Annotated in this window: 48 protein-coding genes, 3 tRNA genes and 1 pseudogene (2 of these 52 cut by a window edge); 51 read left to right on the top strand and 1 reads right to left on the bottom strand. The window is 61.6% G+C overall.

Translation table 11 applies throughout. The annotated features are described in order from the left end of the window. From frr to AUL39_RS05260, 8 genes are all read left to right on the top strand, one after another. Positions 1 to 271, top strand: the final stretch of a protein-coding gene (gene frr / locus AUL39_RS05295; RefSeq protein WP_059054429.1) for a ribosome recycling factor. The gene continues 275 nt to the left of window position 1, outside the view; only the last 271 of its 546 coding nucleotides appear in the window; its start codon lies beyond the left edge, outside the window; it ends in the stop codon at positions 269 to 271. After that, on the top strand, positions 272 to 1,057 hold the full coding sequence (locus tag AUL39_RS05290; RefSeq protein ID WP_059054426.1) for an isoprenyl transferase: 786 nt from the start codon (positions 272 to 274) through the stop codon (positions 1,055 to 1,057). Continuing rightward, entirely contained in the window at positions 1,054 to 2,007 is a 954-nt protein-coding gene (locus AUL39_RS05285) for a phosphatidate cytidylyltransferase (RefSeq protein WP_059054425.1), read from the top strand. The genes AUL39_RS05290 and AUL39_RS05285 overlap by 4 nt, the downstream gene beginning before the upstream one ends. Further along, a complete protein-coding gene (dxr, locus tag AUL39_RS05280; protein WP_059054423.1) occupies positions 2,004 to 3,203 on the top strand; it encodes a 1-deoxy-D-xylulose-5-phosphate reductoisomerase in 1,200 nt (399 codons plus the stop codon). The genes AUL39_RS05285 and dxr overlap by 4 nt, the downstream gene beginning before the upstream one ends. Further along, the gene (locus tag AUL39_RS05275; RefSeq protein WP_059054421.1) at positions 3,200 to 4,579 is read left to right on the top strand and encodes a site-2 protease family protein; all 1,380 of its coding nucleotides are present in this window, start codon (positions 3,200 to 3,202) and stop codon (positions 4,577 to 4,579) included. The genes dxr and AUL39_RS05275 overlap by 4 nt, the downstream gene beginning before the upstream one ends. A gap of 1 nt (position 4,580) precedes the next feature. Next, complete coding sequence (gene ispG / locus AUL39_RS05270; RefSeq protein WP_059054419.1) at positions 4,581 to 5,675, top strand: flavodoxin-dependent (E)-4-hydroxy-3-methylbut-2-enyl-diphosphate synthase; 1,095 nt, start codon at positions 4,581 to 4,583, stop codon at positions 5,673 to 5,675. A 93-nt stretch (positions 5,676 to 5,768) separates the two neighbouring features. Further along, positions 5,769 to 7,466, top strand: a complete 1,698-nt coding sequence (locus AUL39_RS05265; RefSeq protein ID WP_201783933.1) for a proline--tRNA ligase — start codon at positions 5,769 to 5,771, stop codon at positions 7,464 to 7,466. Between the two features lie 86 nt (positions 7,467 to 7,552). After that, entirely contained in the window at positions 7,553 to 8,584 is a 1,032-nt protein-coding gene (locus AUL39_RS05260) for an alpha-hydroxy-acid oxidizing protein (RefSeq protein ID WP_235810773.1), read from the top strand. Positions 8,585 to 9,036: 452 nt separating this feature from the next. Here the strand turns inward: AUL39_RS05260 and AUL39_RS05255 are convergent, their stop codons facing one another. Then, positions 9,037 to 9,873 carry an alpha/beta fold hydrolase gene (locus AUL39_RS05255; RefSeq protein WP_059054414.1) on the bottom strand — a complete coding sequence of 279 codons (837 nt, stop codon included), beginning with the start codon at positions 9,871 to 9,873 and terminating at the stop codon, positions 9,037 to 9,039. Between the two features lie 317 nt (positions 9,874 to 10,190). Between AUL39_RS05255 and AUL39_RS05250 the strand changes: the two genes are divergently transcribed. The 43 genes and pseudogenes from AUL39_RS05250 to AUL39_RS05040 form a co-directional block, all read left to right on the top strand. Beyond that, positions 10,191 to 10,266: transfer RNA gene (locus AUL39_RS05250), tRNA-Ala, on the top strand. 42 nt (positions 10,267 to 10,308) lie between these two features. Beyond that, positions 10,309 to 10,384 (top strand) — tRNA-Ile (locus AUL39_RS05245). A 151-nt stretch (positions 10,385 to 10,535) separates the two neighbouring features. Next, positions 10,536 to 10,910 carry a hypothetical protein gene (locus AUL39_RS05240; RefSeq protein WP_059054412.1) on the top strand — a complete coding sequence of 125 codons (375 nt, stop codon included), beginning with the start codon at positions 10,536 to 10,538 and terminating at the stop codon, positions 10,908 to 10,910. A gap of 237 nt (positions 10,911 to 11,147) precedes the next feature. Then, positions 11,148 to 13,031 carry an acyltransferase family protein gene (locus AUL39_RS05235; protein ID WP_160327037.1) on the top strand — a complete coding sequence of 628 codons (1,884 nt, stop codon included), beginning with the start codon at positions 11,148 to 11,150 and terminating at the stop codon, positions 13,029 to 13,031. 50 nt (positions 13,032 to 13,081) lie between these two features. Then, a tRNA-Val gene (locus AUL39_RS05230) sits at positions 13,082 to 13,156 on the top strand. Positions 13,157 to 13,344: 188 nt separating this feature from the next. Further along, on the top strand, positions 13,345 to 18,000 hold the full coding sequence (essC, locus tag AUL39_RS05225) for a type VII secretion protein EssC (protein ID WP_059054408.1): 4,656 nt from the start codon (positions 13,345 to 13,347) through the stop codon (positions 17,998 to 18,000). Further along, positions 17,997 to 18,263 (top strand): EsaB/YukD family protein, encoded by a 267-nt coding sequence (locus AUL39_RS05220; RefSeq protein ID WP_059054406.1) that lies wholly within the window; start codon positions 17,997 to 17,999, stop codon positions 18,261 to 18,263. Before essC ends, AUL39_RS05220 begins: the two co-directional genes overlap by 4 nt. Positions 18,264 to 18,294: 31 nt before the next feature. After that, on the top strand, positions 18,295 to 18,804 hold the full coding sequence (locus AUL39_RS05215) for a hypothetical protein (RefSeq protein ID WP_153001574.1): 510 nt from the start codon (positions 18,295 to 18,297) through the stop codon (positions 18,802 to 18,804). Between the two features lies 1 nt (position 18,805). After that, on the top strand, positions 18,806 to 19,123 hold the full coding sequence (locus AUL39_RS05210; protein WP_059054402.1) for a hypothetical protein: 318 nt from the start codon (positions 18,806 to 18,808) through the stop codon (positions 19,121 to 19,123). Between the two features lie 2 nt (positions 19,124 to 19,125). After that, entirely contained in the window at positions 19,126 to 19,422 is a 297-nt protein-coding gene (locus tag AUL39_RS05205; protein WP_059054399.1) for a WXG100 family type VII secretion target, read from the top strand. A gap of 17 nt (positions 19,423 to 19,439) precedes the next feature. Next, positions 19,440 to 19,835, top strand: coding sequence for a hypothetical protein (locus AUL39_RS05200; protein ID WP_059054397.1), 396 nt, complete (start codon positions 19,440 to 19,442; stop codon positions 19,833 to 19,835). Between the two features lie 11 nt (positions 19,836 to 19,846). Further along, on the top strand, positions 19,847 to 21,031 hold the full coding sequence (locus tag AUL39_RS05195) for a hypothetical protein (protein ID WP_059054395.1): 1,185 nt from the start codon (positions 19,847 to 19,849) through the stop codon (positions 21,029 to 21,031). A 44-nt stretch (positions 21,032 to 21,075) separates the two neighbouring features. Then, the gene (locus AUL39_RS05190; protein WP_059054392.1) at positions 21,076 to 21,411 is read left to right on the top strand and encodes a DUF4176 domain-containing protein; all 336 of its coding nucleotides are present in this window, start codon (positions 21,076 to 21,078) and stop codon (positions 21,409 to 21,411) included. A gap of 63 nt (positions 21,412 to 21,474) precedes the next feature. After that, positions 21,475 to 22,314: a PP2C family protein-serine/threonine phosphatase gene (locus tag AUL39_RS05185; protein WP_160327035.1), complete on the top strand. Its 840-nt coding sequence runs from the start codon at positions 21,475 to 21,477 to the stop codon at positions 22,312 to 22,314. A gap of 44 nt (positions 22,315 to 22,358) precedes the next feature. Further along, on the top strand, positions 22,359 to 24,815 hold the full coding sequence (locus AUL39_RS05180) for a serine/threonine-protein kinase (protein ID WP_059054388.1): 2,457 nt from the start codon (positions 22,359 to 22,361) through the stop codon (positions 24,813 to 24,815). A gap of 118 nt (positions 24,816 to 24,933) precedes the next feature. Beyond that, complete coding sequence (locus AUL39_RS05175; protein WP_059054386.1) at positions 24,934 to 27,066, top strand: serine/threonine protein kinase; 2,133 nt, start codon at positions 24,934 to 24,936, stop codon at positions 27,064 to 27,066. A 35-nt stretch (positions 27,067 to 27,101) separates the two neighbouring features. Then, positions 27,102 to 29,531, top strand: a complete 2,430-nt coding sequence (locus AUL39_RS05170) for a serine/threonine-protein kinase (protein ID WP_059054384.1) — start codon at positions 27,102 to 27,104, stop codon at positions 29,529 to 29,531. An 88-nt stretch (positions 29,532 to 29,619) separates the two neighbouring features. Continuing rightward, on the top strand, positions 29,620 to 31,593 hold the full coding sequence (locus tag AUL39_RS05165; RefSeq protein ID WP_059054382.1) for a serine/threonine-protein kinase: 1,974 nt from the start codon (positions 29,620 to 29,622) through the stop codon (positions 31,591 to 31,593). Positions 31,594 to 31,687: 94 nt separating this feature from the next. After that, a complete protein-coding gene (locus AUL39_RS05160; RefSeq protein ID WP_059054379.1) occupies positions 31,688 to 33,685 on the top strand; it encodes a serine/threonine-protein kinase in 1,998 nt (665 codons plus the stop codon). Positions 33,686 to 33,833: 148 nt separating this feature from the next. Continuing rightward, positions 33,834 to 35,504, top strand: a complete 1,671-nt coding sequence (locus tag AUL39_RS05155) for a serine/threonine protein kinase (protein WP_059054377.1) — start codon at positions 33,834 to 33,836, stop codon at positions 35,502 to 35,504. Positions 35,505 to 35,528: 24 nt separating this feature from the next. Next, a complete protein-coding gene (locus tag AUL39_RS05150; protein ID WP_153001573.1) occupies positions 35,529 to 36,002 on the top strand; it encodes a VOC family protein in 474 nt (157 codons plus the stop codon). A gap of 90 nt (positions 36,003 to 36,092) precedes the next feature. Further along, positions 36,093 to 38,096 (top strand): ABC-F family ATP-binding cassette domain-containing protein, encoded by a 2,004-nt coding sequence (locus tag AUL39_RS05145; RefSeq protein ID WP_059054372.1) that lies wholly within the window; start codon positions 36,093 to 36,095, stop codon positions 38,094 to 38,096. Between the two features lie 10 nt (positions 38,097 to 38,106). Further along, on the top strand, positions 38,107 to 38,388 hold the full coding sequence (locus AUL39_RS05140) for a hypothetical protein (protein WP_032112028.1): 282 nt from the start codon (positions 38,107 to 38,109) through the stop codon (positions 38,386 to 38,388). Between the two features lie 19 nt (positions 38,389 to 38,407). Then, the gene (locus AUL39_RS05135; RefSeq protein WP_235810772.1) at positions 38,408 to 39,115 is read left to right on the top strand and encodes a site-2 protease family protein; all 708 of its coding nucleotides are present in this window, start codon (positions 38,408 to 38,410) and stop codon (positions 39,113 to 39,115) included. A 6-nt stretch (positions 39,116 to 39,121) separates the two neighbouring features. Next, a pseudogene (locus AUL39_RS05130) lies at positions 39,122 to 40,041 on the top strand (segregation and condensation protein A). Next, a complete protein-coding gene (scpB, locus tag AUL39_RS05125) occupies positions 40,041 to 40,757 on the top strand; it encodes an SMC-Scp complex subunit ScpB (protein ID WP_059054370.1) in 717 nt (238 codons plus the stop codon). The pseudogene AUL39_RS05130 and the gene scpB overlap by 1 nt, the downstream one beginning before the upstream one ends. Then, on the top strand, positions 40,750 to 41,586 hold the full coding sequence (locus tag AUL39_RS05120; protein ID WP_059054887.1) for a pseudouridine synthase: 837 nt from the start codon (positions 40,750 to 40,752) through the stop codon (positions 41,584 to 41,586). Before scpB ends, AUL39_RS05120 begins: the two co-directional genes overlap by 8 nt. Position 41,587: 1 nt before the next feature. Next, positions 41,588 to 42,274 carry a histidine phosphatase family protein gene (locus tag AUL39_RS05115; RefSeq protein WP_235810771.1) on the top strand — a complete coding sequence of 229 codons (687 nt, stop codon included), beginning with the start codon at positions 41,588 to 41,590 and terminating at the stop codon, positions 42,272 to 42,274. Further along, complete coding sequence (cmk, locus tag AUL39_RS11455; protein WP_059054368.1) at positions 42,271 to 42,981, top strand: (d)CMP kinase; 711 nt, start codon at positions 42,271 to 42,273, stop codon at positions 42,979 to 42,981. The genes AUL39_RS05115 and cmk overlap by 4 nt, the downstream gene beginning before the upstream one ends. After that, entirely contained in the window at positions 42,978 to 43,733 is a 756-nt protein-coding gene (locus tag AUL39_RS11450; RefSeq protein WP_059054366.1) for a lysophospholipid acyltransferase family protein, read from the top strand. The genes cmk and AUL39_RS11450 overlap by 4 nt, the downstream gene beginning before the upstream one ends. Before the next feature lie 2 nt (positions 43,734 to 43,735). Then, on the top strand, positions 43,736 to 44,578 hold the full coding sequence (gene ispH / locus AUL39_RS05100) for a 4-hydroxy-3-methylbut-2-enyl diphosphate reductase (protein WP_059054364.1): 843 nt from the start codon (positions 43,736 to 43,738) through the stop codon (positions 44,576 to 44,578). A 2-nt stretch (positions 44,579 to 44,580) separates the two neighbouring features. Beyond that, the gene (locus AUL39_RS05095; RefSeq protein WP_059054361.1) at positions 44,581 to 45,957 is read left to right on the top strand and encodes a DUF512 domain-containing protein; all 1,377 of its coding nucleotides are present in this window, start codon (positions 44,581 to 44,583) and stop codon (positions 45,955 to 45,957) included. A gap of 79 nt (positions 45,958 to 46,036) precedes the next feature. Then, positions 46,037 to 47,365 (top strand): ribosome biogenesis GTPase Der, encoded by a 1,329-nt coding sequence (gene der / locus AUL39_RS05090; protein WP_059054359.1) that lies wholly within the window; start codon positions 46,037 to 46,039, stop codon positions 47,363 to 47,365. Further along, entirely contained in the window at positions 47,362 to 48,021 is a 660-nt protein-coding gene (locus AUL39_RS05085; RefSeq protein ID WP_059054357.1) for a glycerol-3-phosphate acyltransferase, read from the top strand. Before der ends, AUL39_RS05085 begins: the two co-directional genes overlap by 4 nt. After that, positions 48,018 to 49,058 (top strand): NAD(P)H-dependent glycerol-3-phosphate dehydrogenase, encoded by a 1,041-nt coding sequence (locus tag AUL39_RS05080; protein WP_072354695.1) that lies wholly within the window; start codon positions 48,018 to 48,020, stop codon positions 49,056 to 49,058. Before AUL39_RS05085 ends, AUL39_RS05080 begins: the two co-directional genes overlap by 4 nt. Beyond that, positions 49,052 to 49,732 (top strand): ribulose-phosphate 3-epimerase, encoded by a 681-nt coding sequence (gene rpe / locus AUL39_RS05075; protein ID WP_059054355.1) that lies wholly within the window; start codon positions 49,052 to 49,054, stop codon positions 49,730 to 49,732. Before AUL39_RS05080 ends, rpe begins: the two co-directional genes overlap by 7 nt. Beyond that, positions 49,729 to 50,916, top strand: a complete 1,188-nt coding sequence (locus AUL39_RS05070) for a cysteine desulfurase family protein (protein WP_328586088.1) — start codon at positions 49,729 to 49,731, stop codon at positions 50,914 to 50,916. Before rpe ends, AUL39_RS05070 begins: the two co-directional genes overlap by 4 nt. 35 nt (positions 50,917 to 50,951) lie before the next feature. Further along, positions 50,952 to 51,686: a zinc ribbon domain-containing protein gene (locus AUL39_RS05065; RefSeq protein ID WP_059054353.1), complete on the top strand. Its 735-nt coding sequence runs from the start codon at positions 50,952 to 50,954 to the stop codon at positions 51,684 to 51,686. Then, entirely contained in the window at positions 51,683 to 52,915 is a 1,233-nt protein-coding gene (gene coaBC / locus AUL39_RS05060; protein WP_059054351.1) for a bifunctional phosphopantothenoylcysteine decarboxylase/phosphopantothenate--cysteine ligase CoaBC, read from the top strand. Before AUL39_RS05065 ends, coaBC begins: the two co-directional genes overlap by 4 nt. Beyond that, complete coding sequence (locus AUL39_RS05055) at positions 52,912 to 53,778, top strand: deoxyribonuclease IV (protein WP_059054350.1); 867 nt, start codon at positions 52,912 to 52,914, stop codon at positions 53,776 to 53,778. The genes coaBC and AUL39_RS05055 overlap by 4 nt, the downstream gene beginning before the upstream one ends. Next, positions 53,778 to 55,616 (top strand): ABC-F family ATP-binding cassette domain-containing protein, encoded by a 1,839-nt coding sequence (locus AUL39_RS05050; protein ID WP_059054348.1) that lies wholly within the window; start codon positions 53,778 to 53,780, stop codon positions 55,614 to 55,616. The genes AUL39_RS05055 and AUL39_RS05050 overlap by 1 nt, the downstream gene beginning before the upstream one ends. A gap of 111 nt (positions 55,617 to 55,727) precedes the next feature. Further along, positions 55,728 to 57,479 (top strand): ABC transporter ATP-binding protein, encoded by a 1,752-nt coding sequence (locus AUL39_RS05045; RefSeq protein WP_059054346.1) that lies wholly within the window; start codon positions 55,728 to 55,730, stop codon positions 57,477 to 57,479. Continuing rightward, a protein-coding gene (locus AUL39_RS05040) for an ABC transporter ATP-binding protein (RefSeq protein WP_059054344.1) crosses the window boundary here: on the top strand, positions 57,479 to 57,671 show its 5' end (the start). 1,670 nt of this gene lie beyond the right edge of the window; the window shows 193 of its 1,863 coding nt (coding positions 1-193); the start codon lies at positions 57,479 to 57,481; its stop codon lies beyond the right edge, outside the window. Before AUL39_RS05045 ends, AUL39_RS05040 begins: the two co-directional genes overlap by 1 nt.

The raw sequence follows: 57,671 nt of genomic DNA, 5'->3' as shown, positions 1-57,671 counted from the left end.
CGACGGCGTCACCATCCGTCTGCCGTTCCCCAAGCCCACCGAGGAGCGCCGCCGCGAGCTTGCTCGCGAGTGCAAGGACATAGCCGAGGAGGCGCGCGTCTCCATTCGCAATGTCCGTCGCGACACCAACAACAAGCTCGATCGCGATGAGGAGCTCTCGGAGGACGAGGTCTCCCGCGAGAAGAAGGCCGTCCAGAAGCTCACGGATGACTACGTCAAGCGCGTCGACGCCATGCTCAAGGAGAAGACCGCCGAAGTCATGGAGATCTAGGTGGATATAGACGAGAAGAAGCTCGGGGAATACTACGCCAATCCCCCCGAGGACATAAGCCTTGCCGACGTTGACCTGGAGCGCATTCCCCACCACGTCTCAATCATCATGGATGGCAACGGTCGCTGGGCACAGGCTCGCGGCCTTGACCGTTCTGAGGGGCACGTGGCGGGAGTCGACTCGCTGCGCGAGGCTGTCACCACCAGCGTGAGGCTCGGCCTCGACGTGCTTTCGGTGTATGCCTTCTCAACAGAGAACTGGCGGCGTCCGCAGCATGAGGTTGACCTTCTTATGCACCTCTTTGCCACCACGCTCTTGAACGAGCTTCCGCTCTTCCATCAAGAGAACGTGCAGCTGCGCTTCTTTGGCGACATTGACGCCCTTCCCAAAGAGACGGCCGATGTCTTTCGCGAGGGCCTTGCCCAGACGGCAGACCACACGGGTATGACGTTTGCGCTTGCAGTGAACTACGGCTCTAGGGCAGAGATTGCGCGCGCTGCTCGTGAGCTTGCAAGTGAGGTCGCCGCAGGCACCTTGCGTCCTGAGGACATAGACGAGAGTGTCATCTCTTCTCGGCTTTACACCGCCGGGCTTCCCGATCCTGAGCTTCTCATTCGCACGTCGGGTGAGATGCGTCTCTCCAACTACCTGCTTTGGCAGCTCGCCTACACCGAGTTCTACGTGACTCCCACCCTGTGGCCCGATTTCTCGCGCTGGGACTTCCTGCGGGCAGTCAAGGCCTTTCAGGGACGCCACCGTCGGTTTGGGGGTGTCACCGAGCGTTGAGCGAGAAGGGCCCAGACAGCGGGCGGGACAAGCGCGAGAGCGTTGGCATCGACCGCCACATCGACAAGCTTGAGAACAGGCGCAACGCCAAGGAGGCACAGCGTACTGCTGGTGCCCTTGCTGGGCAGCGCGCACGTGGGTGGACGGAACGTCTGCTCACGCGCACTACTTCGGGCGCCATCTATGCCATTGTCGTTCTCGTCTGTCTCTACCTGGGACCCTTTGCCACAACGCTTATGATTAGCGCCATGGGGTGGCTCTGCTGCTCGGAGTTCTTCCGCATCGCTCGTATGGGCGGTCGCATGCCCAACGAGGGCGTTGGCCTTGCCGCTGCGGTGCTGTTTCCCCTTGCTGCCTACGGGTATGGCCTGAGGGGTCTTGTCATCATTCTCTTCCTGCTCCTTGCGGCGTGCGCGGCTTGGTACGTCTTCACCCCGCGTGCCAACGTGGGGGATGTGGCAATTACGGTATTTGGACCGCTCTACACCTCGCTTACTTTCTCGAGCCTGGTCCTTGTCCGCATCATCGACAAGGGTTTCATGGGAGCCACCCTCACCTTTGGCGTCATGCTCTCCATCTGGGCAAACGATGCCATGGCGTACGCCATTGGCTCGAGGTTTGGGGTCCACAAGCTGGCGCCGCGCATCTCTCCGCACAAGAGCTGGGAGGGCTTCTACGGAGGGATAGTTGCCTCCGTGATTATCTGGGCTATTCTCGCTGCCTTTGGAGTAGCTGGCCTTGAGATGCCGCTTGCCATACTGGGCGGGCTTCTTGTAGGCATAGCGGGCGTCGTGGGTGACCTCTTTGAGTCTCGCCTCAAGCGCGGCGTGGGCGTCAAGGACTCCGGTAACCTCATGCCCGGTCACGGTGGCCTTCTCGATAGATCTGACTCCATGCTCTTTGGCAGCATGGCTGCATACTTCGTACTTTTCTTTGGGGGAATTCTATGAGTTTGTTTGAGCGTCCTGGAGCGCGCTCCCCACGGCCGCATGTTCTTCGAGTTGCGGTCCTTGGGTGCTCTGGCTCCATCGGTATGCAGACGCTCGACGTATGCCGTCAGCATGCCGATCGCCTAAAGGTGGTTGCGCTCTCTGTGAACTCGTCCTGCGAGCGGCTTGTTGAGGCTGCTCGCGAGTTTGGTGCCACTCACCTTGCCGTTGCGGACGCCTCCCGTAAGGGTGACGTAGCGCTTGAGGAGGTTCCGTCTGGATGCGAGCTTGGCTTTGGCCCAGATGCGGTCACGGAACTCGCTGAGCTTCCCGACGTCGATTGCGTGGTTAACGCCGTGGTTGGCGAGGCGGGCATGGCAGCTGGCTATGCGGCGCTCAAGGCCGACAAAATTCTTGCCTATGCAAACAAAGAGTCGATCGTTGTGGCCGGCGACCTTCTCATGCCGCTTGCCAAGCCTGGCAAGCTCATTCCCGTTGACTCCGAGCACAGTGCCATCTACCAGTGCCTTGTTGGCGAGAGGGACCAGGACATCAATCGGATCTGGCTCACCTGCTCGGGTGGGCCCTTCTATGGCATGACCAGAAGCCAGCTTTCTCGCGTGACGCCGGGAGACGCCCTCGCGCACCCCACGTGGACCATGGGTCCCAAGATCACCATCGACTCTGCGACGCTCACCAACAAGGGACTAGAGGTCATCGAGGCCCACCACCTCTTTGGCGTGAGCATTGATGACATCCACGTGCTTGTGCAGCGCCAGAGCCGCATCCACTCGATGGTCGAGTTTGCAGACGGCTCGGTTAAGGCCCAACTCGGACCCTCTGACATGCGCATTCCCATACAGTACGCGCTCAGCTATCCGGAGCGATGGTCTGCCCCAACGGTCCCTGTGGACTGGTGCCACGAGGCCCCCGTTACCTTTGGCGAGGCAGACGAGAAGACCTTTGGGTGCCTCGCCCTGATCAAGGAGGCTGGTCGCATCTCCGGAACCATGCCGTGCGCCGCCAACGCCGCCAACGAGGTCGCCAACGCGGCGTTCAGGGCAGGGGAGTGCGGCTTCCTCGACATTGAGCGCATCATCTCTTCCGTTATGAAAGCCACGAAGGCGGTTCCCGTCGACAACCTGGCACAGCTCGCTGAGGTGGACGCCAGGTCGCGGCAGCTTGCGCGCTCCTTCATCGGGGAAGTTCGCACATGACGGGGGCTGTCTCGGCAATCTTCTGGGGCGTGGTGGTTCTCTCACTTCTCGTCTTTGTGCATGAGGGCGGTCACTACCTGGCTGCCCGCGCGTGCGGCGTGCGTGTGACCGAGTTCTTTCTTGGCATGCCGTGCCGATTCAAGCTATCGCACAAGAGCAAGGACCACGGTACCGAGATTGGCGTGACCCCCATCCTGCTTGGCGGGTATACGCGAATCTGTGGCATGGAGAACTCTGGCGACGAGCTCCTTGGTTCGGCGCTCATGGCCGTGCAGCGCGCCGGCAGGATTTCCGTGAGCGATCTGGCCTCCCAGCTGGGCTGCGACGTCGATAGGGCATACGGGCTTCTCGCAACGCTCGCTGACTGGGCCGCCGTGAGGCCCTACTATGATCCGGCGCTTGGCGAGCACGAGGGCCAGTCGGACTGGCCTGCGAGCTTCGAGACGCTCCGGCGTGATGCCAGCCTGCGCACCGAGTACGACCGTGGGCACGACTTCTCACAGGCAGGAACCACAAACTACGGTGAGCCACGTGACCCCGGCATGGGTGCGGCCGAGTTCCTCGCGCGCGAGCGTGGGCGCACCTACCTTGGGTGCGGCTTCTGGCGCCGGTGCGCCATGCTCCTTGCCGGCCCCGTGGTGAATTTGCTCGTGGCGCTCGTCGTGGTCACGGCCTCCTTCATGGTCATGGGCGTGCAGGTTGCATCGAATGAGCCAGTAATTGGCAGCGTCTCCCCGGGGTCCTTTGCTGAGGCGGCTGGCATTGAGGCGGGCGACCGCATCACGGCCGTGGATGGCGAATCCGTCTCCACGTATGAGGACCTGGTTGCCGCCATCAAGCCGTACCTCGAGTCTGGCACCGACTTTTCGCTTGACTACGAACGCGATAACACTACGTATGAGACCACGGTCGACCTTGTTGATGGCCAGGCCGCAGAGTACCTGGGAATCACCAATCAGGCCTACACCTACTATCCCTCGCTCGGAGAGGCGATTCGTGGGTCTGTGGCGTACGGTGGACTGGTAGCGGAGTATGCCGTGAAGCTCATCGTGCCCACGCACACCATGGAGGTACTCGACCAATCCAGCTCTGTTGTGGGTATCTCGGTCATGGCATCCGAGGCGGCCTCGGCTGGCGTTCCCACGCTCGCCTTCTTCATTGGTGCCATCTCGATGTCGCTCGGCTTTATGAACCTGCTGCCAATTGCACCGCTTGACGGCGGCAAAATTCTCATCGAGATAATCCAGGCCATCTCCAGGCGCCAGGTCTCCGCGCGTGCGCAGACCATCGTGAGCTACGTGGGCCTTGCGTTCTTCCTCTTCGTCTTTGTCGTGGCTATGAGAAACGACATCGTGACCTTTGTGATTGGCGGCTGACATGGATACCAGCACTCAGAAACTTCCTCGTGAGCTAACCAGGCGCGTCATGGTTGGCAACGTCGCCGTGGGCGGTGGGGCGCCCGTTTCGGTGCAGTCGATGTGCACCACCAAGACGGCAGACGCTGCGGCCACCCTTGCGCAGATCAGACGCCTTGCAGACGCCGGATGCGAGATCATCCGCGTGGCAGTTCCCAATGCGGAGTCGCTCGACGGCTTCGAGCGCATCTGCGCGGAGTCGCCGCTGCCTGTGATTGCGGACATCCACTTCGACTACCGCCTTGCCCTGAGTGCCGCCGCCCGCGGTGCGGCGGCCCTGCGCGTGAACCCGGGCAACATCGGCTCTTGGGATCGCGTGGACGCCGTGATAGACGCCTGCGGCGAGGCGGGGATTCCCATTCGCATTGGCGTCAATGCTGGTTCGCTTGACGAGAAGGTCGCTGCCAGGCAGGACCTTACGCTTCCGGAGAAGCTCGTGGCCTCCGCCGAGGGCTTTGTCGAGCACTTCCGTGACCGCGGCTTTCTCGACGTGGTGCTCTCGGCCAAGGCGCACAGCGTGCCCACCACGCTTGCGACCTACCGCGCGCTCTCGAAGGCTCTGCCCGAGGTCCCGCTTCATGTGGGCGTCACGGAGGCGGGAACGCTTCGACAGGGGACGGTCAAAAACGCCGCAGGCGTGGGAATTCTCCTCGAGGAGGGCATTGGCGACACCATGCGCCTCTCGCTCACCGCAGACCCGGTCGAGGAGGTCGCGGTTGCCTGGGAGCTCCTCTCGGCGCTTGGCATGCGCCGCCGCTCGCCCGAGCTCGTGAGCTGTCCCACCTGCGGCCGTTGCCAAGTCGACATGATTCCCATTGCCGAGGAGGTGGGCAAGCGCCTCTCTGCCGTGAAGGCGCCCATCACCGTTGCTGTCATGGGCTGCGTGGTGAACGGGCCCGGCGAGGCCTCCGACGCAGACCTTGGCGTGGCGTGCGGTCACGGGCAGGCCATGCTCTTCGAGGGTGGCAAGCCGCTGCGCAAGGTTCCTGCTGACAAGATCGTGGACGAACTCATGGCCGAGATTGAGCGGCGCTTCCCCGGTGCCCTTGATGCCTAATCGGCCGTAGAATTGCATAGCGTCGGTTTCGGCGCATGACGCCCGGCCAGTTTGCCGGGGGAGAGGACTTTCACCGTGAGAACGTATGCAAGGATGACCGGGCTCTATGCGCCTACGCTCAAGGAGGATCCCGCGGAGGCGGAGCTTGCAAGCCACCGGCTCCTGCTTCGTGCCGGCATGATTCGCAAGTCGGCCTCTGGTCTCTACAGCTACCTGCCGCTTGCGTGGCGCTCGCTCATGAAGATCGAGGCCGTGATTCGCGACGAGATGGAGGGCATTGGCGCGCAAGAGATGCTCGTCCCCATCCTCACCGACGGCGAGCTCTGGCGCCAGTCCGGCCGCTGGAGCGCCTACGGCCCGGAGCTCATGCGCCTCATGGACCGCCACGAGCGCGAGTTTGCCCTTGGCCCAACGCACGAGGAGTCCTTCACCGACCTTGTCCGCAACGAGCTTCGCTCATACAAGCAGCTGCCGGTGACGCTTTATCAGATCCAAGACAAGTTCCGCGACGAGCTGCGCCCCCGCTTTGGCCTCATGCGCGGCCGCGAGTTCATCATGAAGGACGGCTACTCCTTCGACGCCGATGTCGAGGGCATGCAGAAGTCCTATAACGACGAGAAGGGTGCCTACGCGCGCATCTGCGAGCGCGTGGGCCTGCGTGCGCTTCCCGTGGTTGCGGACTCCGGCCAGATTGGTGGCGACACCTCCGTCGAGTTCATGGCACTGGCGGACGCCGGCGAGGCCGAGATTGTCTACTGTGACGGCTGTGGCTTTGCGGCAGATACCGAGGCCGCTAGGGCCCCCATCAACCTCGTCGAGGGCGAGGAGGGAGACCTCCAGAAGCTCGAGACGCCTGGTTGCGGAACTATCGCCGACCTCGCGGCCTTCCTCAAGGTGCCTGAGGCCGCAACGAGGAAGGCGCTCGCGCTTGTCGACGGCGACGGCAAGCCCTGGGTGTGCTTTGTCCCCGGCGACCACGAGATGAACGACGTCAAGGCCGAGCACGCCTTTGGCGCCTACCACATGATGAGCGACGAGGAGCTCGTCCAGTACGGCCTCGTCAAGGGCTTCATCGGACCCATCGACCTTCCCGAGGGCGTGGGCTCCTGCGCCGATGAGTCGCTGCACGACTCCGCGTGGTGGGCAATCGGCGCCAACGATGCTGGCTACCACTACGTGCACGCGAAGCAAGGCCGCGACTTCACGATTGGCCGTTGGGTGGACGTCATAACTGCGAAGGCTGGCGACCGCTGCCCCAAGTGCGGCGCGCCACTCAAGGCCGCCCGAGGCATCGAGGTGGGCCAGGTCTTCCAGCTGGGCACCAAGTACTCCGAGACCATGGGCGCAACCTTCGCCGACCCCGACGGCGTCGAGAAGCCCTTCCAAATGGGATGCTATGGCATCGGCGTCTCTCGCATGCTTGCCGCCGTTGTCGAGCAGCACCACGACGAGCACGGCATCTCGTTCCCCGTGGCGGTAGCGCCCTACGAGGTCGAGGTCGTTCCTCTCGACGTGAACGACGACGTGGTGTGGCCCGTTGCCTCGCACGTGGCCGAGGAGCTTCTCGCCGCGGGCGTCGAGGTCATCGTGGACGATCGCAAGGAGCGCCCAGGAGTCAAGTTTGCCGACGCGGACCTCATGGGCTTCCCGTACCAGGTTGTCTGCGGCAAGAAGGCCATCAAGAACGGCAACGTTGAACTCAAGGTCCGTGCGACCGGCGAGCGCACCGAGGTTGCCATCGACGAGGTGGCTTCGCTCCTCTCGGCACGCATCGCCTCCGAGCGCGCGTGAGACAAAGGGACAGTCCCTTTGTCTCATTCACTGGGTGGAGGTGGGCCGCGGGACTTCCGCGGCCCTCTTTGTATAGGAGGAATTCCATGGGACGCATGAGCTATGCGGAGCTGGCAGAGGCCGCTCGAGGACAGATGGGCAACTGCAAGGCGTGTCGCGTTTGTGACGGGAGGGCCTGCCGCAACTGCATCCCTGGTCCGGGTGCAAAGGGCACGGGGATGGTGGCTATCCGCAACTACGATGCCTGGCAGTCTGTGATGCTTCACATGGACACCATCCACGAGCCGTATCTCCCGGACACCTCCGTGACACTCTTTGGGCGCAAGCTCTCGTTGCCCGTGATGGTTGGGCCGCTGGGTGACGTGAACCGCCACTACGGCCCCAAGTACGACATGGAGACCTACAACGACGTGATGCTCCGTGCAGCTGCAGGGGCAGGGTCGCTGGGGTGGACGGGCGACGGCCTTGCGGCATCGCTCCATGAGGGCGCCTGTCGCGCCATTTCGGGCTTGGATGGCTGTGGCATCTGCACCATAAAGCCCTGGTCCAAGGACGTGGTGCGAGACAAGCTGAGAATCGCCCTGACGGCACATCCCGTTGCTGTTGCCATGGATATCGATGGTGCGGGGCTTCCCTTCCTCAAGGGGCAGCAGCCACCAGCAGGTGCCAAAGGCGTCTCGCAGCTGCGCGAGATCGCTAAGGCCTGCCATGCGGCGGACACGCCCTTTGTCCTCAAGGGCATCATGACCGAGCGAGGCGCCGAGAAGGCCATGAAGGCCGGCGCCGACGGCATTGTGGTCTCCAACCACGGCGGACGCGTGCAGGACGGCGTGGAGGCCACAGCGACGGTTCTCCCCGAGATTTCCCGTGCCGTGGGAGACGACCTTGTCGTACTGGTTGATGGCGGCATCAGATCTGGCGTCGACGTCTTCCGGGCCCTTGCGCTTGGGGCTAACGCGGTCCTCATGTGCCGGCCGTTCGTGGTTGCGGTGTACGGTGGGGGAGGGCAGGGCGTGATGGACCTTCTCGCCCAGCTGCAGGGCGAGCTCGCGGACACCATGGAGATGTGCGGCGCCGAGACCGTATCGGACATCACGGACGACCTTGTGAGCTGGTAGGCATCTGGGGGTAACGTCACGCAGTGGCGACCCCCGTGTCTGCGCTTCTCGGAGTTTAGCTCCATTTATTAAAACCGTTTGCGGTGACCTGCGAAAACGCGGCCTGTGTTTGGATTATTGCACGTAATTTCTTGATGTAATACTTCCCAACTGGGGAAACGCTCTATTGACGAGAAATTTCGTGCAATAACGAGAAGCGGCGGGTAATGCCACCGGCTGGCGTGGCTGCCAGCCGCGCCAGCCACGGAGTTCAGCTCCTTTTCTTAGAACCGAAAACCGCTACCTGCGGAAACGCGATGTGAGTTTAAGAAAAAAAGAGCTATATTCCGCGAGAGCGGGGACCTCCGTGGCACCTTTGGTAGAGGGGTGCGTGAGACCTCCGGGAGAGATGATCTCCGGGGGTTGTTGGTACCGAAAAAGGCCTCGCGGGGATTCCCGCGAGGCCTTGGCCGTTACTTTCCGGTTGTGAGGAAGGTTTCCAGCCGCTGGTTGAAGCGGTCCGGATACTGGATGGCCATCAGGTGGCCGCCCATCACATACGTGGGGGTCTTGGGGCAGAGGCTGTGCCAGTACGGCTCCGCGACGTCTGCCCAGTGCTCGGCAATGAACATGAGCGTGGGAATCTTTTCGGACGCCTCCTGCGCGGTGGCTCGGTAGTCGGAGAGAATCGCGTCGCCAAAGAGCTCGTGAGTGACCCAGAAGGGCGTCTGGTTGGACATGTCGATGAACCACTCGTACTGCTCGTCCGTGAGCGGCCCCTGCCACATGACCTCGCGTAGGTAGCTGTCCCAGAAGCCCGCTGCGGTCTCCGGATGGTTCAGCGTGCGCGTCATGATCTCCGAAAGTTCGGCCGGCGTTCCCTCCGTCCAGGCCTTGGGGTCCTCGTTGTGAGGCAGCGGGGACATGTCAACCGTCACACAACCGGAGACGGACTCGACCCCCGCCTGCTCAAGGTAGCTCCACGCCTCTAGGTTTCCGCAGCTCCAGCCGATGAGCGTTGGCCTCTCGATGCCCTCGTGCTCCACCAGGCGGATGAGGTCACGACCGTGGGTCTGGTAATCATTGCCAAACGGGCACTTGGTAGAGAGACCCTGGCCGCGGGGGTCGACAAGGATCACGCGGTAGCTCTTGGAAAAGTGTTCCAGCTGGTGCTTGAAGACCTTGCCCGAGAAGGTGAGGCCAGGGATGAAGATGAGGGCCGGCGCGTCCTTCTCGCCTGCATCCCAGAAGTGGATTTGGACATCCGGTTCGACTGTCACATAGCGTGACTCCGTGCGCTCTGCGCTCATGGTTCTCCTTTCGTTTGCCTGCTGGCTCCATCCTAGCAGCCAAGGCGGTTGGCGGAGTTTAGCTCCTATTCTTATTACCGTTATTAGTTGCCTGCGCAAATGTGGCAGGTGATTAAGAAAAAGAGCTATTCTCTGCGAGAGGGGCCAGGAACCCTTTCGGAGAGGGGCGGCTGGCCACGCGGACACTGCTCTGCATGGCGTCGAGCCTTTTCTACATCGGCTCGGAAAAGCGTCGGACAAGCGTCATTTCCAACTTTTTCAAAAAAGTTGTTGACCAAGAATTCTCGTCTGGTATAGTAATTCCCGCACCAACCCACGGGGAATTAGCTCAGTTGGGAGAGCGCGTGACTGGCAGTCACGAGGTCAGGGGTTCGAACCCCCTATTCTCCACCATACATTCAGGGCGGCGGCATTTGCCGTCGCCCTTTTTCTTACGGGCTCATGGCGCAACGGTTAGCGCAGGGGACTCATAATCCCTGGGTTGTAGGTTCGAATCCTACTGGGCCCACCATGCCTTGCAAGCTCCTCCATCCTCAGCCGGTGGGGGAGCTTTTCCATGTCTCAAAGACGTGGCGAGAAACCCTTGGCAGCCTAATGGGTATACAAATTCCGTTTAGTTGCCGCGCTATAGCGTGGCCAGCTTCGTCGATTAGGGGTTATCCATGTCTCCGGAAGCAAAGAGGCTCAAGCTCTCTGGCATTGCTGCGCTCATTGCAGGGTGTGCCTGCGTTGTTGCGGGAATAGTCCTTGCGATTCTCGGCGTCGATATCACCGATCTCTTTGTTGTGGTTGCTTCGGTGGTCGCTCTGCTCTTGGGGGCAAGAGGAGCGAGGGTTGCGAACGTTCCTTCCAACGCACCAAAGCTCATGGGTCCCTCAGCCGGGGCTACGGTAGCAACGGGTGCGCTCTGCGCTGGTGACGTTGCGTTTGCTAACGGCCAAGTGGCACCAATCGTTGTTGGTGCCGTGGCATTTTTCCTGGCGCTTCTCGTTACCATCGCAACGTCTGCTGTGAAGAAGAGCGTCGAGAAGGTCTAACCGCGCACGACAAGACTCACACGTGTGCCCTAGGTTGGTTGTCATACCTTAAAAGTACCCCTAGGCCCCCTTGCGCTTTGCCATAGAATAGGATTGTTCGATTTCGGGTTATCGATGGCAAACGTGTGGGAGTAGACAGGCTTGGAAAGTGTGGCAACAGACAGGCGTGGCGGTTCTGTGGGTCCCGCAACCGGTGGAGGTTCGCAGCCGCCCGCAACCCGCGCACGCTCTCGGCGTGTGGCTGGCCTTGACGGCCTTCGAGTCATAGCCATTCTCGGTATTGTTATCTATCACGCGAATCCCACCTGGCTCTCTGGCGGTTTCTTTGGCGTAACGGTTTTCTTCGTAATTACTGGCTACCTTTTTACGCTCTCAATCCAGCGTGAGGTTGCACGCACTGGCTCGATTGAGTACGGGAAGCTCCTTCTCAAACGCGCGGTACGCCTGTGGCCTACGATGCTCGCCGTGGTTGGCGTGACCGTCATCCTCACGGCCATTCTCGCCCCATACTTGCTTCCTAAAGTTCAGAGCGATGCCGTTCCGGCGCTTCTGTTCTACGAGAACATCTACTACATTGTGCGCCAGGTGTCCTACTTTGCCGCCGCTGGTGCGCCCTCGCCGCTCACGCACTTCTGGTACCTGGGCGTAGTCATGCAGTTCTACATCTTGTGGCCACCTGTGGTGCTGTTGCTCTCGCGTGTTGTGCCGTCCCGTCGCCATGCGTGCTACGCATTGTGTGCGCTCATCCTTGCCTCCTCAGTTGCCATGTGGGTGCTCTTTGACCCCACGGCGGACACCGCTCGCATCTACTATGGACTAGATACACGTGCCGCCGAGCTTCTGGTCGGAGCCCTTCTCGCCATTGCAACCGGCGGGCGAGGAATCCGGCTGGAGAGGCTTGTGCCGGCCCTGCGGGAGCGTGGGGTGCCGGGATTTGTGTATGACGTTATTGCGCTTGGGTCGCTCTGCGGCATTGTTGCCATGATGTTTGCCTTCAATGGGTACAGCCACTTTGTGTACCGAGGCGGCATTCTTATTGCCGCTGTCCTCACGGCCCTTCTTGTGGGATGTATGTGCCGCCCTGACCACACCCTCGTTGGCCGGGCCCTTGGCGTTCCCGTTCTGGCAGAGGCGGGCAAGCGGGGCTACGCTCTGTACCTGTGGCACTACCCGCTGCTTGTCATTCTCAACCCTGCCACAAAGACCACGCCCCTGCCCTGGTGGGGATGGGTCCTCGAGTTTGCGGCAATTGTGGCGCTTTCAGAGCTCTCGTATCGTTTCCTCGAGAAGGCGCCGGCGCAGCCGCTTCCAGCCGTCCCGTCGTTTGTGGGCGCTCGCGCTGCTGGTGGGCAGCGTGGCGTTTCTCATTCGAGGCTAACGCGCGGTATCCTCGCGCAGCCGCTTCCGAGGCTCGTCATGGAAGGCGTTGGTATTGTGGCGGTTGCGGTGCTCCTGCTGGTCCCGCTCAATGCAGAGACAGCCAACACGCCGCAGGCGATGGCTGCTGGGCAGGAGTCGCCTCTTACCGAGCAGGCCGAGAGCCTCGAGAGCTACGACGACTCCGGCACCTACTTTTCCGGAACTGCGTTTGACGGTGCCTTCTCGTCCATCAACAACGTGAGCTACGACGTCGACGCCGAGACGGGCGCCACGGACGCCAAGGTCATTCTCATTGGCGACTCTGTTCCCGCGGGAGCGATCAACCAGTTCAATACCATTTTCCCCAACGGTTACATCGACGCCGTGGTTGGTCGCCAGATCTATGACGGCCCAGATGCCTATGCGCAAGACGTAGCCGCGGGACATGATGGCGATGTTGTGGTGTGGTCGCTTGGCGACAATGGCGTTGCCACCGAAGACCAAGTGAAGGCTCTGGTCGAGGCGGTCGACCCAGGCAAACGCGTGTACCTCGTGACCGCCCGCGTACCCCTTGCCCTCCAGGACATCAACAACGACCTGTTCAAGCAGGTGGCAGTCAACTACTCCAACTGCGAGGTCATCGACTGGTACGAGACAAGTGCCGGGCACGACGAGTACTTCTGGGATGACGGTACACACCTGCGTCCCGAGGGCGCGGACGCCTACGTGCTGATGCTTCGAGCGGCAATTACGGGAAGGTAGGAATTCTCGGTTGCCAAACCGGATTGTTTTGGTAATATAACAAACCGCACGGGCGATTGGCTCAGGGGTAGAGCACATCCTTCACACGGATGGGGTCGCTGGTTCGAATCCAGCATCGCCCACCATGAATTTGCGAGCCCACGGATTTTTCCGTGGGCTTTTTTCTTATCTAGTATCTCTACAACACCGATATGCCGCCTGCCGGCCATCTGCTGGCATATATATCTTTTTACATTGCTGTTATGTAGTGCACACGTATACTAGCCACTGTTAGGTAAATGACGTTATCTTTAACTTTGTGTTTGGTGGCGAGATGTCATATTCGGTCGTGCTTAGGTACCGCGGACGCGAATACTTTACGCTCCTGGATAATCCAGGAGATGTTTCCTTTGGCACGTACAAGAAGGATGACATCCAAGTCTCTGGTTCCGCCGACCACCTTATGGTCCTTAAGGCCACCGCCGGCAGTGACCGCATAGACGTCAAGTGCAAAGCGCCCCTCGCAACAAGCAGGCTCGCCGTTACCCTAAACGAGCTCACTTACATTCCCATCGACACAACTAGCCCCCTGGGAGAAATCCCGGACACTGCTGTGGATGACACGTTTAGCACGGCGCAGCTCTACATATCTCGAATTTGTGGAGAGGACACCGTCGCAGTCGACCTGCCATATCAGGGAACGATTAGCGTCGGACGCGCAAGCGACAATGACGTCGTCCTCAAGTACCCAATCGTCTCTGGTCACCACCTGCGTATTGTCTGCACCAGCGGCAAGCCTCACATCGAAGACCTGGAGAGCACGAACCACACGTACATGAACGGCCTGCGCATCACCAAGACCGTCATGAAGAGCGGTGACGTTCTCTCCATCTTCACCTTCCGCTTCACGCTCGAGAGCGGCGCGCTCCACTTCCACAACATGGGGAGCGCACTCACGGTAGCCCCCGGGCTTCTCCAGCCTATCAACCTCCTCGAACCAAAGCTCATCCCGCAGGAACTCCAGGCAAACGGATTCCCAAAATCGCTCGTCTACCATCTCTCTCCGCGAATCCGCGAGATGCTCCCCACCGACACCATCGTGCTCTCAAGCCCTCCCGCCTCCATGTCCCCATCGGCCAGGCAGGGCATGAACTGGATGTACCTCCTCAGCAGCGGTGTCATGATGGCCACAGGCCTGGCAGGCGGCGCACTCAACCCAATCTCGCTCCTTCCTCGCATGGCGTACATGATCTCTCCTGCCGCGAGCATGATCATGTCCAAGAAGATGAGCAAGGAGGAAAAGGAGCAGATTGAGGAGTACATGAAGCTCCGTGAGCAGACCTACCAGGCCTACATCGCAAACGAGAAGGCCCGCATTGGCAAGATCGCGGACGTCCAGCGTCGCATCATGCTCCAAGAGAACCTCGCTCCCACGGCCTGCATCGAGTCGGTGCTCAAGCTCAAGCGCAACCTCTGGGAGCGCCAGCCGGTAGACAGTGACTTCCTCAACCTTCGTCTGGGAATTGGCCGGGACCTCCTCTGCGCGCAGGTGCGTGCTCGCACGAGCGAGGATGGCTACCAGATGGAGCCGGACGAGGAGCTCGAAGCGCTCACCACGCAGATAATCGAGGAGACCCGCTACGTTGACGACATCCCCGTGGAGCTTCCGCTCGAGCAGATCCAGACGGTCGGCATCATAGGGCCAACCGATGTTGTCACCTACGAGCTGAGGGCGCTCCTCGTCGAGCTTACAAGCGAGCACAGCGCATCGGACGTCCGTCTGGTGTGCTTCTTCTCGCCAGAGTCCCGCAAGTTCTGGGCAGCGCTTCGCTGGCTCCCTCACACCTGGGATGAGAGCGGACAGGTGCGTTTCACCGCCTTCAACGAGAAGCGCGCCCACACCATCTGCGACATCCTCTCAGACGTCATCCGCAAGCGCGGACTCACGAGCGAGGACAGCACTGGCGCCCCCGTGGCGAAGAATCACGGTCCCGACGACCCTCCGGTCATACCGCACTTCGTCGTTATCGTGGACAACCCCGATGCCATGCGACGCGAACCTGTCTACGACGTGCTCACTTCGAACAACCCGTCGCTTGGCTGCACGACGATCCTTCTCGCCCAGGATGAGTACCAGCTTCCCCAAGGCTGCCAGTACATCGTGGACATGCGTGGGCGGCCTTGCGTCTTCAAGAAGGACGAGTTCGACAAGCGCATCTTCTTCGAGCAGGACGAGCACGTGCATACGAGGGACCTCGACGCGTACGCACGACGCCTTGCCGCAGTCGAGCTCTCCGGCAGTGCCGCCGAGGCCGAGATTCCCTCGTCCGTCACCTTCCTCCAGGGCTATGGCGTTCGCACACCAGAAGAGCTGAACATCCGCGAGCGCTGGGAGTCCAGCGAACCTTGGCGCACGCTGGCGGCACCCATCGGAGTCATGCGCGGAGGCAAGATCTTCTCGCTGGACGTCAAGGACGGCGACAAGTCGCATGGCCCCCACGGTCTTCTCGCCGGCACTACGGGCTCGGGCAAGTCGGAGCTTCTTCAGACCTGGATTCTCTCGATGTGCGTGAACTTCTCGCCATATGACGTGAACTTCGTGATCATCGACTACAAGGGCGGCGGCATGTCAGACCTCATGGCGCCTCTGCCGCACGTGGTGGGCAAGATTACCAACATCGACCGCAACATCGGTCGCTCGCTCGTGGCACTCAAGAGCGAGCTCAAGCGCCGCCAGAGGCTCTTTGCCGAGGTAGGCGTCAACAACATCAACAAGTACCAGAAGGCCTTCCGGGATGGAACCGCCAAGGTTCGCCTGCCGCACCTCATCCTTGTCACGGACGAGTTCGCCGAGCTCAAGAAGGAGGAGCCCGACTTCATGAAAGAGCTCAACTCCGTGGCGACCATCGGCCGTACGCTAGGCGTCCATATGCTCCTCGCAACGCAGAAGCCCGCCGGCGTGGTCAACGACCAGATCAACGCCAACTCTCGCTTCCGCATCTGCATGAAGGTGCAGGACGTGGCGGACAGCCGCGAGATGATCAAGCGCTCCGATGCCGCACGCATCACACAGTCCGGCCGTGCATACATCCGAGTGGGGGAGGACGAGTTCTTTGACCTCTTCCAATCCTTCTACAGCGCGGCGGAGTACACCGGCGGCACCCAGCATGGCTTCCAGGGCGAGAACCAGGTGCGCATTGTGGAGCCCACCGGCAACCGCATCACGCCCGTCAAGAACGCCAAGCGCAAGGCCACTGGCGAGGACGAGCTCGCCGTGATCGTGCGGCACATCAACGACGTGTGCAGCCAGCTTGGATTGGAGAAGATGGCTGGCCCGTGGCTGCCCGAGCTGCCGCACCTCATCCCCATGGCAGACGTCGCTGGCGCCCAGGTCTACGATGGCACTACATGGCCAGCCCACCAGGACAGGCTTGCCATCCCCATCGGCACCTTCGACGTCCCTGCGCAGCAGCTGCAGGGCACGCAGGTGCTGGACTTCGACAACGTTGGCCACTACGCGGTATACGGATCGCCCGGATCAGGCAAGACGACCTTCCTCAAGAGCATCATCTGCTCCCTGGCCGAGCACTTCGGGCCTGACGAGGTGCGCATGGAGATTGTGGACGCCGGAAGCTGGTCGCTCAGCGAGTTCTCGGGCATGCCACATGTTGCCCATGTGACGCTCAACCAGGACGAGGACAATGTTGCCTCCTTCGTGATGCGCATGCGCCGTGAGCTTGCAACCCGCAAGAAGGCCTTTCTGGCTCATGCAGTCAACTCGCTGCGCGCCTACCACGAGACGGTCTCGCCCGCGCTTCCTGCCATCGTGATACTCGTAGACCAGCTCGGACCGCTCTTCGAGACGTCACCTGAGTTCACTGACGTGATGTCCGACATAGCCGGCTCTGGCGCTCCGTATGGCATCCACATGGTCTATACCAACACCTCCACGATGGGCCTGAGCTTTAAGTTCCAGCAGCTAGTCAAGGGATGTGTGTGCCTGCAGATGTCCGACAAGGGCGACTACACCTCGCTCGTTGGCCCCACCTCGGGCATAAGCCTGCCCAACTGCCCCGGCCGCGCGCTCATGAAGGGCAACCCTCCCGTCGCCTTCCACACCGCCATGTACGCCGAGGGCGAGGAGGAGCAGGACCGCCACGCAACGGTCCTGGAGATGTGCCACAAGATGACCGAGGCATGGCAGCAGATTTCTGCAGAGAAGGAAAAGAACGCGCAAGCCGCGGCAGCCGCCTCTTCTCAGGCGCCCGGCCAAGCCCCGCAGAAGTGGCAGGGACAATCCGTCGCAGATGTCGCAATGCCTGCCGCGGCGCCTGGCATCTATGCAATACGGACGCAGCTTCCTCTAGGCACGCGCTCTGAGGACTTCGAGCCCGCAGTCCTGGATCTGACCGCCAATCCCCTTGTACTTGTTTCCGGAAGCGACGAGAGCCACCTGCGTCAGCTGTTCGACTCGCTGGCTGATTTGCTGTCATCGCGTCAGGATAACGAGGTCATTCGCCTTGCCCCGCAAGATGCCGAGCAGGCCGTTCAATCAGTCGCGAACCTCCTCAACGACCGGCTCAAAGACCGCAGGGCTCGCCAGACGGAGCCGGGCTTTGACGAGAAGTCCTGGCTCTCGGGCCTCCAGCAGGAGTGCCTGGTTATCGATGGCCTACCAACGGTAGCGGGCGCCCTTACCCCTGCCGGCCAGAGGACACTACGCAAGATTCTCTCAAAGGGAGGCCAATTTGGGCTCGTCGCCATAGCCTCTGCAGCCCGAGACCAGCTCGTCGGCGATGAGTTCGACCTTGTCACGGACCTTGCCGTGAATGCCGGGGTGGCAATCGTCTCGGGCGGGGCAGTTGGCGACTACCACTTCCTGCACATCTCACCAGATGACCCCTGTGGCATTGCATACCTCGATGATAACGAGAGCGCACTCGTGGTCGACAACCGTGTGACCCTCTTTAAGAGAGGGGGCGCACTATGAGGGATTTTGTGATCGTCACGGTCTCTGACACCATGAAGAACTTTGACTATGACCTGGAACTGCCAACTGGCGAGGACTCTCGATCCTTAGCGAGTGACATCGCGCAGGTACTCAAGGCTTACGACCCAACTCGTATCAAGTTTGGCCCACCATACCAGCTCTTTTGTCAGCGTCTCAACCGTGTGTTGACAGATGGGGAGACGCTGGCAGATGCAGGGGTCTGGAGCGGGGACCGTCTGGTTATCAACGGCACATACAAGTAGGACTACAGGCATGAGGAAGGAAGGTGGTGCCATGAGAGACCTTACGATAACCCCGATGGAGCTCTACTTCCTTGGAAAGCTCTTGGGCGCTCGCTACATCGACTATGGCTACATCGCCGCCATGCCGGACATCACGAAGCGTCCGGCCATACGCGAGCAGGAGACCATGGAGCTTCTTGAGGACGAGGGACTCATCGAGACCGACTTCTCCGGCGATGCCGAGGTCATGCCTGAGGTGGCAGGTTTTCTCCATCCGGTGCTCTTCTCTGGCAGGGAGGCACGTCTGCGAATCGGGGAGGCCGTCCACACCTTCCATCTGGAGGATGGGCGCGTCGTAGAGGGCACGCTCGATGGCGGGGCAATCGCCTTCCATGAGGTGAGCGACCAGGACATCTATGCGCTTCTGGCAGGCGGGGATGCCGCAGTGATCCAGCTGGCGGATGTCCGGACAGGATACAGCCGCAAGGAATACGGAGAAGACGAGCTTCTGGACGCCAAAGCATGCGCCCAGGCCGTCGCGTTACTGAAAGGAGCTGCATAGCATGCCGAACCTGACGAACGAGAGTGGCGCCGTCATGATCAACAGCGATGCCGCGGCATCGGACATCGCAAAGATCAAGACGGCTATGCAAGAGCTCACGGATGCACAGGATGCAATCGCGAGGCTCAAGAATGGGGCTGCAGACATGCAGGGGAGCATTCCGACGGCCATCGTCGAGCAGTGCGAGAGGCTCGAGAAACAGATCTCTAATCTGAACTCCCACCTCACGGCTGCCCAGAACCTCATCAGCCAGACCGTCTGGAAGTACACCGAGATGGATGCGCAGCTCGCGCAGAAGATCCAAGGAGGGAGCGTCTAGCAATGTCCAGGATCACCATTGATTTCGAGGGGCTCACCGATGCTGTCAACAGGATGAACAGCGCCATCGAGTCCTATTCGTCCCTCAATAGCAATCTGGGCTCTGTCGTGCAGGGCATCGGCGATAGCTGGGGCGGTCAGGCCGCCAACGCCTACACCGAAGTCATGTCCCAGTACATGAAGCAGGCCAACCAGATGGTCGATGTGCTCGATGCGTTCAAGCAGTATGCGGGGTCTGTCGAGAGCGACTTCCAGAATCTCGATCAGCAGTGCGCACAGATGATCCGGAACGCCTTCTAGGAAGGGGATGAGACAGCATGGCAGGTGTGACATTCAATATCGATACCGAGGAGCTGAGGTCGCTTGCCCAGACGGCAAGCCAGCTCAATGACTCGCTGACCGATGCAGAGGCGCAGCTCAACGCCATTACGGTGCATAACGACTGGTACTGCTCGGAGAGAACCAGGATCAACCAGTACACCCTTGAGAACCGCATGCTCGCTACGACGCTGCAGTCCAATGCCGAGGCCTTTTACAACGCGGTCAAGCAGTCCTCGGATCTTGCCGATGAGGCAGAGCAGCGCTACATCCAGCAGCAGGGCAACCTCGACGACGTCATTGCCACAATCGTGAATGCTGTTCCCGCAATCGAGGGGACATCCACGGTGGATACTCCCAACATTGCTGACTTCAGCAATATGATCTTGTACTAAGGAGCGCAATCATGTCAGAGGTCAAATTCTCTCAGATGTCGCTCCAGGAACAGGCGACGGAGATTGCCAACCTTCAGCAGCAGTACGACGATACATTCCAGACGGTCAAAAGCATTCTCGACCTCATGAATGGCAGTTGGAGCGAAGGGCTTGCAAGCAACTTCACGGGTAAAATCGGTAGCGCGCAGAAATCGTTCTCAAGCATCCTGAGCATGCTCGCCAATGGCTCGAGTGCCGCCAAGATCGCAGCCCTCTCGTACTCGGAGGTCGGCTCGGTCCTGCAGTCGCTCATCAGCTCCGTCACGGGCGAAAGCACGGCCACCGAACGGGCAGGTGCCTATACAGCCGGAGGCGGAGGATACTCCGCGGAGGGCGGTGGTGAAGACTCGTTTGGTGGGAACATGTCCGCTATCGCTAACTACATCGAGGGTGCCGACCTTAACTCGAACCAGGCCGCCACTCTCAAGGAGTTCCTCAAGTTGGCTGGTGACGACCCGCAGGTTTTAAAGTCACTTGGTGTCTCGAGTGATGAAGTCGTCGGCTACGTTCAGGATATCGTGAACGGCGATTACAAGACAGTTCTGCAAAAAATCGAAGACAAGGGTCTGAACAAGGTCGTAAGCAAGACTCTTGAATCCGATTGGGCAAAGAACTGCGGAATCACGGGATCGAACGACGCTGCCATCTCGGAGTTAGGAAAAGCGCTGAGCGGCGGCACGATCGATTTGGCTGGCGAGCAGTCATCTGTCATCAAGAACTCTGTCAAAGAGTCAGCTACGGGAGCCGTTAACATCGCGACCACTATTGCTAACGGCGGCTCTCTTGGTGATGTCGTCAAGACAGCAGCTGAAACGACCTGGAAGGCCGTGCCGGGCAACATCATCGAGACGGTTGGCCAAGGAGCCGAGGACTTCATTTTGGGCGACGCAGCTGATGGAAAGGGTCTGAATGCCGACCCTGTCTTCGGCTACTTCCGGAACGTCGCGAAAGAAGAGTATTCAGAGCGTGGCGTGTCCAACATCTATGAGATGGTCGGCAGCTCCATGGACATGGTTCACGAAGCGATAACCGGCGAGACGGACAGCTATTACCAGAACTACTACGCGACCCACAGCGTGGGCGATGTCATCGACGACGGCGTCGATGCGGTTAAGTATGTGGCTGGCAATCTCTTCCATTCAGTGTTCAGCAAGTAAGCAGAGCATCCCATCAGTCCCCAAGATTCCCATTGGAGGAAACCATGAACAGAATCCTTCCCATCGGTTCCGTTGTCATGCTAAAGGGCGGACAGGTGCCAGTGATGATCATCGGGTACATGCAGCAGTTTGGTCAGCAGCCCGATGCGTTCGCAGACTATCTGGGCGTTCCCTATCCCGCGGGTAGCGTAAGCCTAATGTCGCAGCTTGGCTTCCAGATGACTGACATCGACCATGTCATTTTCGAAGGCTACAAGGACGAGTCCTTCGAGCCCTACGAAAAGCTCCTGAAGTTCGTGGAAGCTCGCCACACCGAAGAGCTTGCGGCAGCCGGTGAGCTCACCGCTCAGGACGCCACCGTGGCGCAGAACGAAGACTAGCAGTAATACCATCCTTGTCTTCCTGCACCCACGAACAGAGGGGGATTCGGCACTATGGGCATCATGAATTTCATTGACGCTGCGGTTGGTAGACTGCCAGTCCCCCTCTACTGCGCCTGTGGATGTAATACGGGGAAGAGACGCCCAAAGAACGAAGACAACTTCTGCTTCGATGGTGACTACCTCCAAGACCCAAATAACGTGAAGTCTTTGGGCGACGAGGTGCTTACCATGCGAGTGGGTGGCGTGGACTGGGAGACGGGCTTCCCACGTCTCTTTGGTGTTTTCGATGGCATGGGTGGCGGCGACTACGGCGAGGTCGCTTCCGAGAAGGCCGCACATATAGTGCATGACTGGTTGGTCGGTCGCCGCACAATCCCGGACAGCGAGCTCGATGGGGTTGAGGGCAGCCTCATCGCATTGTGCAACCTGATTAACCAGGAGGTTTACCACACGGCCTTCAACCTTGGCTCTGAGCAGATGGGTTCCACCCTTGCAATGCTCTACTTCCTAAGCGGATGCGTGTGGACCGTGAACCTAGGTGACAGCCGAGTCTTCCGCGTTCGAAATGGGAATATGCGGCAGCTCTCTGTTGACCATACCGACGAGGAAGAGATGCGGGCTGTGGGCATCGTGGACAGGAAGCCCATGCTCACGCAGTACCTGGGAATCGATCCAGAAGTCTTCAACCTCGAACCCTCGGTAAGCAGGAGAACCGTGAAGAGGGGAGACGTCTACCTCGTCTGCAGTGACGGACTGACTGACATGGTTCAGGAAGACCGCATCTGCGAGATTCTAGACGAGGGAAAGAGTCCCGAGGAGTGCGTTCGCCAACTAATCCGCTCCGCACTTGAGGCTGGCGGCAGAGACAACATCACCACGCTTGTCATCTTCGCCGGCTAATCGCCACGTTTTATTACTTCGTTTATCCTAAGAGGAGCAGGACCATGCCCGACACCCCAGACATCGTCATCCCCTGGCCGGATTGGCAATTGGTTCGCCGTCTTGGCCGCGGCTCCTACGGAAGCGTCTGGGAGATTGAGCGCAACGTAGCCGGCGAGCCCGAGAGATGCGCCCTGAAGGTCGTGAGCATTCCCCCGGAGGGCGACTGGGACGGTTCGCTCGGCCTTGGCTACGACGAGGGCACCCTTTCGGAGAGCTACGGCAAACAGGCTGACCAGGTCCTGCACGAGTACCAGCTCATGGCGTCGCTCTCTCATTCCAACATTGTCGCTTGCCGTGATGTGGCCAAAGTGTCTCACGCTGGAGACCCCGGATGCGACGTCTTCATCCGTATGGAGCTCCTTACGCCCCTCCCACGATGGCTTAAGGGCAGGGACGCCGACCCGCGCCTCGCGGCGAGAGTTGGCCGCGATATCGCCAGAGCCCTGGAGGCATGCGAGAAGAGGGGAGTGGTCCACCGCGACGTGAAGCCCGCCAACATCATGGTGGACGAGTGGGGAGACTTCAAGCTCGGCGACTTCGGAGTCGCCCGCACGATGGAGGGTACTCGCACCGCGACCGTAGCCGGCACCCAAAGCTTCATGGCGCCCGAGGTAGAGAGACACGAGCGCTACAACCAGACGGTCGACATCTACTCCCTCGGCCTCGTGATGTGGTGGATGCTCAACGGGTACCGCGGGCCGTTCATGCCGGCCGGGAGCATCGCCCCAGGTGACGTGGCACGCGCAGAGGCGATGAGACTTCAAGGCGAGCCGATCCCCACCCCCGACAACTGCCCGTCCGAACTCGCATGCATAGTCCTCAGGGCCTGCGCCTACAGGCCGGGGGACCGCTACCAGTCAGCCGCGGAACTGGTCAAGGACTTGGATGCGTTCCTAGAAGGAAGACGGATTCCCGCTCCCGAGCCGAACATAACCGAGCCTGTCATGCATGGCGGGAGAGAGACCGGCACCGAGGAGAACAACTGGGTCGACGCCGGAGGCGAGACCATCGGCAAGGACCATGGCAACGGCTCGACTCCTGTAGCCGTCCCTCTTGAGGCCGGCCCCACGGTGGTAGGTCCCTCCGGGCACACTCCCGGCGGGGAGGCTAAGCCGGCAGGCAAGTTGGAGACCGGCGCCCCCCAGGCTCACCCCAAGCAGTCGCCCCGGAACGAGGAGCCCCCGGAGCCCGCTCCCCCTGTCCCGGAGCCGAAGGCGGGCGCGCAGGGAAACGGGGGTACCGGAATCTCCAGGAGGGCCTTCATCATCGGAGGCACAGCAGCTGCTGCAGCTGCGCTTGCGGGATTTGCAGTAGCTGGACAGAACGGGAGTACATCGGGCAGCACACCCTCAAGCAGCAGCACGTCAACATTCTCGGATACTTCCAACAGCGACACATCCTCCAGCGCGTCCTCAACGGATGACGTGGACAATTCGAGCACAACCGTCAGCGCATCCACGTCTGGAATCATCACGCTCCCAGTCGATTCAAGAGGCAGCGACCGGGTAGCCTGCGATTATTCGTCTGCGACTCCGAGTCCCGCGACGCAGATTGTAGGGAAAGATATTGTTGGCTCTGTTGCGGTATTGGTGCTCCGGTGTCGTGACGGCAGCTCCCTTGTTGTAACAGAAGGCGATGCAAACCAAGAGCTATTGGAGGAAGTAGCAGCATGGACTGACCTCCGCAAGGTTTGGTTTGGAGAGCACTCTGACGGCACGGATTACGTGCCATATGCACTCGGGCAACGCGACGACGGGGGCTTCGTCACCACATGGGTTGAGCTCGCCGATAAGATTGCATCCGACACGTCCGGCTCCTGGAGCGGAGTCGCCGACTTCTCTGTATCAGTCAGTGAGGTGGATGTCATCACCGTCGGCGGGGAGTGGTTGCGCACGTACGACGGTGTGGGTGACTTGCCTTTCGAGGTCCTGTCCGCATCGGGTCGGACAGCCCCTGGTGGCTCACTCTATCCCAGCGGGCCGGTGCAGGCCTTCGCTGCCAACGGGTACGGGTCGCGCATCCTCCTCATGCGGGACGGCACCTGCTGGAGCACCTACGAAGAAGGCGGCTTGTGCGGCGATGCCATACGCTCCTGGACAGGTATCGTGCAGTGCATCGATGCGTATCCTATCTTTGCCGCCCTCAGCTCGGATGGAACGGTGCGCGCTGCGACATCTAGTGACGAAGAAGAAGACAGTGATTACGATGAACAACAGCAAATCGTCAAAGAGCTCTCTGGATGGAGTGACATCAGCAAGCTGGATGCCGCCCTCCTTATCCTTGGCGTCACGTCCGGAGGCGATGTGCTGATCCTGGATACTTGGCGTCAGCTCAACACTTTGGACCTCGGCCTCTCCGGAATCGTAGACGCGAAAATTATAGGAGATTGGATCGTCACGATTGACGGGGATGGGCAAGTGAAGGCCACGCGGGCTTACAAACTGCTAATGAGACTATAAGGCAAGGGCTAGCGGCAGGGGAAGGTAACTGGAGCTGACATGCCCACAATAGCCGACTCTCTGAGCAGTTCCGGATGATTGCTCAACACGAAACGCAATACCTGGCGGGAGTAAAGAGATGGAAGAATCCCTCGACATACATATCCCCTGGCCCGGATGGCATGCGGTGCGCCGTCTGGGTCGCGGCTCCTATGGAAGCGTGTGGGAGATCGAACGCGAGGTGGCGGGAAAGCCGGAGCGCTGTGCGCTCAAGGTCGTAGGCGTACCCCCGGAGGGAGGATACGACGACTCCCTCGACATGGGCTACGACGAGGAGAGCGTCACGGCCGCTTACGGCGAGAGGGCAGACACTGTGCTCAGGGAGTACCAGCTCATGGCGTCGCTCGCGCACCCCAACGTAATCTCGGTCAAGGATGTCGGGAAGGTGCATCATGAGGATACTCCGGGATACGATGTCTTCATCCGCATGGAACTGCTGGAACCACTGCCCGCATGGGCACGGGGTCGCAGCGTCTTTCCGGTGGATGTTGCCCACGTTGGCCACGACATCGCCAGCGCTCTAGCCGCCTGCGAGTCCGAGGCCATCGTGCACAGGGATGTGAAGCCCGCGAACATCTTTGCCGACAGGTGGGGGACATTTAAGCTCGGAGACTTCGGTGTGGCCAGGAACCTCGAGGGTACGTGCACGGCCACCATGGCGGGAACCCAGAGCTACATGGCCCCCGAGGTGGCGCGCCATGAGCGGTACAACCAGACGGTCGACGTCTACTCCCTCGGGCTCGTGATGTGGTGGATGCTGGACGGGTACCGGCTGCCCTTCATGCCGAAGGGCATGCTCGCCGCAGACGACGCCGCACGCGCGGAGGTCAGGAGGCTCTCCGGCGAAGAGATTCCCGCCCCCGAAGGCTGCCCGGAAGAGCTTGCACGCATTGTCCTGAAAGCTTGCGCCTACAGATCGGAGGAACGATACCAGTCGGCCACTGAGATGATGGCGGACTTGGATAACTTCCCTGCGAAGGCAGCCATAACGTCCGCAATACCCGAACAGCCCAACCCAGCGGAGCATGGAAGGGCTGACACCCAGATAGATCTGGACTCCAACTGGGAGGATGACGAAGGTGCGACTGTCGGCCGCGGTTTTGAAAGCACCCCTTTGCCCGTGGAGTCACATGAGGTCGGAGAGACAGATGCGGTCTCCTTCGATACAGCGCGCATTGGGCAAACCAGGAAATCGATAGACGGCCGCTCCGCGTTCGGCAACCACGATTCCTGGATACCCTGCGACTACTCGTCCGTGACGTCGAGTCACGCTACCGAGGTTGTAGGGGCCTGCGATGACGGTACCTTTGTACTCCGCTGCGAGGACGGCAGCACTGTGGTCACAACATCCGGGGAAGCGGACGGGGACATGCTGGAGGAGGTTGCGGGTTGGACGAATCTCCAAAAGGTGTGCTTCGGGGAATACTGCAGCAGCGACTCGGGGGACGTCTCATACGCGCTCGGCCTACGCGATGATGGGAGCTTCGTCTCGACCTCTGATGACCTTGCCGAAGCGATCGCGGCCTGTTCTCTCGGCTCCAGATGCGGGATCGTCGACTTCGCGATCACAGGACCTAGTGAGATTCAGATCATCACCGATAGTGGGAAGTGGCAGAAGCTGGCCTTGCTGCAGAACTCAAGCGTTGACATGCCTGATGGGCCACCCTATCTCGATAAGCCTGCACGTGCCTTCCCTGCAAACGCGGAGGGCACTGCTATCCTTCTCACGCAGGGTGGCACCTGTTGGAGCAGTTACGGCGAGGGATTCACATGCGGCGATGCCATACGCTCCTGGACAAGCATCGTGCAGTGCATCGACGGGGCAAGTATCTACGCCGCCGTCGACTCCGATGGCAGGGTACATGCCACCACCTGGCATCCCGTGGACGATGAGGAATATGAGAAATGCCTCAGGCTTGCAGAGGGAATTGCCGGCTGGAACGGCATCAGGAAGCTTGATGGCATCTATGGCACGTTCCTGGGTGTCACGTTCGAAGGCGATCTGTTGCTTGGCGAGTTTGACTACTGGGATGACGCGCCGGCATTCAACACCTACGACCTCGGCATCTCGGGAATTGTTGACGCGGCTGTTGCTGACTGCTCCGCCTCCGATGGTGGCCTGATTGTCGCAATCGACGATAACGGAAATGTCGCAATCGCCAGTGTTGGCGAGCTGGAAGAGGCCCGCTCGGCAATTAGCATACGGCGCTAGAAATTGCGCTGAGACTTTTTATTAGGAGCAAAGATATGGCTGAATCCCTCGACATACAAATCCCTTGGCCCGGCTGGAGGGCGGTGCGCCGCCTTGGCGGGGGTTCTTATGGCAGCGTCTGGGAGATAGACCGCGATGTGGAGGGCTTCACCGAGAGAAGCGCCCTCAAGGTGATGCGCATTCCCGCCGAGCAGTCAGCCGAAGGCTACGCACTTGGCTACGACGATGACACACTCTCGCGAAGCTACGGTGAGCAGGCGAGGGAGCTCGTCGGAGAATACCAGCTCGTGCGGTCTCTGGGGAATCACCCAAACGTCGTAGCGAGTCAAGACGTGGCAACCGTGAGACAGCCCTCCGGCCCCGGCTGGGACGTCCTCATCCGGATGGAGCTCCTCACGCCCCTCGTGCAGTGGATTGGAGGGAGAAGGCTCACGGATGCCGAGGTGGCAACCCTTGGCCGTGACATCGCGCGCGCCCTGGCCGCTTGCGAGAAGAAGGGCATCATCCACCGCGACGTAAAGCCGGCCAACATCATGGTGGATGGCTATGGCATCTTCAAGCTCGGCGATTTTGGCGTTGCGCGTACGTTTGATGGCACCCGGACAGCCACCATGGCCGGCACGGAGAGCTACATGGCGCCCGAGGTAGTTCTCCGAAAAAAGTACGACCGCACGGTGGACATTTACTCGCTTGGCCTCGTGCTCTACTGGGCGCTAAACGGCTATCGGCTCCCGTTCATGCCCGTCGACAGACTATCGCAGGGCGACGGGGCACGCGCCGAAGCCAGGCGCGTCTCTGGCGAGCCGATTCCACAACCCGAGCACGGGAGCGACGCTCTCGTCGCCGTCGTCCTCAAGGCTTGCGCCTACCACCCCGAGGACCGTTACCGTTCCGCAGACGACATGGTCGCCGATCTGGAGGCCCTGCTCGCAGGAGGCACGCCCTCCGTCGCATCAGCTCCAACACAGGCCGCGGCAACAGCCACTATCCCGCATGGGGCCTCTACGGTTACATCGTCCGACACTAATTGGGGGGATACGACAGGTGCCACGGTAGAGAGAGTCTTTGGTAACTCACCTGTCGGGAGCAACGAGAGCTCGTATGGGTCGACTGCCACCGCAGGCAGGTCACAAGCAAGCAGATGCTCAGAACACACCAACACTGCTCCGACTAAGAAAGTTCCCAAACCCGTCGATGCGCCCATGGAATCCATTCCAGTGCCTTTCGCCAGCAAGGGAAGCACCGGCGTATCGAGAAGGGGATTCATCATTGCTGGCGTTGAGGGTGCTGCTGCAGTGGCAGGCGCCTTCCTACTCAGCCAATCAAACGAAGGTATCGGCAATAACCATGGTGCCAATTCTGGCACCACAACGGCTGACAATATTGTCTCTGTTGAAAACATCTTGGCGTCAGACGGCATCGTCGTAGCCTCGTCGGAGGGAAGTAGTGATGAACCCTGGCTGACTTACGATTATTCGGATGCAACAGAGAGCTCTGCTACCTCGATTGTTGGAGTTTGCAAAAATGGCGGCACGAACCTTGGGACGTGCTTCGTGATTCGTTGCGCAGATGGCAGTACCTTTGTCGTCTGTTGGCCTACCGATGCTGATGATGGCGTATCCGCCGACTTTGTGGGGATGATGAAGGAGGTTGCGCAATGGACGAACCTCCGGAAGGTCCGCTTTGGAATCCACGACGCTGGCAGTGGCTACGAGATATTTGCGCTGGGACAGCGAGACGACGGAACCTTCGTCTCCTCCTGGGGCGAGCTCAACGATGAAATCGCTTCAGACACGTCCGGGTCGTGGTCGGAAATCGCCGACTTCATATTGGAGACAACAACGTACGGCGAGGATATCACGACCGACGGGTCTAGACAGTCGTTTGATGTGCCACAGGGTTCTTTCCATGGTATTCCCGCCGGCTCGACTGTTCAGGTGGGAGACAGCGCTGCCTCAACTTGGCCTGACGAACCAGCGCTGGCATTCCCAGCAAACAAGAATAGCAGCGACATCGTCCTCATGCAGGATGGTACCTGCTGGAGCATTTACGGAGAGGGTGACGCCCGCGGGGATGCCATACGCTCTTGGCATGATATCGTGCAGTGCGTTGATGGGGGTGAGGTCTACGCTGCCATTGGTTCCGATGGCACAGTTCACGCCACGCCAAATTATCTTGATGGGAAAGAGTATTACGAGAGGTACCGTCAGTGCGCTGACGAGCTCTCTAGCTGGAGCGGAATCAATAAACTGGACACTTGCTGCGAGGCATTTCTCGGAGTCACATCCGGGGGAAACGTGCTATACGGGGGCTTTGCCTCAAAGAATGACCAATACCTTTTCTGGACGTACGATCTCGGTCTCTCGGGAGTCATCGACGCGGCGCTAGGTAACTATTCCCTTCTTACCATAGACGAGGGCGGAACCGTCAGAAGTGCCAAGGCGTGGTATCTCACGGGTTACTGAACAGCATCGATACGTATTGGTGTAACGTAATCAAGTAACCTTATGATCTGTTCGTCATCCCGAGTCGAACCCAATCAGGAGCGAAGCCATGTCTGAGAACCTTGACGTAGAGATTCCCTGGCCCGGCTGGCGCGTGGTGAGCCGTCTGGGGCACGGTACCTACGGCAGCGTTTGGGAGATCGAGCGCGATGTGGCGGGCGATTCCGAACGCGGTGCGCTCAAGGTGATAGGCGTGCCCCCAGAAGGCGAGGCCGATGACTCGCTCGGTCTTGGATATGACGAGGGGACCCTCTCTGCCACATACGATGAGAGAGCGGACGCGGTGCTGAGGGAGTACCGCCTCATGGCTGGGCTCTCCTCGCACCCCAACGTGGTCTCGTGCAGGGACTTCGCTAAGATTGCGCGCGTGGGCGAGCCGGGCTACGACGTCCTCATACGCATGGAGCTCCTGACGCCGCTCACCAGGTGGGTACGGGGAAAGGAAATCGCCGTCCGTGACGCGGCTCGTATTGGCCGCGATGTAGCGCGAGCCCTCTCGGCCTGCGAGTCCCGAGGCATCGTTCACCGCGACGTGAAGCCCGAGAACATCATGGTAGACGAGTGGGGCAACTTCAAGCTCGGTGACTTCGGCGTGGCTCGCACCCTTGAGGGCACGCGAACCGCAACCACGGCCGGCACCGAGACCTACATGGCGCCGGAGGTCATCCGTCACGATCGCTACAACCAGACCGTCGACATCTACTCGCTCGGCCTTGTTATGTGGTGGCTGCTCAACGACTACAGGCTACCGTTCATGCCCGCTGGCAGGCTTGCCTCCGGTGACGTTGCCCGCGCAGAGGCGAGGAGGCTCGCGGGCGAAAGTATCCCCGCACCGGCCGGCTGCCCAGACGCGTTCGTCCGCATCGTCCTTCGCGCCTGCGCCTTCCGACCTGAGGACCGCTACCAATCCGCTGCCGAGATGGTTACCGACCTTGAAGCGTTCCTTGCCGGCGGCGTCCTATCAGGCTCCACTGTAACCCCAAAGGTCGAAGTTGACGTTGCTGTGCAACAGAGCAGCCCTAACGCCGATACCCCCAACGACACCGACTGGGGTGAGACGACCGACGCCACCGTGGGGAAGAGATTCGGCGTCAATTCGGCTATACATGCAAACTCTTTTCATGACGAGCCAGCAACCGTGGGCAGGACACCGACGAGCGTCCAGTCGCCACACGCTACCGTGACCCCGACAACTAGGAGGATCCCCAAGCCCGTCGAAGTCACCTCGTTTACCGCGTCGGCAAAAAAGAATCTCGTCAACGTATTGAGTCGGGCGGCGGTCCAGAAGGGAGAGAAGATCGTAATCCAGAAGGGGGAGGAGATCGTAACTTCGCCCGTTGCCGGCACGGTGGTGAGTGTTTCGGATTTCAGCATTGGCAAGCTCAAAATAGCGATTGAGACTGACGCGATTGTATCCGGCAACGATCTCATGGTCGTGGCGCCTGTACGGGGCAAGGTTGCATACGAGGGCTGGAGCTATTCAAACGAAAGGCTAGATGGTGTAACAATTCTCACCAATGACGGTATTGATGTAAACGTCAGTTGGAACTTGCTGGACGAATACCGAGACTTTAAAGCTAACGATAATGACGCCGTCTATCCCCTCTACACGACTGACAAGGAGGTCGTAGTTGGCGGACCCCTGCTCCTCATTGACACGGACCAGGTGGGACACAGTAACACATTGTGGGTTTGCGTTGCGGTTCACCACGCGCCCGCTTCGCTTAGACCTACCGTAAGCGTCGGGACGAGAGTAAAGACAGGCGACGCAATTATTTCCACCCAGGAGTCGATATCTGCCAGGTCCTCCAAAGCCGCAGTCAGCACGCTGAAGGAGGAGTCCAAGCCGTCGCAGAACCCCAAGGACGGCAAAAAGTGTGTCGGGGATCTGCTATTCGTGATGCTTTTCCCTTGCCTTATCGGCCCGGGCATTGGGTTTGAGAGTGGTGGATCAGTCGGTGCGGTCATCGGCTTTGGCATCGGGGTGGCCATTGCAGTTTTGGCGTGGCGCGACGTTATCTGAAGCCTCAATCGAAGTCAAGGCAGGTCGTTCGCAACCTTCTGACGCCCGATGGACGAGAGATTGTTTGCGAATGTACAACGTGGGAGAAGACTGTATGAACTACAGCTCCAACATTAGGATTCCTTGGCCTGGCTGGACGCCAGTTCGCCGTATAGGGCGGGGCGGCTACGGCAGCGTATGGGAAATAGAGCGCGATGTCGAGGGGTTCACCGAGAAGAGCGCGCTCAAGGTCATCTCCGTGCCCTTTGACGCCTCAGCCGACAGCTATGCCATGGGCTACGACGAGGGCACGCTCTCGAGGAGCTACGGCGACCAAGCGAGGGAGTTCGTCAGGGAGTACCAGCTCGTGCAGGCAATCGGCAACCACCCAAACGTGGTCGCCTGCCAAGACATCTCCATCACTAGGCAACCGAGCGGCCCCGGATGGGATGTCTATATACGGATGGAGCTTCTCACACCCCTAGTCAAGTGGATAGACGGGCGCAAGCTCTCGTGGCGCGAAGTGGCAAGGCTTGGTCATGATATTGCGACGGCTCTCGTTGCGTGCGAGGTGCGAGGCATCGTCCACCGAGACATTAAGCCCGCAAACATCATGGTCAACGAGTGGGGCAACTTCAAGCTCGGGGACTTTGGAGTGGCCCGCACCATGGAGGGCACTCACACGGCGACCGTGGCCGGCACCGCCACCTACATGGCACCCGAGGTCGTAAAGAGAGAGAAGTATGGCAGGACCGTCGACATATACTCCCTTGGTCTCGTGATGTACTGGGCGCTTAACGAATACCGCCTGCCGTTTATGACAAAAGGCAAGCTCTCGCCAGGTGACTACTCTCATGCCGAGCGTCGCAGGCTCACTGGAGAACGCATTCCCGTTCCGCCTGGTTGTCCTCCCAACATGGGACGCATCGTGCTGCGCTGCTGCGCATACAGCGCGGCCGATCGCTACCAGTCGGCACGAGACCTTCTCGATGACCTTGACCTGCTGCTCTCTGGGGGAGGGGACCCTCAGGTAACCGAGAAGAACGATGTTCCCAGCCAAGAACCAGCTGCTCCCACCGCCCCCTTTGTCTTCTCGCCCGCCTCGGGCGAAGTGAACAAGGGCAATGACTTCTTCAAGGGTGCGGTGGACGAACCGCTCTGGGAGGGATACTGGATAAGCAATGAGTTTGTCAAACTATGCATCCTACGCACTGACACCCTCTATTCCAAATACCTCGCTTCCCCCGTGTCGGGCACAGTCACGATGGTGGACACCAAAGAGGACCCCAGGCTCTTTGAAATCCAGAACGATCTTGTTAAGACCAGCGTCCTTGCCTACATCTACCAGGACTCTGCAACAGTAGTTTCCGAGGTCCACGTTAAGGAGGGGGACCAGGTGAGGGCGGGCGACCGTCTCATGGACGTGCCATCCCCGCTCACGCAGCTCGGATCAGTCTGGTTAGACGCCAGCTTTACCAAGGAGAACACGGTCAGCGCGCTGATTCCCGTCGTAAGTGAGGATGCACAGCTCAAGGTCGGGCAACCGGTCCTGAGAGTGACGGAGAAGAACCCCTCGTCGTCTTCAAAGCAGAAACCCTCGTCATCCCCCAAGCCTCAACAGAAAGAGGCTTCGGGAAATCCGACGGTGAGTGGTGAGAAGCCCTGTGGAGAGGTTCCCGCTGTCAAGAGGGCACATGCCCAGTACGTTCAGAGCGGTACGGATGTGCGTACGAGCCTTTACGTCGTACCGTCAGACAGGGGCGAGAAGGTCTCGTTCGAAGGACCAAACGGCAGGACAGTTCGCCTTGCCGTCCCAGCCAACGCGAGGGACGGGATGACGTTGCGCGTGCGCGGGCTTGGTGCGCGAGACGCCAGCGATTCCCCTGGTTCGCTTTACGTAAGGCTCACTTTCTCCGGCCGGGGCGATGGTCAGCCTGCACCTGCGAATAATGCAAACATGAGAGGCGAGAACGGTGCAGCCAATAATGCACAGGCAGACGATGTCAACTGGGGCGAGGAGGGTTACGCCACCATTGGCAGAGGCTTTGGAAGAGCGCGAAGTAGCAGTTCGTGGCCAGACGAGGAAGCCGGGAAAACCGTCGGCGCCGGCTGATCTCTGATTGAGCTTGTCGAGTCCTTATGGCGCCCGCGGAGTCAGTAGCCACAAACTCGGCTGCGCGTAGGCTATACGTATGGGTGTAATGTATTGGTGATATCAAACCCGTGCGCCCACCCGCACAAACCCCGTAAGGAGCAGAACCATGGCAGAATCTCCCGACGTCCAGATTCCCTGGCCCGGCTGGCGGGCGGTCCGTCTGCTCGGCCGAGGCTCCTACGGAAGCGTGTGGGAGATTGAGCGCGAGCTTGCGGGGAAGCCGGAGCGCTGCGCGCTCAAGGTGGTGGGAGTGCCCCCGGAGGAGGGCTGGGACGACTCCCTCAGCCTCGCGTACGACGAGAGGACCCTCTCCCAGACATACGGGGACCGGGCGGACGCAGTCCTGCGCGAGTACCAGATCATGGCGGGGCTCTCTCACCCAAACGTCGTCTCGGTCAAGGACGTGGAGAAGGTCGCGCGAAAAAACGATCCCGGCTACGACGTGTTCATCCGCATGGAGCTCCTCACGCCGCTTCCCCAATGGGTGAGGGGGAGGGAAGTCGGCCCCAGCGACGCGGCGCGCGTCGGCCGCGACGTCGCGAGGGCCCTTGCCGCTTGCGAGGGGGAGGGCGTCGTCCACCGCGACGTGAAGCCAGCCAACATCATGGTCGATAATTTCGGCCACTTCAAGCTCGGCGACTTCGGAGTGGCCCGCAGCTTCGATGGCACCATGACCGCCACCATGGCGGGGACCGCCACCTTCATGGCGCCAGAGGTTACCAAGGGACGCTACGGCGAGACGGTCGACATCTACTCCCTCGGGCTCGTGATGTGGTGGATGCTGGACGGGTACCGGCTGCCCTTCATGCCGAAGGGCATGCTCACCGCAGACGACGCCGCACGCGCGGAGGCCAGGAGGCTCTCCGGCGAAGAGATCCCCGCCCCCGAGGGATGCCCAGCGGAGCTCTCCCGGATAGTCCTGAAGGCGTGCGCCTACAGGCCGGGAGACCGCTACCAGAACGCCGCGGAAATGGTGGCAGACCTAGATTCGTTTCTTGACGGGAAAGCAACCAGATTGGAATCGGTAGAGCCGACCCAAGTTAATACAGACCTTCAGTCAGATTCGCCCGACACCAATTGGGAAGAAACCGGGGAAGCTACAATCGGAAAGGGATTCGGCGCCGTCCCTGGAAGAGCAGATGAGGCTCAAGCCGAGTCACCTGAGCAAACGGTTGGTTCGGGTTGGACCGGCACGGATCGTCAGCCAGAACGCATAACCGGACAAGATCCTATGTCCGACTATGCTAATAACAATGCAGCAATGAGAATCGATGGCGTGGCGACTAGCAGGGTGCAGGCGACTCCAGTCACAGACGAAGAGGCGTCTCAGCGCGATAAGACTTCTGCAGAGTCATTTTTGTCCGGGCTTTCTGCGGTAGTGGGCGTTATTTGGGCACTTCTGGTGATTGCGCTTTTGGCTTCTATGGTTGCCATCAAATTCTATCCAACGCCCAGCGGGATTAGCTTGGCTTCATTTGATAACCCCGGTTACCTCGTCTTGCTTTCACCGGCTGTTTGCGCAGCTGTTGTGTATGCACTCGAGGGGGACAAACGATACTTCAAAGAGGATTTTCTCTGCTTCTTTTCCAGGGGAGCCTATATCGGGAGCCTCATATTCTTCATTGGGTCTTTGGTACTGCTTTTCATCGTTTTTGCCATAGCGCATAGCAATGGCAGCGATTGGGACAGCACCCTGGCCTTCTCGTTCTTTTTCGTATCCGGACTTAGTGCTGCACTATTTTTCGGATTGAAGACCGGACTCGAATTGCCAGTTTGATGGTAATGTGCTGCAGCGGTCTTCATGGGCGCTCGCGTATCCAAACAGGTCCCATATACTAAAGGGACATGGAGCTCGTTAGCATGTGGGACATTCAAAGCGCGGGAGGGGTTGGTCAGCATGGCAGCCACGGAGGAAGATCCTAAGAAGGCACTTGGCCTGCGCCTTGCGCACGTGGGCATCAACGGCGGCACGCCGGAGAACGCCGAGAAGATCACCAAGCAGCTGGGAACCCTTCTCGGCCTTGGCACCACGGAGCTTGCTCCGTCGTACTTCGTCGACACCTACATCGAGATCATGAAGGGCGCCGGCCGTGGCGAGAAGGGCCACATCGGCTTCCACGTCGATGACATCGACGCTGCCCAGAAGTGGTTCGAGGACCGCGGCTTCGAGTTCAACGAGGAGTCCCGTGCCAAGTTCCCGGACGGCTCCACCCACCTCATCTACTTCAAGGACGAGATCGGCGGCTTCTCGATCCACCTGACGGTAGACGAGTAGCGCCAGGCATCGCGCCAACACCTACAGCACACCCGCAAGGCCGTCGGGGTTCCGACGGCCTTGCTTGAGAAGGACGGAACAGAACAGCTCGTGATAGCACTCGCAGACAAGATTACCAAGTCCTTTGGCGGAAGGGTCCTCTACACGCAGGCAACGCTGCAGCTCAACGCCGGTGAGCGCTGGGCGCTCGTCGGCCCAAACGGCGCCGGCAAGACAACGCTCCTGAAGATCATCATGGGGCAGGAGGCGCCCGACGAGGGCACCGTCTCCTTTGCCAAGGAGACCACCGTTGGCTACCTCGAGCAGGAGACCAAGATCGACGGTGAGAAGACCGCCCTCCAGGAGGTCGTGGACTCCGCGCACGAGGTCAAGGGCTGGGAGCGCCGCGTTGCCGAGCTCGAGGCGAAGATCTCTACCACAAAGCCCGGCCCCGAGCTCGACCGCCTGCTCGAGGACTACGGCCACGCCCAGGACCGCTTCGAGCGCCTGGGCGGCTACGAGCTCGACGCCCGCGCGCGCCAGATCCTCGGCGGCCTGGGCTTTCCCATAGAGGACTTCGACAAGCCTGCCGCTGACTTCTCTGGCGGCTGGCAGATGCGCATCGCCCTCTCCAAGCTGTTGCTCCGCCACCCCGACCTGCTCCTTCTCGACGAGCCCACCAACCACCTCGACCTTGAGAGCGTCCAGTGGCTCGAGCACTTCCTCGCAGCCTACGACGGCGCGGTGCTTCTCGTCTCCCACGACCGCTCCTTCATGGACGCCTGCGTCTCCCACGTGGCGGCCGTCGAGAACCGCCGCCTCACCACCTACACGGGCAACTACTCCGACTACCTGCGCCAGCGCGAGGACAACCTCGAGCAGATGCGCGCCAAGCGCGCGGCCCAGGAGCGAGAGATCGCCCACATGCAGGTCTTTGTCGACAAGTTCCGCTACAAGCCCACGAAGGCCGCCCAGGCCCAGGAGCGCATGAAGCGCATCGAACAGATCAAGAGTGAGCTCGTCATTTTGCCTGAGGGCTCGAAGAAGGTGCACTTCTCGTTCCCGGACCCGCCCCGCACCGGTGACATGGTGGTGAAGCTGGAGGACGTCGCGAAGTCCTTTGGCGAGAACCACGTCTACGACCACGTTGACCTCACGCTTTACCGCGGCGACCACGTGGCGCTCGTGGGCCCCAACGGCGCCGGCAAGTCCACGCTCATGAAGCTCATCAACGGGCACCTCTCGCCCGACGCCGGCTCGGTTGAGCTTGGTCAGAACGTGACCTGCGCCTACTACGCCCAGCACCAGCTGGAGCAGCTCGACCCCGCAAACACCGTCCTCCAGGAGATGGACGCCGTGGCCCCTGGCTGGACCACCTCCGAGGAGCGTCGGCTCCTGGGCGCCTTCCTCTTCCACGGGGATGACGTGGACAAGCGGGTCTCCGTGCTCTCCGGTGGCGAGAAGGCACGTCTCGCTCTCGCCAAGATGCTCGTGGCTCCAGACCCGCTGCTCTGCCTCGACGAGCCCACCAACCACCTCGACATCGACTCGGTCGACGTGCTTGAGCAGGCCCTCGTTCACTTCCCCGGTACCATCGTGCTCATCTCCCACGACGAGCACCTCGTACGCGCCGTGGCCAACAAGGTGGTCGACGTGCGCGACCACAAGGTGACGCTCTACGACGGCGACTACGAGTACTACCAGTTCAAGCGCGCCGAGCTCGAGGCCGCTGCCGCTGGGCAGGATGTGCCCACGAGCAAGGCGGCGCAGGCAAAGGCCGCACCGGTAGCGAGCGAGGCTCCCGACCAGACCTCGGGCCGCAACGTCAAGACCAAGGAGCAGCGCCGCGCCGAGGCCGAGGAGCGCAACCGCAGGAGCAAGGCGCTCCGTAAGACCAAGAAGCGCCTGCAGGAGGTCGAGGCGGCCCTTGGCCCCGCGCACGACCGCTACAACGAGCTCGTGACGCTCATGGCCGACGAGGAGCTCTACAACGACACCGACCGCTTCAACAAGTGCATGGGCGAGTACAACGCACTCTCCAAGAAGATCCCCGCCCTCGAGCAGGAATGGCTCGAGCTCTCCGAGGCTATGGAGGCGGGCGAGCAGGATGCTTAGCCCCTTGCGCATGGGAGTGCGCACAGCCCTCAACGCTGTTGCGGTTGTCGTGCGTGTGCTTGCCGTGGCGCTCTGCGTGCTGGTGGTTGTCGACTCGTTTGACGTGGGTACGCTCCACACAGCGCTTCTCGGTGTGAATGGGCTTGCGACTGGAGCGATTCCCCAGCCCATCCAGGGGGTACTCGTCTTTCGCACGCCCATGGGCGGGGCATTCAGGGGAGACTTCGCCCTTGTCGCGGTTGCGCTCTTTGTCATAGACTGGCTCCTCGCAAGGGCCGCCTATCGCATCTAGGCCAGAAAGGGGCGAAGACGTGTTCTCGACCTCGCGCATCATCTCGATTCTCATTTCGGTTGGGCTCGTCATGCTCTCCGCCATTCCGCACGAGGTGGCCCATGGCTGGATGGCCAACCGCCTTGGGGACCCCACGGCCAAGCGCGCCGGGCGCCTCACGCTCAACCCAGCCGCGCACATCGACCCCTTTGGCTCTATCCTCCTGCCGCTCATTATGGGCGCCTTTGGCGGGCCCATCTTTGCCTACGCCAAGCCGGTGCCCTACAACCCCATGAACTTCGACCCCAAGACGAGCAACCGCGACGAGGCGCTGGTGGCGCTTGCGGGGCCTGTCTGCAACTTCCTCCAGGCGCTTGCGGGCGCCGCCGTGTGGCGGCTTGCCTACTGGGGATTTACCAGCGGACTCCAGTCCGGCTCGCTTGCCGTGGACCCGTGGTATGACGTGGCGTACTGGACCCTCATGATTCTCTCTACCTACGTCTACGTGAACCTCATGCTCATGTGCTTCAACCTCATCCCGCTGCCCCCGCTTGACGGCTCCAAGGTCATCTCGCCCCTCTTTAGGAGCAAGCGCTCTCGTCGCGCCTACTACCAGGTGCAGCAGTACGCCATGCCCATCCTCATCGTGGTGCTCTACCTCATCCCCTACGCCTTTGGCGTCGATCCCCTGGGATGGATTCTCGATTCAACGGCCGGTTCCCTCTACGACCTTCTTATGGGGGCATAACGGCACATGTCGTGGCGTGTGAAGACAGATGCGTACACGGGTCCCTTCGACCTCCTGCTGCAGCTCGTAAGCAGGCAGAAGGTGGCCATTGGCTCCATCTCGGTTGCCGAGGTGGCAGACCAATACCTTGCCGAGGTCGAGCGCATGAGCGACCTGGACTTGGACGTTGCGAGCGACTTTGTGCTGGTTGCCTCCACGCTTCTGGACATGAAGGCTGCGGCGCTTGTCCCCGAGGGCGGCGTCACGCGCACCCAGCACGCTGGGGAGGAGGATCTGGACGAGGAGGACGACCTCGCGGGCCTCTCTCCCGATGAGGCGCGCGAGGTGCTTATCGCTCGACTCATCACCTACAAGCAGTTCCGGAATGCCGGCGCCGCACTTGGCAGCCGCATGGAGGCTGAGTCTCGCATGGTGCCGCGCACCGTGGGACCGGATCCGGAGTTCCTGGGGCTCATGCCCGACTACCTCGAGGGCATCACGCTTCGGAGCCTTGCCGTCATCTGCGCCGACATCGACTCGCATCGCGAGACGTTCCTGCTCGAATCCGAGCACACGCGCCCAAGCGACTGCCCATCGCGCTCACGGTTGCCTCGGTCGACAGACTGGCGCGCTCCCGCGGGCACCTCACGTTCTCCGAGCTTCTCGACGGCTCGAGCGAGCCCGAGGTCGTGGTTGCCAACTTCCTGGCCGTGCTCGACCTCTACCATAGGGACAAGCTCCGCATGCGCCAGGAGGAGAACTTCGGCGAGATCGACATCGAGCACGTGGAGGGTGCGAGCCCCTACGAGATGGACGAGTCGGTCATCTACGAGCTGGAGGAGCAGGGCGTGGACGAGCAGGACCTTGAAGAGCTTGGTTTTGGCGACGTCTTGGTCGCAGGCGAGGACGAAGTTGCGCAGGCGGATGACACGGGGAAGGACGCGTGATGGCAGGTCTCGAGAGGCTTGAGGACGGTTCGCTCAAGGGGCTCCTGGAGGCCCTGCTCCTCGTGTCCGATGACTCCGTCTCGGCAACAGACCTGGCAAAGGCCACGGGCGCCGCGCCGGGTGACGTGGCCTCGGCGCTTGCGGAACTCTCGGCCGAGTACGCCGACGCAAACCGTGGCTTCCAGCTCCGCGAGGTCGCAGGTGGCTGGAGGCTCTTCACGCACCCTGCGTTTCACGACCAGGTTGCCGATTACGTGTTGTCGTGGGACCAGCGGCGCCTCTCGCAGGCCGCGCTGGAGACACTGGCTGTCATTGCCTACCACCAGCCCGTCTCGCGCGAGGGCGTGCGCGCCATCCGCGGCGTGAACTCCGACGGCGTCATTGCTTCCCTGCGCGAGAAAGGCCTGGTGCGCGAGGTGGGGCACGACGCCGAGCACGGCCAGGCGGTGCTCTTTGGCACCACGCGAGCCTTCCTCGAGCGTTTTGGTCTGAGGAGCATCCGCGACCTTCCGCCGCTCGAGGACTTTGCCCCGGACGAGCAGTCCAAGCAGTTCATCCGCGAGCGTCTCTCTGGCCGCTCGCTTGAGTCCACCCTCGAGGAGACCTCCGACGACATCGACGACGAGCGCGACCTTCTCGGTGACGGCTCGGACGAGGAAGATGCCGAGGAGAGTGCGGACACCGAGGCCGCAGGCGGTGACGCGGACGATGAGTGACCCGCTGCGCGAGGACGGGCTCTATCCCATGCGGCTCCAGCGCTTCCTCGCCCGCGCCGGCGTTGCCAGCAGGCGAGGCGCCGAGCGGCTCATGACCGCTGGGCGCGTGCGCGTGAACGGCGAGGTCGTGAGCGAGCTGGGCAGCAAGGTCGACCCTGCGACGGACGTGGTGAGCGTGGACGGCATCGAGTGCCACATCCTCGAGCGCCCGTGCTACCTCATGCTCTACAAGCCCGCGGGCTACGTGACCACCATGAGCGATCCCCAGGGTAGGCACACGGTAGCCGAGCTTGTTCCCACGGACCGCTTCCCGGGGCTCTTCCCAGTGGGGCGCCTTGACATGGACACGACGGGGCTGCTCCTCTTCACTACCAACGGAAACGTTGGCCAGGATCTGCTCCACCCCTCGCGCCACGTCGAGAAGCACTACGTGGCGCTCGTCTCGGGCACGCCCTCGGCGCACGACCTCGAGCGGCTTCGCCGCGGCGTCATGCTCGAGGATGGGCCTGCGTCGCCTGCCGGCGCCGTGCTTCTCAGCAGGGAGAGCCCGCTCTACTCGGTGGTGGCGCCCCACGGCGCCGGCCGCACGGGTGGTGGTGAGCCCAACGCCGTGGTGGGACTCACCATCCACGAGGGCAGGAAGCACCAGGTCAAGAAGATGATGCAGGCGGTAGGGCACAAGGTCTTGCGCCTCCACCGCGATGCCTTTGGGCCGCTCTCCCTCACGGGCGTTGACGAGGGTTCGTGGCGCGAGCTCACACCCCAGGAGGTTGCGGCCATCGAGGGTATTTGCGCCGGGCTTGCCGGCGATCAGGGGGAGGACGACTAGCGTGGACTTTGGCATGAGGCAGCGGATCCTTGTCATGAGGCATCCGGAGACGCCCGCGAACACTGAGCACTTCTTCTCGGGAAGGAGGGACGTCCCTCTCACCTCGCGCGGCGAGAGGCAGCGCGAGCGTGGCGTGGACGCCCTTGTGGCCTTTGGCCCCGAGCGCATTTGGTGCTCGCCCCTCTCGCGCTGTCGTAATCTTGCCGAGGAGGCCGGGGAGCGCCTGGGTATTCCCGTCCGCGTGGACGATGACCTTGTGGAGCTTGACTTTGGCGAGCTGGAGGGCACGCGCTTTGAGGCGAGCAACTCCGGTCCTACGCAGTTCCCCTGGCCGCTTGACGAGTACGGGCACTCGCTTCCTGCGCCCGGTGCGGAGTCCTTCGAGCACGCGACCGCCCGCGCCAACCATCTTATGGACGAGCTGAGGCCGCTTGCCGGCAGAACTGCCCTTGTTACCCACGGGGGCTTCTCTCGCATTCTCATCGCCGCCATGTACGATGTACCGTATGACCGCTTCTGGAATGTGCATCTGGCAAACGTGTGCTCGGCGTACTACACCTGTAACGGGAAGAGCTTCTACCTTGGCGGGTTCAACCTCACCCCCGATGAGGTCATAGAGCGCTCGACCAAGCCAAACCCATACGACCTCAGGGACATCTGGGGCGTCTCGGAAAGGAAGGACGCATGATTGTCGCCATCGACGGGCCCGCTGGGTCCGGCAAGTCTACCGTTGCCCACGCAATTGCCGAGAGGTGCCACCTCACCTATCTCGACACGGGTGCCATGTATCGCTCCGTCACCGCCGAGTGCCTGCGCCAGGGCATTGACCCCGCGGACGCGGCAGCCGTGACACGGGTCGCGCGCGCGACCACCATCACCTTTGGCACCTCGCCCGCAGGCCAGACCGTCACCGCCAACGGCCGTGACGTCACCGCCGAGATTCGCACGCCAGAGGTCGACCGCAACGTCTCCGCAGTCTCTGCCATCCCCGAAGTGCGCACCGCCATGGTCGAGCTTCAGCGTGCCTACGGCGAGACGGGCGATGTAGTCGCCGAGGGCAGAGACATTGGCACCGTGGTCTTCCCCAAGGCGGACGTGAAGGTCTTCCTTACGGCAGACCCCGCCGCGCGCGCCCTGCGGCGCGCCGTGCAGCGTGAGGGCGGAGATGCCGCCAAGGACGCCAGCGCAACGGCCGACCCCGCCGAGGTGGAGCGCATCCTCGCAGACCTAAACCGCCGCGACCAGCTTGACTCTACGAGAAAGACCGCCCCTCTCAAGCCGGCGCCTGACGCGCACCACATCGACTCGTCCTCGATGGGCGTTGACGAGGTCGTTGCCGCCATCTGCGCGCTTGACCCCAGGCTTGAAGCCGCGCTCGCGGGTGGCCGTTCGTGAGCGCGCAGAAGAAGGCGCCCGAGAAGCGCCTACGCGCCTTCCATGGCAACAGCTTCGACGACTACTTCGACACGGGCATGCGTAACTTCCCGCTTCCGGCCCGCATGTTTCTTGGCATTGCCGTCTATGCTTGCATGGCATGGACGCAGTTTCGCTGGCGCTGGAGCGTTGAGAACAAGGAGAAGCTCGTCGACGACAAGACCCCACGCGTCCTCGTCATGAACCACGGCTCGATGCTCGACCCTGTGATCATCATCGTGCAGCTGTGGCTGCACGGCATTCGCGTGCGCACAATCTACAAGAGCGAGTTCGACAAGTCGCCGGTAGTCACCTGGTTCTTCACCCGCGTGGGCGCCATTCCGGTACAGCGCGGCACCGCAGACATGAAGTCCGTTCGTCGTGCTAAGGCAGCGCTTGACCGTGGCGAGTGCGTCCTCATTTTCCCCGAGGGCACCCGCATCAAGAGCGACGACGAGCCCGTGACCATCCACGAGGGCTACTCGCTCATGGCGCAGCTTGGCCACGCTCCGGTCCAGCCGGTGGCCATCGTGGGCGCGCGCGACATCACGAAGCGTGGCAGTCACCTGCACCACTTTTCCCGCGTGTGGCTCAAGGCGGGAGACCCCATCACCTGGGACTCCTTGGACGTTAAGGGCAGGAAGGCCCAGCTCGCTGCAATGTCGAAGGCTGGCATGGACGCCGTCTATGCGCTGAGAGATGAGCTTCGCGAAGAGCACCCGGGGAGGATGTAACCATGGCGACGGTTGAGGTGGCGCGCGAGGCCGGTGCCTGCTACGGTGTCGAGCGCGCGCTTGAGATGACCGAGGACGCCCTTAAGGACGGGGCGTCTCGCGTCCGCACGCTGGGGCCCCTGATCCATAACCCGCGAGTTGTTGCAAGCTTGGCCGACCGCGGTGCCGCCGTTGTCGAGGATCCGCGTGACGCTGCAGGCTGCACGCTTGTCCTCCGCACGCACGGGGTGACTCCTGCCGAGGAGGCCGAGGCTCAAGAGCTCTGCGCGTCCGTTATCGATGCCACGTGCCCCTTCGTAAAGAAGGTGCACCGTGCAGCCGAGCAGCTCTCTGCGGAGGGCTATCGCGTGGTCATCGTGGGCGAAGCGGGCCATCCCGAGGTCACCGCTACCCTTGCCCATGCGCCGGGGGCCGTAGTTGTGGGAACGGCCGAGGAGGCGCTTGCACTCCCGCATGCGCGCAAGACCGGCGTTGTGGTGCAGACCACGCAGTCTGCGGCACGCTTAGCCGAGGTTGTCTCGGCACTGCTCTCGCGCACAGAGGAGCTTCGCGTAGTCAACACCATCTGCGAGGCAACCTCAGGACATCAGGGCGCCTGCGCCGAGCTTGCGGCCCGTGCGGACGTGATGGTGGTCATCGGCGGCCGAAACTCTGCCAACACCACGCGCCTGGCCGAGATTGCCGCCGCTGCCTGCCCCCGCACGCATCATATCGAGGGTGCCGATGAGCTTGACCCTTCCTGGTTTGCAGGGGCGGGCCTTGTGGGCGTCACGGCTGGCGCCTCGACCCCTGCCTCGCAGATCCGCGCCGTTGTGGCAGCAATTGAGTCGATGATGGGGGAGTAGGGGTGTCACGAGACAGGGCAGACTACGCATCCACGCGCGAACGCTCTCTTGGCGCCTGGGTGCAGTCGGTAGAGGAGGAGAGCCCCGCCTGGGAGGCTGGCATTGAGCCCGGCATGCGCATCGAGAGCGTGAATGGCCACAAGCTGCGCGACCTCATCGATTGGCGCTGGGAGGCCGATGGCGCCTCGTGCGAGCTGGAGGTCTTCGACCCCAGGGACGGTGGAACCTATGGCTGCGAGCTCTGGCGCGAGCCCGGCGAGGACTGGGGCATCGACTTCACGGACGTCCTCTTCGACGGCATCCGCACCTGCGTGAACGCGTGCCAGTTCTGCTTCATGAGCATGCTGCCGGCGGACGCGCGCCCGTCCCTCTCGCTGCGCGACGACGACTACCGCCTCTCGTTCCTGCAGGGGAACTTCGTCACCCTCACCAACGTGACCGACGAGGACGTCGAACGCATCATCACCTGCCGGCTCGAGCCCATGAACGTCTCGATCCACGCCATATCCCCCGAGGTCAGGCGCACGCTCATCGGACCGCACGCGCAGCGCGGCATCGACGTCCTGGAGCGCCTGCTCGAGGCCGGCATCGAGGTGCATGCCCAGATCGTGCTCTGCCCTGGTGTGAACGACGGGGAGGAGCTCGCCCGCACGCTCGATTGGGTGGAGGCGCGCCCCGCCATCACTTCTCTTGCCGTGGTGCCTCTTGGCTACACGCGCTTCTCGCGTCGGTTCTCAAAGTCCTTCTCGGATGACCCGGCATCCGCCAAGGCAGTGGTCGAGCTTATCGAGCCCTACCAGGCGCGCGCAAGGCGCGAGCTTGGTACCACCCGCTTCCAGCTTTCCGACGAGTTCTACGTTGCCGCCGGCGTGAAGGTGCCGCCAGCGGAAGCTTACGACGGATATCCGCAGTACTACGATGGCATTGGCATGCTGCGGAGCTTCCTCGACGACTCGGCGGTGTTCGCACGCGACCACGCCGCCGAGCTTGCTGCGAGCGAAGCGGAGCTCTCTCGCTGTGAAACCTCGGTCTTTATCGTCTGCGGAGAGGCGCCGCAGGCAGCAATCTCGTTCTTCTGCGAGCTTTGGTCTCCTTCTGGGCGCGTGCGGACGTATCCCATTCATAACGACTACTTTGGTGGAGATGTCAACGTCACGGGCCTCATCGTCTCGAAGGACCTTCTCGCGCAGCTGCCAGAGGACCTTGAGAACCACGTGGTCGTGCTTCCCGAAGTCATGTTCAACTTTGATCACGTGACTCTCGATGGCGACACGCAGGACCACGTCATTGAGGAGATCGAGCGCCGTGGTGGCAAGGCGATCATTGCGCATGGAGACCCTACGAGCATCGTCTCTGCAGTAACGCAGAGTTTGGGGTGAGGCTCGCCGGCGGCAAGGCGCCCACGCGGTCGTGATATGCTCGAGTGTGCTAAATACGCTAAGAGAAAGTGAGCACCTCATGTCATTGCCTGTCGTCGCCGTGGTCGGTCGACCCAACGTCGGCAAGTCCACCCTTGTAAACCGTATTGTCCAGAGCCGTGACGCCATCGTGCACGAGAGTCGCGGCGTCACGCGCGACCGTTCCTACCACAAGGCAGACTGGAACGGTCGCGACTTTGTGATTATCGACACTGGCGGCATCGAGTCCGTCAAGTCGAAGGACACCTTTGCGCCGCGTATCCGCGAGCAGGCCGTAATGGCCGCGCAGGAGGCAGACGCCATCATCTTTGTGGTGGACGGCTCAACCGGGATCACCGACGAGGACGAGGAGGTCGCAAGGATCCTACGCAAGCAGGACAAGCCCGTGTTCCTCGTGGTCAACAAGAAGGACAACCCCGCCACCGAGAACGACAACCTCTGGGACTTCTACGCCCTTGGCGTGGGCGAACCCATGCCCCTCTCCGCCTCGCACGGCTACGGTACGGGCGACCTTCTCGACGAGGTCGTCGCGGTTCTACCCTCCGAGGACGAGCTCGAGGATGACGAGGACGTGCTCTCGCTGGCCATCGTCGGCAGGCCTAACGTGGGCAAGTCCTCCCTGGCGAATCGCCTTGCCGGCAAGAAGCGCTCCATCGTCTCCGACGTTGCGGGAACCACCCGCGATGCCATCGATACCATGATCGAGTGGCAGGGGCAGCGGATTCGCCTGGTGGACACCGCCGGAATGCGCAAGAAGAACCTGGTTCACGAGGACGTGGAGTACTACAGCATGGTGCGTGGCCTCATGGCCATGGAGCGCGCCGACGTCTGCCTCTTGGTGGTGGACGCCACCGACGGCGTCACCGAGCAGGACCAGAAGGTGGCCAACATGGCCATCGATCGTGGCTGTGCCCTGGTGCTCTGCCTCAACAAGTGGGACCTCATCGAGACCGAGGCCCAGCGCGACCGCGTGGTTGCCTCGATCGAAAAGCGCATGCAGTTTGCGCCATGGGTGCCCTACGTGAACATCTCCGCCCTCACGGGTCGCGCCACCGACAAGGTCCTGCAGCTGGCAGTCTCTGCCGCCCAGGCTCGCGAGACCCAATTGAGGACCTCGGAGCTCAACAACCTCCTCGAGGAGATTCGCCAGGGTGGCCACACGGTCTCTGACAAGGGTCGTCGCCTCAAGATGCAGTACGCCACACAGACCGGCTCCAGGCCTCCCGTCATCACCGTTTGGTGCAACGCGCCGGACCTTGTAGACGACAACTACAAGCGATTTGTGGAGAACCGCCTGCGTGAGAGATTCGACCTCGAGGGTACGCCCATCCGTCTGCGCTTCCGCAAGAAGTCCGAGGGGGACAAGTGAGACTCGTAATTCCTACGCTCATCGCGTGCGCTATTGCCTACTTTGTCTGTGGCATCCCGTTTGGCATGCTCATCGCACGCTCCCAGGGGGTCGACGTGCGGCATACGGGCTCTGGCAACATTGGCGCTACCAATGTGGGTCGGTCCGTGGGTGCCTGGGCGGCAGGCCTCACCCTGCTGCTTGACGCCGGCAAGGGCTGGCTCTGCACGGGACTTGCCACCTGGGCGTTCTCCAGCTTTTTTGCCGAGGCAAAGGCCCTTGCTCCCGGCCAGCCGTTTGACTGGGCGCTCACCTGTGTCTATGCGGCATGCGTGCTTGGACACGTCTTCTCGCCCTACCTTGGGTTCCACGGCGGCAAGGGAATCTCGGTTGGCTTTGGCGCGGCGCTGGGCCTAGACCCGCGCATCGCCTTTGGGCTTCTCGCGGTCTTCCTTGTCTTTGCCCTTCCCACGCGCTTTGTCTCGCTGGGCAGCTCGTGTGCGGCAGTCTCGCTTCCCATCTGGACGGCCGTCTTTGGCTACACCCCCATCGCTGTCCTGCCCATGGTCATCGTGGCCGCCTGCGTTGTGTGGGCGCACCGCGAGAACATCCGCAAGCTCGCACACCACGAGGAGAAGCGCTTCTCCTTCCACCACGATGAGGGGAAGTCAAAGTGAGGCGCGTTGCCGTCATAGGAGCTGGCTCTTGGGGTACCGCCATGACGGGCCTCGTGTCGCCTGCCGTCGACGAGGTAGTGCTGTGGGCGCGCACGTCCCAGGCTGTCGATGCCATGAACCTCGAGCACAGGAATCCGAACCATCTTGTGGACTATACGTTGGCGCCAAACGTTGTGGCAACAAGCGACCTTGCCGTGGCCGTTCGTGATGTGGATGCCGCGATCCTGGCCACCCCGTCTGCATATCTGCGCGAGACTTGCCGCAACCTGGCTTCCCACCTTGCTAAAAACGCCCGTGTGCTCGTTCTCTCCAAGGGTATGGAGCGCGGAACGCACCTCCTCATGCACGAGGTGGCTGCTCAGGAGCTGGGCAATCCCACTCGCGTTGCTGCGCTCTCTGGCCCAAACCATGCCGAGGAGATCTGCAAGGGGATGGTGTCGGCCGCTGTCGTGGCCTCGGAAGATGCGGAGACGGCTGCATACTTCCAGGGTCTTCTCTCGGGTCCGACCTTTAGGGCCTACGTGAGCGACGATGTTCGTGGCGTTGAGTGCTGTGGTGCCGTTAAGAACGTGGTGGCCATCGCCTGTGGCATTGCGAGCGGCATGGGGATGGGGGACAACACTCTGGCTGTCCTCATGACCCGTGGCATCGCCGAGATTGGGCGCGTTGTGGCTGCCTTGGGCGGCAACCCTATGACGTGCATGGGGCTCGCCGGTATGGGTGACCTCGTGGTTACCTGCACCTCCGAGCATTCGCGCAACAGAAGCTTTGGCCGGGCCCTCGTGGCGGGCGAGACGCTTGACGCCTATCAGGCCCGCACGCACATGGTGGTCGAGGGCGCGCCCGCTTCGGAGTCGGTCCTCGAGCTTGCGCAAGAGCGCGGAATCGAGGTTCCCATCACGGCCGGCGTCCACTCCGTTCTCTATGAGGGACGTCCTATCGACGAGGCAATGGAGGGACTTCTCACGCGTGTACCGCGCACGGAGTTCTATGGTATGGAAGAGCGAGATACAGCATCAAAGGAGAACCAATGCTAGAGAATAACGTCCAGGTTGCACCTTCCATCCTCTCTGCAGACCTGGGACATCTTGCGGACGAGCTTGCCTCTATCGAAGGTGCTGTCTATGTGCACTTTGACGCGATGGACGGCCACTTTGTGCCCAACCTCACCTTTGGCCCTGGCGTGCTTGCTGCGGTGAAGGAGGCCACACAGATCCCCGTTGATGCGCACCTCATGATCTCGAACCCCGACCAGATGGTGCCGGAGTACCTTGCTGCCGGTGCCGACATCGTGACCTTCCACTACGAGGCTACGGCGCACGCCAATCGTCTTGCCAGCCTCATTCGCGAGAAGGGCGCCAAGGCGGGCATTGCCATCAACCCTGGTACGCCCGTCTCTGCCCTCGATGCCATCATCGAGGACGTGGACCTCGTGCTTGTGATGACTGTGAACCCCGGCTTTGGAGGCCAGAAGTTCATACCTGGCTCTCTTCGCAAGCTCCGCCAGCTCAAGGCCATGTGCGACGAGCGCCGCGTGAGCCCCATCATCGAGGTTGACGGTGGGATTTCTCCCGCCACTGCGGGCGATGTTTGCGCCGCGGGCGCGCGCCTGCTCGTTGCTGGCAGCGCCGTCTTTGGCAAGGAAAACCGCGCCGAGGCCATCCGCAAGATTACCGAGGCCGGCGAGGCCGGTCTCACGAGGAGAGCGTGAGAAGCGTGACCAACCGCACAACCGTATACCTTGACTATGCGGCGAGCGCACCCGCGCGAGAGGAGTCTCTTGCCGCGGAGCGCGCCTACGAGGACTCTCCCATTGCGGGGGCAAATCCTAACTCGCTGCATACCCTTGGACGAGAGGCGGCTCGTGCGCTCGACGGTGCTCGGCGCGATATTGTTCGCTGCGTGGGTGGCGGTTTTAGGCCTTCGGACGTCGTCTTCACTTCGGGTGGCACCGAGTCCAACAACCTGGCACTTCTCGGCCTCTCACGCGGTGCCCATCAGCGCGATCGCAAGCGCACACGTGTGGTTCTCTCCGCCATTGAGCACGATTCCGAGTTGGACGTCACGGGGGTGCTTCGCGACCGCGGCTTTGATGTGACGCTCGTGAAGCCCGGTAGGGACGGTGTGGTCACTCGTGACGCGCTCGAGGATGTGCTTGGTCCAGATTGCGCGCTTGTCTCGATTATGAGCGCCAACAATGAGACGGGCGTGGTACAGCCTGTGTCTGAACTTGCTGCTGCGGTTCATGCGGCCGGTGCGCTCTTCCACACCGACGCCGTTCAGGCGTTTGGGCGGATTCCTCTTGATGTCTCGCAGGCAGATGCCGTAAGTCTTGCGGCCCACAAGCTGGGCGGCCCGGTTGGTGTGGGAGCCCTGCTCGTCCGTGGGCGCGTCCCTCTCGCCCCTCAGTCCTTTGGCGGCGGGCAGGAGTCTGGCCGACGCGCGGGAACGCAGGACGTGCGCGGCGCGCTTGCCTTTGCTTCGGTCGCATGTGCCTGTTGCGGCTCCATCGCCACCGTGCGCCCGCAGGTTGCCGCCCGTGCCGAGAGACTCTACCGGCGCATCTGCACGGAGGGCACGGGCATCGTCCCCACAACCACGGGTGTGGTCGACGAGCACCGCCTTCCCGGCATGGTGAGCGTCATGGTGCCGGGCATGGACTCGCAGTCCCTCGTCCTTGGGCTGGACGAGCATGGCTTTGAGGTCTCTGCCGGCTCCGCGTGCTCCTCGGGTTCGCTTGACGCTAGCCACGTGCTCACGGCCATGGGCATAGGTCGTGACCAAGCGTTTGGCTCGCTTCGCATCTCCTTTGACGAGCGCGTTGCCGAGAAGGACCTTGATGCCTTTGCCTTGGAGCTTATCTCGCTCGTAAGGCAAACAAAGACACGTCATTAGCAGAACGCACACCCACCAAGGAAGGTGAGGGTCTTATGACCGAAGCACAGGCGCTTGTTAGACTTCAGGAGATCGACCTCGATATGCTGCGCCTTGCGTCTACGCTGGCCGCGATGCCGCAGCAGAAGAAGATGCAGGCAATCGCTCGAGCGCGCCGAAAGGTACAGAGCGAGCAGACCAAGATCTTTGCTCAGCGCAAGGACCTCGAGACCTATGTCTCGGAGAACCAAGAGGACCTCGAGCACTACCGAGCGCGCACCGAGGAGGTCAAGGCCGAGGTTGCCTCTGGAAGCCACGGCTACCGCCAGATTCAGGACTACGAGGCGCACCTCACGGGTCTTGCAAAGAAGATCGAGAAGCTCGAGCACAACCGTGCGCAGCTCGACGAGGATCTTGAGAAGGTCAAGCGCGCCGAGAGCAACGCCAACCTCACGCTTGAGCGCCTCGACGACGAGGAGGCCGCACAGAAGAAGTCCTTCGAGACGGATAGTGCGCAGATTAGGCGCAAAATCGTCCAGCTCGACGCGGAGCGCAAAGACGTGGTCTCCCAGATCTCTGATAAGCACATGAGCGACTACGAGGCCGCGCGCAAGCGCTTCAAGGGCCTTGCTGTTGAGAAGCTCGTGGGCAACGTCCCCTCGGTTTGCCGCGTGAAGCTCCAGCCCGCCTCGTTCCACGACCTCACGCACGGTGACGACGTTGCCGAGTGCCCCTACTGCCACCGCATCCTCATCGTGGACGATCCCTATGTCGAGGGGGAGGGCAAGTGAGCGATAGCACGCACAGGGATACAGAGCCGGCGGCGCCTCGCGTCGTCCTCGCCGTTACGGGAGGCATCGCCGTCTACAAGGCAGTCGAGGTCATGCGCGGCCTGCAGCACGCGGGCTGCGACGTTCGCGTGACTATGACGGCAGATGCGGAGCGCTTTGTGGGAACCCCCACGTTCGAGGCGCTCTCCGGCCATCCCGTGGCGGACGACCTCTATGCCTACCCGGACTCTCCCATTCCGCACATCTTCCTGGCCGACTGGGCTGACCTTGTGGTGGTTGTTCCCGCAACCGGAAACGTGCTGGCTAAGATGGCCATGGGGATTGCAGACGATTGCCTCTCCACCACACTGCTTGCCACCCACTGCCCAGTGCTTGTGGCGGCTGCCATGAACGTCCACATGTGGAGAAACCCAGCCACGCAGGCAAACGTTGTAACGCTTCGCTCGCGCGGCATCCGCTTTGTGATGCCACAGACGGGCCTTCTCGCCTGCGGCGACGTGGGCGAGGGAAAGCTTGCAGAAGTCTCGGACATCGTGACCGCTGCACTTGACGCGCTTGCCCCTGCCAAGCAGGATATGGCTGGCATGAGGCTTGTGGTCACGGCCGGCCCCACGCACGAGGCCATCGACCCCGTGCGCTACATCGCCAACGCCTCCACAGGCAAGATGGGCTATGCCATCGCCCGCGAGGCCTCGCGCCGAGGTGCCGTGGTGACGCTGGTCTCCGGACCGGTTTCTCTCGCGGCGCCGCGGGGAGTCTGCGTGGTGCCGGTTGTCTCGGCCGCGCAGATGCGCGATGCCACGGTTGCTGCCTTCGCAAACGCCGACGCTGCCATATGCGCCGCGGCGGTCGCGGACTACACGCCCGCCTCGCCTGCGGACCGTAAGCTCAAGAAGGGTACGGACGACCTCTCCACGCTTCGCCTTATCAAGACTGCAGACATCCTGGCCGAGCTCTCTCACACCAAGGGAGACCGCGTCGTGGTTGGCTTTGCTGCCGAGACGAACGACCTTCTCAAGAACGCACACGAGAAGCTCGAGCGCAAGGGCTGCGACCTTATCGTAGCAAACGACGTGTCACGTGCAGACTCTACGTTTGGCGCCGACACGAGCCGGATTGCCTTTGTGTGGCCAGACCGCACGGAGCAGCTCGACACGCTCCCGCTCGACCAGGTTGCCGCTGCCATCTGCGACCGTGTTGCCACGGCAGTGGCGGGGGAGGGTGCATGAGCGAGGCACGTCACGGCGAGATCACCATCGGCTGCCATCTCTCGGTTGCGGGTGGGTTTGCGCAAATGGGCAAGACCGCGCTTGGCATTGGGGCAAACACCTTTGCCTTCTTCACGAGAAACCCGCGTGGCGGCCGTGCCAAAACGCCAAACCCAGACGATGTGGCGGAACTTCTCGGCATCCTTGCCGAGAACGGCTTTGGGCGGCTTGTTGCGCACGCGCCATATACCATGAACCTCTGCTCCGCCAAGCCGCAGACGGTTGAGTTTGCTCGTGAGGCCATGGCGGGCGACCTCCAGCTCATGGAGATGCTGCCTGGCAACTACTACAACTTCCACCCGGGAAGCCATGTAGGCCAAGGGGTGGACGAGGGCATTCGCCTTATCTGCGAAGGCCTTGACCAGGTTTTGGTTCGAGGTCAGAAGACGACCGTCCTGCTTGAGACCATGGCGGGCAAGGGGTCCGAGGTGGGTTCGCGCTTCGAGGAGCTGGCACGCATCATCGAGGGCACGCGCGAGGGCGACCTTCTCGGCGTGTGCCTCGACACCTGCCACGTAGCCGACGCAGGCTACGACATTGTGGACGACCTTGATGGCGTGCTCGACGAGTTTGACCGCGTGATTGGGCTTGACCGCCTGAAGGCACTGCACGTGAACGACTCAAAGAACCCGCTTGGCTCCCACAAGGACCGTCACGAGAAGATCGGCCAGGGCACGCTTGGGCTCTCCACCTTCGAGGCTGTGGTGACAAACCCGCGCCTGTGTGGGCTGCCCATGATCCTCGAGACGCCAAACGAGCTTGAGGGATATGCGCAGGAAATTTCGCTCCTTCGGGGACTTGCCCGGGGAGATGGGAAGGACTAATGGGGATTCTCATAGGCTGCGAGCACCTCTCGCACGAGTGGCCGGGCAAGCCTGTGCTTGCCGACCAGACTATAGGCATCAACGAAGGCGAACGCATTGGCGTGGTGGGCAGGAACGGAGACGGCAAGTCGACGCTGCTTGAGCTCATCGCGCATCGGCTGGAGCCTGACTCGGGAACTGTTACCTGGAGAAACGGCATCCACGTGGGGTTTCTTGGTCAGGATGACGAGCTCCACGACGATTGGACCGTTGGCCGCGCCGTTGTGGGGGACGTTCCGGACTATGTGTGGGCCTCTGACCCGCGCGTGCGACAGATTATCTCGGAGCTTCTGGGGGACGTGGACTGGGACGCCACCGTTGGCACGCTCTCAGGCGGTCAGCGACGCCGATGCGACCTGGCACGGCTCCTTGTGGGCACCTGGGACGTTATCCTCATGGACGAGCCAACCAACCACCTGGACATGCATGCCATCCGCTGGCTTGCCGACCACCTCAAGACCCGCTGGCCCGAGGGCACGGGCGCCCTTCTCGTTGTGACGCACGACCGTTGGTTTTTGGACGAGGTCTGCGAGCACATGTGGGAGGTCCACGACCGAGAGATTGAGCCCTTCGACGGTGGCTACTCGGCCTATATCCAGCAGCGCGTCGAACGCGACCGCATGGCCGCGGCCACCGAGGAGCGCCGTCAGAACACGCTTCGCAAGGAGCTCAACTGGCTGGCACACGGAGCCAAGGCGCGCTCCAGCAAGCCGCGCTTCCGCGTCGAGGCGGCGCGAGCCCTTCTCGCCGACGATCCGCCGCTGAGAAACCCCATCGAGCTCAAGCGCCTTGCCGTGAGCAGGCTGGGCAAGCAGGTCATCGAGATGAAGGACGTCTCGTTTGCCTATCCGGATGGCTCGCGCGTGCTCGATGACATCACCTGGACCATTGGACCCGGCGACCGCTACGGCATCCTTGGAGCCAACGGTGCGGGAAAGTCGACGCTGCTCAAGGTCATGACGGGCAAGCTGCCGCCAACCTCTGGCACCGTCCGCATTGGCAAGTCCGTTCGCTTTGGCTGGATGTCGCAGCACCTGGATACGCTCTCCGAGAAGGAGAACTGGCGCGTGCTCGAGGTACTCTCGCGCTACAAGAGCACCTACTACGTGGACGGCAAGCCCCAGAGCCCCACGCAGCTCCTCGAGCGACTTGGTTTCGAGCGCTCCGAGCTCACGAACTTCGTGCGCGACCTCTCTGGCGGCCAGCGCAGACGCCTCGCGCTGCTCACCGTGCTTCTCGACGAGCCCAACGTGCTTGTGCTCGACGAGCCTGGCAACGACCTGGACACCGACATGCTTGCGGTGCTTGAGGACCTGCTCGACACCTGGCCCGGCACGCTCCTCATGGTCTCGCACGACCGCTTCCTCATGGAGCGCGTGACCGACGACCAGTACGCGCTTCTAAACGGTCACGTGCGCCACTGCCCGGGCGGCGTAGACGAGTTCCTCGACCTCCTCGACTCTCACGGGGACGCGGCAGCCCCTTCCTCCGCGGAGTGCGCTTCGCGAAACTCCGCTACGGAAGGGCCAGCCGAGCCAAGCGATTCGACGGGTTCGCAGGAAGCTCCCATGTCGAACCAGGAGCGACGTGAACTCAAGAAGCGGTTCGATGCTGTAACCAGAAAACTGGAGAAGACCGAGGGGGAGCCGGACCGGCTGCGTGCCGCGCTTGCAGAGGTCGACCCTACGGACTACGAGAAGCTCGTTGCCGCCCAGAAGGCGGTCGATGACGCCGTGGCTGCGCGCGAGGCGCTCGAGGACGAGTGGCTCGAACTCTCGGACAAGCTGGGTATCGAGTAGGACCTCGAAGCGCCATACACAATACGAATGGTTGCGTGACAAAAGCCGTATGCGCACCGCAACTGAGCAGCCCTATCATGGGTAGGCTGACAGTCTGAGGAAGGGGCTCTATTGGGCGAGATTCTACGGAGGTTCGTCTTTCCCAAGTACCGGGGAAAGATTGTGTTTGGCACGCTCTGCAAGGCCGTGGAGGTCATCTTTGATCTCATTACTCCGGTTATCGTAGCCAGTATGATTGACGTGGGCGTCACCAATCGTGACCAGGGCTACGTGGTTCGCATGTGCATGGTGCTTATCGTCCTTGCGGTGGTGGGGTTCTGCTTCACGCTCGTGTGCCAGAAGATGGCTGCCGTTGTCTCGCAGGGCTCGGGCACGGACATTCGCCACGACCTGTACGCCAAGGTGAACCAGCTCGCCCCGGCGGATCTTGACCGCATTGGCACCCCCTCCCTGGTCACTCGCATCACGAACGATGTCAACCAGGTACAGGTCACGGTGGCCCTTGGCATCAGACAGATCATCCGGTGGCCCATTCTGGCCATCGGCTCCATGGTCTGCGCCATGCTCATTGACGCCCAGCTTGGGCTTGTCTTTCTCGTATGCACGCCTGCCATCGCGGTTGTCTTTTGGCTCGTGATGTCCAAGTCTGTGCCGCTCTTTGGCGAGCTTCAGTCGCGCCTCGACGAGGTGAGCCTCGTCACGCGAGAGAATCTCTCGGGCGTGCGCGTTGTGAGGGCGTTTAGGCAGGAGGGCCGCGAGGACGAGCGCTTTCACAAGGCCGCTGACGACCAGACGCAGACGGCCGTGACCATTGGCAAGCTCTCCTCGCTTCTCAACCCTGCGACGCTGCTTGTGATGGACCTGGGCATTGTTGCCATCCTTTGGATGGGCGGTGCGCGCATCGACGTGGGCGACCTCACCCAGGGCGAGGTCATTGCCTTCGTGAACTACATGACACAGATGCTCGTGTCCATTGTCTATGTGGCAAACCTGGTGATCACCATCAACCGCGGCACCGCATCGGCCAAGCGCATCATGGAGGTTCTCGACTGCGAACCCCAGATAACTGACGAGGGCACCACGCAGGTGGAGCTTGCCCCAGGCACCCTCACCTCTGGCGTGGCCCTCGCGCTCGACCACGTATGCTTCACCTACGACGGCGCGCCCCGGCCTGCGGTAGACAACGTGACGCTGCGGCTGGGCGCCGGTGGCTCCCTTGGCATCATTGGCGGCACGGGCTCTGGCAAGTCGTCGCTCGTGAACCTCATCCCCAGGCTCTATGACGCAACGGCGGGCGAGGTTCGCGTCTTTGGACACGACGTACGGGAGTATCCCTTCACCCAGCTGCGCGGGCTCGTTTCGACGGTGCCCCAGCAGGCGTCGCTGGTCTCGGGTACCATCCGTTCGAACCTCTGCTGGCGCGATTCCAACGCTACGGACGAGGAGCTCTGGCGTGCGCTTGAGCTTGCTCAAGCCGCGGACTTCGTACGGGGCAAGGACCAGGGGCTTGATGCCGTTGTCGAGGCAGGCGGCAAGAACTTCTCGGGAGGGCAGCGTCAGCGCCTCACCATTGCGCGCGCCCTCGTGGGACACCCGCGCATCGTGGTGCTTGATGACTCCGCATCGGCGCTTGACTTCCGTACCGACGCGAGCCTTCGGCAGTCTCTCCGCAGCCTGCGCTCAGAGCTCACCTGCGTGATTGTCTCGCAGCGTGTCTCGGCGGTCATGTCCTGCGACCAGATCCTGGTCCTCGACCACGGGCGCATGGCCGGGCTGGGGTCTCACACCGAGCTCATGAGGAGCTGTCCCATCTACCGCGAGATCTGTCTTTCGCAGCTCCGCCCTGAGGAGGTGGGTGCGTAATGGCAAACCCGTATGCCGCCGGCGCAAGCGCCGGAACCATCATGGCCAACGTCAAGGGCGACATTGGCAACAACAACGACAACCCCCAGGGCCGCCTTGACGAGATGGGCCTCACCACGGTCGAGGTCACGCGGCGACTGCTGGCCTACACCCGCCCGCACCGCGTGTCGCTGATCGCCTCCTTCGTGGCCT

The sequence above is a fragment of the Tractidigestivibacter scatoligenes genome (assembly GCF_001494635.1).
In the GTDB taxonomy this organism is placed as follows: domain Bacteria; phylum Actinomycetota; class Coriobacteriia; order Coriobacteriales; family Atopobiaceae; genus Tractidigestivibacter; species Tractidigestivibacter scatoligenes.
Note: the sequence above shows the minus strand (reverse complement) of the source record. Positions and strands in the feature narration are given on the sequence as shown.

What these genes read in the sequence shown, in the direction of transcription:
- AUL39_RS05065 (WP_059054353.1), top strand. Translation starts at nt 50,952, where the DNA reads ATGACCGAAGCACAGGCGCTTGTTAGACTTCAGGAGATCGACCTCGAT.
- AUL39_RS05200 (WP_059054397.1), top strand. Translation starts at nt 19,440, where the DNA reads ATGGCAGGTGTGACATTCAATATCGATACCGAGGAGCTGAGGTCGCTT.
- scpB (WP_059054370.1), top strand. Translation starts at nt 40,041, where the DNA reads ATGGCAGGTCTCGAGAGGCTTGAGGACGGTTCGCTCAAGGGGCTCCTG.
- rpe (WP_059054355.1), top strand. Translation starts at nt 49,052, where the DNA reads ATGCTAGAGAATAACGTCCAGGTTGCACCTTCCATCCTCTCTGCAGAC.
- AUL39_RS05150 (WP_153001573.1), top strand. Translation starts at nt 35,529, where the DNA reads ATGGGCGCTCGCGTATCCAAACAGGTCCCATATACTAAAGGGACATGG.
- ispG (WP_059054419.1), top strand. Translation starts at nt 4,581, where the DNA reads ATGGATACCAGCACTCAGAAACTTCCTCGTGAGCTAACCAGGCGCGTC.
- AUL39_RS05055 (WP_059054350.1), top strand. Translation starts at nt 52,912, where the DNA reads ATGAGCGAGGCACGTCACGGCGAGATCACCATCGGCTGCCATCTCTCG.
- AUL39_RS05175 (WP_059054386.1), top strand. Translation starts at nt 24,934, where the DNA reads ATGGAAGAATCCCTCGACATACATATCCCCTGGCCCGGATGGCATGCG.
- der (WP_059054359.1), top strand. Translation starts at nt 46,037, where the DNA reads ATGTCATTGCCTGTCGTCGCCGTGGTCGGTCGACCCAACGTCGGCAAG.
- AUL39_RS05210 (WP_059054402.1), top strand. Translation starts at nt 18,806, where the DNA reads ATGCCGAACCTGACGAACGAGAGTGGCGCCGTCATGATCAACAGCGAT.
- AUL39_RS05050 (WP_059054348.1), top strand. Translation starts at nt 53,778, where the DNA reads ATGGGGATTCTCATAGGCTGCGAGCACCTCTCGCACGAGTGGCCGGGC.
- AUL39_RS05185 (WP_160327035.1), top strand. Translation starts at nt 21,475, where the DNA reads ATGAATTTCATTGACGCTGCGGTTGGTAGACTGCCAGTCCCCCTCTAC.
- AUL39_RS05155 (WP_059054377.1), top strand. Translation starts at nt 33,834, where the DNA reads ATGGCAGAATCTCCCGACGTCCAGATTCCCTGGCCCGGCTGGCGGGCG.
- AUL39_RS05190 (WP_059054392.1), top strand. Translation starts at nt 21,076, where the DNA reads ATGAACAGAATCCTTCCCATCGGTTCCGTTGTCATGCTAAAGGGCGGA.
- AUL39_RS05220 (WP_059054406.1), top strand. Translation starts at nt 17,997, where the DNA reads ATGAGGGATTTTGTGATCGTCACGGTCTCTGACACCATGAAGAACTTT.
- AUL39_RS05120 (WP_059054887.1), top strand. Translation starts at nt 40,750, where the DNA reads ATGAGTGACCCGCTGCGCGAGGACGGGCTCTATCCCATGCGGCTCCAG.
- dxr (WP_059054423.1), top strand. Translation starts at nt 2,004, where the DNA reads ATGAGTTTGTTTGAGCGTCCTGGAGCGCGCTCCCCACGGCCGCATGTT.
- AUL39_RS05140 (WP_032112028.1), top strand. Translation starts at nt 38,107, where the DNA reads ATGGGAGTGCGCACAGCCCTCAACGCTGTTGCGGTTGTCGTGCGTGTG.
- AUL39_RS05240 (WP_059054412.1), top strand. Translation starts at nt 10,536, where the DNA reads ATGTCTCCGGAAGCAAAGAGGCTCAAGCTCTCTGGCATTGCTGCGCTC.
- AUL39_RS05275 (WP_059054421.1), top strand. Translation starts at nt 3,200, where the DNA reads ATGACGGGGGCTGTCTCGGCAATCTTCTGGGGCGTGGTGGTTCTCTCA.
- AUL39_RS05160 (WP_059054379.1), top strand. Translation starts at nt 31,688, where the DNA reads ATGAACTACAGCTCCAACATTAGGATTCCTTGGCCTGGCTGGACGCCA.
- AUL39_RS05215 (WP_153001574.1), top strand. Translation starts at nt 18,295, where the DNA reads ATGAGAGACCTTACGATAACCCCGATGGAGCTCTACTTCCTTGGAAAG.
- AUL39_RS05170 (WP_059054384.1), top strand. Translation starts at nt 27,102, where the DNA reads ATGGCTGAATCCCTCGACATACAAATCCCTTGGCCCGGCTGGAGGGCG.
- AUL39_RS05260 (WP_235810773.1), top strand. Translation starts at nt 7,553, where the DNA reads ATGGGACGCATGAGCTATGCGGAGCTGGCAGAGGCCGCTCGAGGACAG.
- AUL39_RS05255 (WP_059054414.1), bottom strand. Translation starts at nt 9,873, where the DNA reads ATGAGCGCAGAGCGCACGGAGTCACGCTATGTGACAGTCGAACCGGAT.
- AUL39_RS05165 (WP_059054382.1), top strand. Translation starts at nt 29,620, where the DNA reads ATGTCTGAGAACCTTGACGTAGAGATTCCCTGGCCCGGCTGGCGCGTG.
- essC (WP_059054408.1), top strand. Translation starts at nt 13,345, where the DNA reads ATGTCATATTCGGTCGTGCTTAGGTACCGCGGACGCGAATACTTTACG.
- ispH (WP_059054364.1), top strand. Translation starts at nt 43,736, where the DNA reads ATGGCGACGGTTGAGGTGGCGCGCGAGGCCGGTGCCTGCTACGGTGTC.
- AUL39_RS05205 (WP_059054399.1), top strand. Translation starts at nt 19,126, where the DNA reads ATGTCCAGGATCACCATTGATTTCGAGGGGCTCACCGATGCTGTCAAC.
- AUL39_RS05265 (WP_201783933.1), top strand. Translation starts at nt 5,769, where the DNA reads ATGACCGGGCTCTATGCGCCTACGCTCAAGGAGGATCCCGCGGAGGCG.
- AUL39_RS05195 (WP_059054395.1), top strand. Translation starts at nt 19,847, where the DNA reads ATGTCAGAGGTCAAATTCTCTCAGATGTCGCTCCAGGAACAGGCGACG.
- cmk (WP_059054368.1), top strand. Translation starts at nt 42,271, where the DNA reads ATGATTGTCGCCATCGACGGGCCCGCTGGGTCCGGCAAGTCTACCGTT.
- AUL39_RS05180 (WP_059054388.1), top strand. Translation starts at nt 22,359, where the DNA reads ATGCCCGACACCCCAGACATCGTCATCCCCTGGCCGGATTGGCAATTG.